This window comes from Mycobacterium parmense (assembly GCF_010730575.1).
In the GTDB taxonomy this organism is placed as follows: domain Bacteria; phylum Actinomycetota; class Actinomycetes; order Mycobacteriales; family Mycobacteriaceae; genus Mycobacterium; species Mycobacterium parmense.
Genome location: NZ_AP022614.1, coordinates 284,778 through 342,448 on the forward strand (window position 1 = coordinate 284,778; position 57,671 = coordinate 342,448).

General features: G+C 66.9%; 51 protein-coding genes, 1 tRNA gene, 3 rRNA genes and 1 pseudogene (2 of these 56 cut by a window edge). 37 read left to right on the forward strand and 19 right to left on the reverse strand.

The genetic code is table 11. The annotated features are described in order from the left end of the window. The 14 genes from prfA to G6N48_RS01350 form a co-directional block, all read left to right on the forward strand. Positions 1 to 979, forward strand: the 3' portion of a protein-coding gene (gene prfA / locus G6N48_RS01285) for a peptide chain release factor 1 (RefSeq protein ID WP_085268970.1). The gene continues 95 nt to the left of window position 1, outside the view; only the last 979 of its 1,074 coding nucleotides appear in the window; its start codon lies beyond the left edge, outside the window; it ends in the stop codon at positions 977 to 979. Beyond that, positions 976 to 1,830, forward strand: coding sequence for a peptide chain release factor N(5)-glutamine methyltransferase (gene prmC, locus G6N48_RS01290; RefSeq protein WP_085268969.1), 855 nt, complete (start codon positions 976 to 978; stop codon positions 1,828 to 1,830). Before prfA ends, prmC begins: the two co-directional genes overlap by 4 nt. After that, positions 1,823 to 2,476, forward strand: a complete 654-nt coding sequence (locus G6N48_RS01295; RefSeq protein ID WP_085268968.1) for an L-threonylcarbamoyladenylate synthase — start codon at positions 1,823 to 1,825, stop codon at positions 2,474 to 2,476. The genes prmC and G6N48_RS01295 overlap by 8 nt, the downstream gene beginning before the upstream one ends. 41 nt (positions 2,477 to 2,517) lie before the next feature. After that, the gene (locus G6N48_RS01300; protein ID WP_085268967.1) at positions 2,518 to 3,738 is read left to right on the forward strand and encodes a glycosyltransferase family 4 protein; all 1,221 of its coding nucleotides are present in this window, start codon (positions 2,518 to 2,520) and stop codon (positions 3,736 to 3,738) included. A 224-nt stretch (positions 3,739 to 3,962) separates the two neighbouring features. Beyond that, entirely contained in the window at positions 3,963 to 4,433 is a 471-nt protein-coding gene (locus tag G6N48_RS01305) for an ATP synthase subunit I (protein ID WP_085268966.1), read from the forward strand. Beyond that, complete coding sequence (atpB, locus tag G6N48_RS01310; RefSeq protein ID WP_085268965.1) at positions 4,426 to 5,181, forward strand: F0F1 ATP synthase subunit A; 756 nt, start codon at positions 4,426 to 4,428, stop codon at positions 5,179 to 5,181. Before G6N48_RS01305 ends, atpB begins: the two co-directional genes overlap by 8 nt. Positions 5,182 to 5,273: 92 nt before the next feature. Beyond that, a complete protein-coding gene (locus tag G6N48_RS01315) occupies positions 5,274 to 5,522 on the forward strand; it encodes a F0F1 ATP synthase subunit C (RefSeq protein WP_024636915.1) in 249 nt (82 codons plus the stop codon). 9 nt (positions 5,523 to 5,531) lie between these two features. Continuing rightward, entirely contained in the window at positions 5,532 to 6,056 is a 525-nt protein-coding gene (locus G6N48_RS01320) for a F0F1 ATP synthase subunit B (RefSeq protein ID WP_085268964.1), read from the forward strand. Positions 6,057 to 6,062: 6 nt separating this feature from the next. Next, on the forward strand, positions 6,063 to 7,403 hold the full coding sequence (locus G6N48_RS01325; RefSeq protein ID WP_085268963.1) for a F0F1 ATP synthase subunit B/delta: 1,341 nt from the start codon (positions 6,063 to 6,065) through the stop codon (positions 7,401 to 7,403). 65 nt (positions 7,404 to 7,468) lie between these two features. Continuing rightward, positions 7,469 to 9,139 carry a F0F1 ATP synthase subunit alpha gene (gene atpA / locus G6N48_RS01330; RefSeq protein ID WP_085268962.1) on the forward strand — a complete coding sequence of 557 codons (1,671 nt, stop codon included), beginning with the start codon at positions 7,469 to 7,471 and terminating at the stop codon, positions 9,137 to 9,139. A 6-nt stretch (positions 9,140 to 9,145) separates the two neighbouring features. Continuing rightward, entirely contained in the window at positions 9,146 to 10,063 is a 918-nt protein-coding gene (locus G6N48_RS01335) for a F0F1 ATP synthase subunit gamma (protein ID WP_085268961.1), read from the forward strand. 21 nt (positions 10,064 to 10,084) lie between these two features. Next, positions 10,085 to 11,551 carry a F0F1 ATP synthase subunit beta gene (atpD, locus tag G6N48_RS01340; protein WP_085268960.1) on the forward strand — a complete coding sequence of 489 codons (1,467 nt, stop codon included), beginning with the start codon at positions 10,085 to 10,087 and terminating at the stop codon, positions 11,549 to 11,551. A gap of 24 nt (positions 11,552 to 11,575) precedes the next feature. Continuing rightward, entirely contained in the window at positions 11,576 to 11,941 is a 366-nt protein-coding gene (locus G6N48_RS01345; protein ID WP_085268959.1) for a F0F1 ATP synthase subunit epsilon, read from the forward strand. 6 nt (positions 11,942 to 11,947) lie between these two features. Next, complete coding sequence (locus tag G6N48_RS01350; RefSeq protein WP_085268958.1) at positions 11,948 to 12,391, forward strand: DUF2550 domain-containing protein; 444 nt, start codon at positions 11,948 to 11,950, stop codon at positions 12,389 to 12,391. Here G6N48_RS01350 and G6N48_RS01355 read toward each other — a convergent pair. Then, positions 12,388 to 12,795: a VOC family protein gene (locus tag G6N48_RS01355; RefSeq protein ID WP_197745581.1), complete on the reverse strand. Its 408-nt coding sequence runs from the start codon at positions 12,793 to 12,795 to the stop codon at positions 12,388 to 12,390. The genes G6N48_RS01350 and G6N48_RS01355 overlap by 4 nt on opposite strands. Before the next feature lie 44 nt (positions 12,796 to 12,839). Beyond that, a complete protein-coding gene (locus tag G6N48_RS01360) occupies positions 12,840 to 13,433 on the reverse strand; it encodes a cob(I)yrinic acid a,c-diamide adenosyltransferase (RefSeq protein WP_085268956.1) in 594 nt (197 codons plus the stop codon). Between the two features lie 81 nt (positions 13,434 to 13,514). On the opposite strand from G6N48_RS01360, the gene murA reads away from it, so the two are divergent. The 4 genes from murA to rrf all read left to right on the forward strand — a co-directional run bounded on the left by murA (position 13,515) and on the right by rrf (position 20,223). After that, complete coding sequence (gene murA / locus G6N48_RS01365; protein ID WP_085268955.1) at positions 13,515 to 14,768, forward strand: UDP-N-acetylglucosamine 1-carboxyvinyltransferase; 1,254 nt, start codon at positions 13,515 to 13,517, stop codon at positions 14,766 to 14,768. A 358-nt stretch (positions 14,769 to 15,126) separates the two neighbouring features. After that, positions 15,127 to 16,646 (forward strand): 16S ribosomal RNA (locus G6N48_RS01370). Between the two features lie 284 nt (positions 16,647 to 16,930). After that, a 23S ribosomal RNA gene (locus G6N48_RS01375) occupies positions 16,931 to 20,026 on the forward strand. 84 nt (positions 20,027 to 20,110) lie between these two features. After that, positions 20,111 to 20,223, forward strand: a 5S ribosomal RNA gene (rrf, locus tag G6N48_RS01380). The 16S, 23S and 5S rRNA genes sit together here, the layout of an rRNA operon. An 80-nt stretch (positions 20,224 to 20,303) precedes the next feature. Here rrf and G6N48_RS01385 read toward each other — a convergent pair. The 7 genes from G6N48_RS01385 to G6N48_RS01415 all read right to left on the reverse strand — a co-directional run bounded on the left by G6N48_RS01385 (position 20,304) and on the right by G6N48_RS01415 (position 28,582). Beyond that, positions 20,304 to 20,807: a methylated-DNA--[protein]-cysteine S-methyltransferase gene (locus G6N48_RS01385; RefSeq protein ID WP_085268954.1), complete on the reverse strand. Its 504-nt coding sequence runs from the start codon at positions 20,805 to 20,807 to the stop codon at positions 20,304 to 20,306. Next, positions 20,804 to 22,291, reverse strand: coding sequence for a DNA-3-methyladenine glycosylase 2 family protein (locus G6N48_RS01390; protein WP_085268953.1), 1,488 nt, complete (start codon positions 22,289 to 22,291; stop codon positions 20,804 to 20,806). The genes G6N48_RS01385 and G6N48_RS01390 overlap by 4 nt, the downstream gene beginning before the upstream one ends. 85 nt (positions 22,292 to 22,376) lie before the next feature. Further along, positions 22,377 to 25,226 carry an MMPL/RND family transporter gene (locus G6N48_RS01395; RefSeq protein WP_085268952.1) on the reverse strand — a complete coding sequence of 950 codons (2,850 nt, stop codon included), beginning with the start codon at positions 25,224 to 25,226 and terminating at the stop codon, positions 22,377 to 22,379. Beyond that, complete coding sequence (locus G6N48_RS01400) at positions 25,223 to 25,621, reverse strand: MmpS family transport accessory protein (protein ID WP_085268951.1); 399 nt, start codon at positions 25,619 to 25,621, stop codon at positions 25,223 to 25,225. Before G6N48_RS01400 ends, G6N48_RS01395 begins: the two co-directional genes overlap by 4 nt. Positions 25,622 to 25,757: 136 nt before the next feature. Then, positions 25,758 to 26,189 (reverse strand): hypothetical protein, encoded by a 432-nt coding sequence (locus tag G6N48_RS01405; RefSeq protein ID WP_085269045.1) that lies wholly within the window; start codon positions 26,187 to 26,189, stop codon positions 25,758 to 25,760. Positions 26,190 to 26,508: 319 nt separating this feature from the next. Next, positions 26,509 to 26,874 (reverse strand): hypothetical protein, encoded by a 366-nt coding sequence (locus tag G6N48_RS01410; protein WP_085268950.1) that lies wholly within the window; start codon positions 26,872 to 26,874, stop codon positions 26,509 to 26,511. Positions 26,875 to 26,950: 76 nt separating this feature from the next. Further along, entirely contained in the window at positions 26,951 to 28,582 is a 1,632-nt protein-coding gene (locus G6N48_RS01415) for an adenylate/guanylate cyclase domain-containing protein (RefSeq protein ID WP_085268949.1), read from the reverse strand. 45 nt (positions 28,583 to 28,627) lie between these two features. Between G6N48_RS01415 and nucS the strand changes: the two genes are divergently transcribed. Both nucS and G6N48_RS01425 read left to right on the forward strand, forming a co-directional pair. Further along, the gene (gene nucS, locus G6N48_RS01420; RefSeq protein ID WP_085269044.1) at positions 28,628 to 29,299 is read left to right on the forward strand and encodes an endonuclease NucS; all 672 of its coding nucleotides are present in this window, start codon (positions 28,628 to 28,630) and stop codon (positions 29,297 to 29,299) included. Between the two features lie 22 nt (positions 29,300 to 29,321). Next, the gene (locus G6N48_RS01425) at positions 29,322 to 29,615 is read left to right on the forward strand and encodes a hypothetical protein (protein WP_085268948.1); all 294 of its coding nucleotides are present in this window, start codon (positions 29,322 to 29,324) and stop codon (positions 29,613 to 29,615) included. An 11-nt stretch (positions 29,616 to 29,626) separates the two neighbouring features. Here the strand turns inward: G6N48_RS01425 and mce are convergent, their stop codons facing one another. After that, a complete protein-coding gene (mce, locus tag G6N48_RS01430) occupies positions 29,627 to 30,091 on the reverse strand; it encodes a methylmalonyl-CoA epimerase (protein WP_085268947.1) in 465 nt (154 codons plus the stop codon). Positions 30,092 to 30,172: 81 nt separating this feature from the next. Between mce and G6N48_RS01435 the strand changes: the two genes are divergently transcribed. Both G6N48_RS01435 and G6N48_RS01440 read left to right on the forward strand, forming a co-directional pair. Beyond that, positions 30,173 to 31,354, forward strand: a complete 1,182-nt coding sequence (locus G6N48_RS01435; protein WP_085268946.1) for an acetyl-CoA C-acetyltransferase — start codon at positions 30,173 to 30,175, stop codon at positions 31,352 to 31,354. Between the two features lie 180 nt (positions 31,355 to 31,534). Further along, entirely contained in the window at positions 31,535 to 32,455 is a 921-nt protein-coding gene (locus G6N48_RS01440; RefSeq protein ID WP_085268945.1) for a tetratricopeptide repeat protein, read from the forward strand. A gap of 12 nt (positions 32,456 to 32,467) precedes the next feature. Here G6N48_RS01440 and glgB read toward each other — a convergent pair whose 3' ends face one another. Continuing rightward, positions 32,468 to 34,663 (reverse strand): 1,4-alpha-glucan branching protein GlgB, encoded by a 2,196-nt coding sequence (glgB, locus tag G6N48_RS01445; RefSeq protein ID WP_085268944.1) that lies wholly within the window; start codon positions 34,661 to 34,663, stop codon positions 32,468 to 32,470. Between the two features lie 23 nt (positions 34,664 to 34,686). Then, complete coding sequence (locus G6N48_RS01450) at positions 34,687 to 36,780, reverse strand: alpha-1,4-glucan--maltose-1-phosphate maltosyltransferase (protein WP_211282026.1); 2,094 nt, start codon at positions 36,778 to 36,780, stop codon at positions 34,687 to 34,689. Positions 36,781 to 37,024: 244 nt separating this feature from the next. On the opposite strand from G6N48_RS01450, the gene glgP reads away from it, so the two are divergent. Further along, positions 37,025 to 39,643, forward strand: coding sequence for an alpha-glucan family phosphorylase (glgP, locus tag G6N48_RS01455; RefSeq protein WP_085268942.1), 2,619 nt, complete (start codon positions 37,025 to 37,027; stop codon positions 39,641 to 39,643). Between the two features lie 9 nt (positions 39,644 to 39,652). Here glgP and G6N48_RS01460 read toward each other — a convergent pair whose 3' ends face one another. Continuing rightward, a complete protein-coding gene (locus G6N48_RS01460) occupies positions 39,653 to 41,677 on the reverse strand; it encodes an ATP-dependent DNA helicase (RefSeq protein WP_085268941.1) in 2,025 nt (674 codons plus the stop codon). Between the two features lie 16 nt (positions 41,678 to 41,693). Then, positions 41,694 to 43,010 (reverse strand): nicotinate phosphoribosyltransferase, encoded by a 1,317-nt coding sequence (locus G6N48_RS01465; protein WP_085268940.1) that lies wholly within the window; start codon positions 43,008 to 43,010, stop codon positions 41,694 to 41,696. A 67-nt stretch (positions 43,011 to 43,077) separates the two neighbouring features. Here G6N48_RS01465 and clpS point away from each other — a divergent pair, with 67 nt between their 5' ends. The 8 genes from clpS (at position 43,078) to rdgB (ending at position 49,116) form a co-directional block, all read left to right on the forward strand. Continuing rightward, positions 43,078 to 43,383: an ATP-dependent Clp protease adapter ClpS gene (clpS, locus tag G6N48_RS01470; protein ID WP_085269043.1), complete on the forward strand. Its 306-nt coding sequence runs from the start codon at positions 43,078 to 43,080 to the stop codon at positions 43,381 to 43,383. A 25-nt stretch (positions 43,384 to 43,408) separates the two neighbouring features. Beyond that, entirely contained in the window at positions 43,409 to 43,990 is a 582-nt protein-coding gene (gene aosR / locus G6N48_RS01475) for an oxidative stress transcriptional regulator AosR (RefSeq protein WP_085268939.1), read from the forward strand. A 16-nt stretch (positions 43,991 to 44,006) separates the two neighbouring features. Beyond that, positions 44,007 to 45,053, forward strand: a complete 1,047-nt coding sequence (locus G6N48_RS01480; protein ID WP_085268938.1) for a P1 family peptidase — start codon at positions 44,007 to 44,009, stop codon at positions 45,051 to 45,053. Between the two features lie 56 nt (positions 45,054 to 45,109). After that, the gene (locus tag G6N48_RS01485) at positions 45,110 to 45,784 is read left to right on the forward strand and encodes a rhomboid family intramembrane serine protease (RefSeq protein ID WP_085268937.1); all 675 of its coding nucleotides are present in this window, start codon (positions 45,110 to 45,112) and stop codon (positions 45,782 to 45,784) included. Then, positions 45,781 to 46,596: a glutamate racemase gene (gene murI, locus G6N48_RS01490; RefSeq protein ID WP_085268936.1), complete on the forward strand. Its 816-nt coding sequence runs from the start codon at positions 45,781 to 45,783 to the stop codon at positions 46,594 to 46,596. Before G6N48_RS01485 ends, murI begins: the two co-directional genes overlap by 4 nt. 296 nt (positions 46,597 to 46,892) lie before the next feature. Further along, on the forward strand, positions 46,893 to 47,675 hold the full coding sequence (locus tag G6N48_RS01495) for a cyclic nucleotide-degrading phosphodiesterase (RefSeq protein WP_085268935.1): 783 nt from the start codon (positions 46,893 to 46,895) through the stop codon (positions 47,673 to 47,675). 62 nt (positions 47,676 to 47,737) lie between these two features. Then, positions 47,738 to 48,517: a ribonuclease PH gene (gene rph, locus G6N48_RS01500; protein ID WP_085268934.1), complete on the forward strand. Its 780-nt coding sequence runs from the start codon at positions 47,738 to 47,740 to the stop codon at positions 48,515 to 48,517. Next, a complete protein-coding gene (gene rdgB / locus G6N48_RS01505) occupies positions 48,514 to 49,116 on the forward strand; it encodes an RdgB/HAM1 family non-canonical purine NTP pyrophosphatase (protein ID WP_085268933.1) in 603 nt (200 codons plus the stop codon). The genes rph and rdgB overlap by 4 nt, the downstream gene beginning before the upstream one ends. Before the next feature lie 36 nt (positions 49,117 to 49,152). Here the strand turns inward: rdgB and G6N48_RS01510 are convergent, their stop codons facing one another. Continuing rightward, positions 49,153 to 49,503, reverse strand: coding sequence for a DUF3817 domain-containing protein (locus G6N48_RS01510; protein ID WP_085268932.1), 351 nt, complete (start codon positions 49,501 to 49,503; stop codon positions 49,153 to 49,155). Then, positions 49,500 to 49,892, reverse strand: a complete 393-nt coding sequence (locus G6N48_RS01515) for a hypothetical protein (RefSeq protein WP_085268931.1) — start codon at positions 49,890 to 49,892, stop codon at positions 49,500 to 49,502. Before G6N48_RS01515 ends, G6N48_RS01510 begins: the two co-directional genes overlap by 4 nt. Positions 49,893 to 49,979: 87 nt before the next feature. Here G6N48_RS01515 and G6N48_RS01520 point away from each other — a divergent pair. The 3 genes and pseudogenes from G6N48_RS01520 (at position 49,980) to G6N48_RS01530 (ending at position 52,702) form a co-directional block, all read left to right on the forward strand. Further along, a tRNA-Leu gene (locus tag G6N48_RS01520) sits at positions 49,980 to 50,062 on the forward strand. A 623-nt stretch (positions 50,063 to 50,685) separates the two neighbouring features. After that, positions 50,686 to 51,498, forward strand: a pseudogene (locus tag G6N48_RS01525) (siderophore-interacting protein); the annotation flags it as partial. A gap of 127 nt (positions 51,499 to 51,625) precedes the next feature. Further along, on the forward strand, positions 51,626 to 52,702 hold the full coding sequence (locus G6N48_RS01530; RefSeq protein ID WP_179969838.1) for a phosphotransferase family protein: 1,077 nt from the start codon (positions 51,626 to 51,628) through the stop codon (positions 52,700 to 52,702). A 4-nt stretch (positions 52,703 to 52,706) separates the two neighbouring features. Here G6N48_RS01530 and G6N48_RS01535 read toward each other — a convergent pair whose 3' ends face one another. From G6N48_RS01535 to G6N48_RS01545, 3 genes are read right to left on the reverse strand one after another with little or no spacing between them, the layout of a single operon-like run. Further along, a complete protein-coding gene (locus G6N48_RS01535; RefSeq protein WP_085268929.1) occupies positions 52,707 to 53,135 on the reverse strand; it encodes a pyridoxamine 5'-phosphate oxidase family protein in 429 nt (142 codons plus the stop codon). Positions 53,136 to 53,192: 57 nt separating this feature from the next. After that, positions 53,193 to 54,014: a mycofactocin-coupled SDR family oxidoreductase gene (locus tag G6N48_RS01540; RefSeq protein ID WP_085268928.1), complete on the reverse strand. Its 822-nt coding sequence runs from the start codon at positions 54,012 to 54,014 to the stop codon at positions 53,193 to 53,195. Further along, on the reverse strand, positions 54,011 to 55,183 hold the full coding sequence (locus G6N48_RS01545; RefSeq protein ID WP_085268927.1) for an acyl-CoA dehydrogenase family protein: 1,173 nt from the start codon (positions 55,181 to 55,183) through the stop codon (positions 54,011 to 54,013). The genes G6N48_RS01540 and G6N48_RS01545 overlap by 4 nt, the downstream gene beginning before the upstream one ends. A 123-nt stretch (positions 55,184 to 55,306) precedes the next feature. Between G6N48_RS01545 and fabG the strand changes: the two genes are divergently transcribed. The 3 genes in view from fabG to G6N48_RS01560 are tightly spaced (at most 12 nt apart) and all read left to right on the forward strand, a layout consistent with a single transcriptional unit that may run on beyond the window. Beyond that, positions 55,307 to 56,047 (forward strand): 3-oxoacyl-ACP reductase FabG, encoded by a 741-nt coding sequence (fabG, locus tag G6N48_RS01550; RefSeq protein ID WP_085268926.1) that lies wholly within the window; start codon positions 55,307 to 55,309, stop codon positions 56,045 to 56,047. Between the two features lie 12 nt (positions 56,048 to 56,059). Beyond that, the gene (locus tag G6N48_RS01555) at positions 56,060 to 57,271 is read left to right on the forward strand and encodes an acetyl-CoA C-acetyltransferase (protein ID WP_085268925.1); all 1,212 of its coding nucleotides are present in this window, start codon (positions 56,060 to 56,062) and stop codon (positions 57,269 to 57,271) included. A 1-nt stretch (position 57,272) separates the two neighbouring features. Continuing rightward, positions 57,273 to 57,671 carry the 5' end (the start) of a CoA transferase gene (locus G6N48_RS01560; RefSeq protein ID WP_085268924.1) on the forward strand. 786 nt of this gene lie beyond the right edge of the window, so the window shows 399 of its 1,185 coding nt (coding positions 1-399); it begins with the start codon at positions 57,273 to 57,275; its stop codon lies beyond the right edge, outside the window.

Sequence of the window (57,671 nt, forward strand, 5' to 3'; positions counted from 1 at the left end):
GGAGGCGCGCAAAGCCGGTCGCCGTTTCGCCCGGTTGGCCCCGATCGTGGCCACGTACCGCAAGCTGGCGTCGGCGCGCGACGACCTGGAAACCGCGCGTGAACTGGCCGTCGACGACGAGTCGTTCGCCGCCGAGGTGACCGAACTGGAAACGCGGGTTGCCGATCTGGACGTCCAGCTCACCGACATGCTGGCGCCACGCGACCCGCACGACGCCGACGACATCGTCCTCGAGGTCAAATCCGGCGAGGGCGGCGAAGAGTCGGCGTTGTTCGCCGCGGATCTGGCCCGGATGTACATCCGCTACGCCGAACGGCACGGCTGGACGGTCACCGTGCTGGACGAGACGACATCGGACCTGGGTGGCTACAAAGACGCCACCCTGTCCATCGCCAGCAAGGGCGACGCCGCCGACGGCGTGTGGTCGCGCATGAAGTTCGAGGGCGGGGTGCACCGCGTCCAACGCGTCCCGGTCACGGAATCTCAAGGGCGCGTTCACACTTCGGCGGCCGGCGTGCTGGTTTATCCGGAACCCGAGGAAGTGGGCGAGGTGCAGATCGACGAGTCGGATCTGCGCATCGACGTATACCGCTCCTCGGGCAAGGGCGGCCAGGGCGTCAACACCACCGACTCGGCGGTGCGGATCACTCATCTGCCCACCGGCATCGTCGTCACCTGCCAGAACGAACGGTCGCAGTTGCAGAACAAGACTCGTGCGCTGCAGGTGCTGGCGGCCCGGCTGCAGGCGCTGGCCGAGGAGCAGGCGCTGGCCGACGCGTCGGCGGACCGTGCCAGCCAGATCCGGACCGTCGACCGCAGCGAACGCATCCGCACCTACAACTTCCCGGAGAATCGGATCACCGACCACCGGATCGGGTTTAAGGCGCACAACCTCGACCAGGTGCTCGACGGCGACCTCGACGCGATGTTCGACGCGCTGCGCGCTGCGGACAAACAATCTCGGCTGCAACAGGCATGACCGCCCTGCGGCGCGTGATCGACTCCGCTGCGGCGCAGCTCGCCGACGCGGGTATCGACTCGGCACGCTGGGATGCCGAATCGCTGGCCGCACACGTGGCAGGCGTCGACCGCGGCCGGCTGATCCTGCTGGATTCGCCCGACGACGATTTCCTCGGGCGCTACCGTGACGCCGTGGCCGCGCGCTCGCGACGGGTGCCGTTGCAGTACCTCACCGGGACCGCGGCGTTCGGCCCGGCGCTGCTGCACGTCGGGCCCGGAGTCTTCGTGCCGCGCCCGGAGACCGAGGCGATGTTGGCATGGGCCGCCGCGCAACAACTTCCGGCGCGGCCGGTGATCGTCGACCTGTGCACGGGATCGGGCGCGCTGGCCGTCGCGCTGGCCCACCACCGGCCCGCCGCCCGCATCGTCGGCATCGACGACTCCGACGCGGCCCTCGAGTACGCCCGCCGCAACGCCGACGGCACGGCCGTCGAACTCGTCCGCGCCGACGTCACCTCGCCGGGCCTGCTCCCGGAGTTCGACCGGGGCGTCGACCTGGTCGTCGCCAATCCGCCCTACGTCCCCGCCAGGGCGGAGGAGACGCTGGACCCCGAAGTGACGCAACACGATCCGCGCCACGCGGTGTTCGGTGGGCTCGATGGGATGGCCGTGATCGCCCACGTCGTGCGTCTCGCCGGGCGCTGGCTGCGCCCGGGCGGCTTGTTCGCCGTCGAGCACGACGACACCACGTCGCATGAGACCGTTGAAATGATCCGGCGCACCACTGTTTTCGAGGGCATCCAGCCACACCAGGATCTGGCCGGCCGGCCCAGATTCGTGACGGCCCGAAGGAACGGCGCCGGTGACTGACGTCTTCGACTGTTCCGACGCCGACCAGCGTTCGCTGGGAATCGCCTCGGCGGTCAGCGCGCTCAAAAGCGGCCGGCTTGTCGTCATGCCGACGGACACTGTGTACGGCATCGGCGCCGACGCCTTCGACAGCGCCGCGGTGACGGCGCTGTTGGCCGCCAAGGGCCGCGGCCGCGACATGCCGGTGGGCGTGCTGGTCGGCTCCTGGCACACCATCGAGGGCCTGGTCTACACGATGCCCGACGGCGCCCACGACCTGATCCGCGCGTTCTGGCCGGGCGCATTGAGCCTGGTGGTCACGCAGGCGCCGTCGTTGCGATGGGACCTCGGCGACGCGCGCGGCACCGTGATGCTGCGAATGCCGTTGCACCCGGTCGCGATCGAGTTGCTCCGCGAGGTGGGCCCCATGGCCGTTTCCAGCGCCAACATCTCCGGCCGCCCCCCCGCGGTGGACGCCGCCGAAGCGCGTGAGCAGCTGGGCGATGTCGTCGACGTCTATCTCGACGCAGGGCCGTCGCAGCAGGGAGCCGCCTCCACGATCGTCGACCTGACCGGTGCCGCTCCCCGCATCCTGCGGGCGGGCCCGGTGAGCGCGGAGCGGATCGCCGAAGTCCTCGGCGTCGAGCCGGGAAGCCTCATCGCCTAGCGCCGTTGCGGCGGCGGCGCGGTTGATCAGGTCTCAGGTTGGTGCAGTACGGTCTCGTGGTGTCCAGCGACGTGACCAGCCTTGCCGGTGGTTTGTTCGCCCTCTCCGATCGCGGCGCCGGCGTACCACTGCGGGAACTCGCGCTGGTGGGGCTCACCGCGGCGATCGTCACCTACTTCGCAACCGGACCCGTGCGGGTGCTCGCCACCCGCCTGGGTGCGGTGGCCTACCCGCGCGAGCGCGACGTGCACGTGACCCCCACACCGCGGATGGGCGGGCTGGCGATGTTCCTCGGCGTCGTCTCCGCGGTGTTCGTCGCATCCGAGCTCCCGGCACTCACCCGGGGGTTCGTGTACTCGACGGGCATGCCCGCGGTGCTGGTGGCGGGCGCGGTGATCATGGGCATCGGACTCATCGACGACCGTTGGGGCCTGGACGCTTTGACCAAGTTCGCGGGCCAGATCACCGCGGCCAGCGTGCTGGTCACGATGGGGGTCGCCTGGAGCGTCCTGTACATCCCGATCGGCGGCGTCGGCACCATCGTGCTGGACCAGGCCTCGTCCATCCTGCTCACGCTGGCGTTGACGGTGTCGATCGTCAACGCGATGAACTTCGTCGACGGGCTCGACGGGCTCGCCGCGGGGCTCGGCCTCATCACCGCCATGGCGATCTGCATGTTCTCGGTCGGCCTGCTTCGCGACCACGGCGGCGACGTGCTGTTCTATCCGCCCGCCGTCATCTCGGTGGTGCTCGCGGGCGCCTGTTTGGGCTTCCTGCCGCACAACTTTCACCGCGCGAAGATCTTCATGGGGGATTCCGGCTCGATGCTGATCGGCTTGATGCTCGCCGCGGCCTCGACGACCGCGGCGGGCCCGGTCTCCCAGAACGCCTACGGCGCTCGCGACGTGTTTGCCCTGCTGTCGCCGTTTCTACTGGTTGTGGCCGTCATGTTCGTGCCGATGCTCGATCTGTTGTTGGCGATCGTGCGCCGCACCCGGGCGGGCCGCAGCGCCTTCACCCCGGACAAGATGCACCTGCACCACCGGTTGCTGCAGATCGGTCATTCACACCGGCGGGTGGTGCTGCTGATCTATCTGTGGGTGGGCATCGTCGCGTTCGGGGCGGCGAGTTCCATCTTCTTCAATCCCCGCGACACCGCCGCCGTGATGCTGGGCGCGATCGTGGTCGCCGGCGTGGTCACGGCCATCCCACTCCTGCGCCGGCGCGACGACTACGGGGACGAACACTACGACGCTCAGTAGTAGTGATCTCGATCATATGATACGGTGCAGGTAGAAGCCCGAAAAGCCCCGCGGGTCGCCGGGCGACCGGCCCATCGAACGTTGATCCGATTGCACCGGTTTCAGACCGATGCAAGCAGGGCTACCCCTTGGGTGATTCGGGTGTGACGTGCGATACGCTCGGCGGGCCACCGATCAGTCGGTCGGAAGGTTCCCGTTCCATCAACCTGGATTGAGGTGCTGCAGTGACGACACCAGCGCAGGACGCGCCGTTGGTGTTTCCCTCTGTTGCTTTCCGACCGGTTCGGCTTTTGGCAATCAGCGTCGGCATTACCGCGCTGGCGATCTTGGCCGCGGGATTGTCCGGTCGCCTCATGCTCGGGGTGTTCTTCGGCGTCGGTTTGCTCCTGGGTTTGCTCAACGCGATCCTGGTGCGGCGCTCGGTCGAATCGATTACCGCGCGGACACATCCGCTGAAAAAGTCGATGGCGATCAACTCGGCGACCCGGCTGGCGATCATCACCGTCGCCGGGCTGGTCATCGCCTTCGTTTTCCGGCCCGCCGGATTGGGTGTGTTGTTCGGGCTGGCGCTCTTCCAGGTGATCCTGGTCCTGTCGACCGCGTTACCGGTATGGAAGAAGCTGCGCACCGGCGATCACCTGACCTCGGCGGGAACGGCGGCAGGCACGGGAGAGGGGACCTCCGGCGATGACTGAGATGACCTTGCTGGCCGACTCGCAGATCGAGGTCGGCGATCACACCACGGCGACCTGGCTCGGAATGACGGTCAACACCGACACCATCCTGTCGACGGCGATCGCCGCGGTGATCGTGATCGGCCTCGCCTTCTTCCTGCGCGCCAAAATCACCTCGAAAGGCGTGCCCAGCGGCGTCCAATTGTTCTGGGAGGCAATCACAGAACAGATGCGCAGTCAGGTCGAAAGCGCCATCGGCATGCGGATCGCGCCGTTCGTCCTCCCGCTGGCTGTCACGATCTTCGTGTTCATCCTGATCTCCAACTGGCTTTCGGTGCTCCCGTTGCAATACACCGACCACGGGCACACCACCGAGTTGCTCAAATCGGCCGCAGCGGACATCAATTACGTTCTGGCGCTGGCACTCTTCGTCTTCGTCTGTTATCACGTGGCGGGGATCTGGCGTCGCGGCATCGTCGGGCACCCGCTCGCGGTGCTCAAGGGCCACGTGGCCTTCCTGGCGCCGATCAACCTCGTGGAGGAACTCGCCAAGCCGATCTCGTTGTCACTGCGACTCTTCGGCAATATCTTCGCCGGCGGCATCCTGGTCGCATTGATCGCGCTCTTCCCGCCGTACATCATGTGGCTGCCGAACGCGGTGTGGAAGTCCTTCGATCTGTTCGTCGGCGCGATCCAGGCCTTCATCTTCGCCATCTTGACCATCTTGTATTTCAGCCAGGCGATGGAGGTCGAGGATCACCATGACTGAGACAGCCACGAATTGGCCCGCACCACGCACCAATACAGGCGCCTGGTAGACCGCTACCAGATAGCCACCACATAAAGGAGGAAAGAATGGCTCTGGACCCCCAAGTCGCTGCCGCCGCTCTCATCGGCGGTGGCCTGATCATGGGTGGCGGCGCGATCGGTGCCGGCATCGGTGACGGTATCGCCGGAAACGCGCTGGTTTCCGGTATCGCGCGGCAGCCCGAGGCGCAGGGACGGTTGTTCACGCCGTTCTTCATCACCGTCGGTCTGGTCGAAGCGGCCTACTTCATCAACCTGGCGTTCATGGCGCTGTTCGTCTTCGCTACGCCGGTCGGCACCTAGTTCGCTGTGATGGGTGACGCGAGCCGCAGCGTTCTGGCGTCCAGCCAGGTGGTTGCAGAGGGAGGCAACAACTTCCTCGTCCCTAACGGCACGTTCTTCTTCGTGCTGGCAATCTTCCTGATCGTGCTGGCCGTCATCGGCACGTTCGTCGTGCCGCCGGTGCTACGGGTCATGCGCGAGCGCGACGCCATGGTCGCCAAGACCGCTGCCGACAACAAGAAGGCGGCCGAGCAGTTCGAAGCCGCTCAGGCTGATTACGAGAAGGCCATGACGGAGGCCCGGGTGCAGGCGTCGTCGGCACGCGACAACGCCCGGGCGGAAGGCCGTAAAGTTATCGAGGACGCGCGCGCCCGTGCCGAGCAAGAAGTGATGTCGACGTTGCAGCTGGCCGCCGAAGACTTGAAGCGGGAAAGGGACGCCGTGGAATTGGATCTGCGCGCCAACGTGGCGGGCATGGCGGCGACGCTGGCCAGCCGCATCCTCGGCGTGGACGTCGCCCCCGTCACCTCCTCGACCGGGACGGCCGGACGGTAATCACGCATGTCGACATTCATCGGACAGTTGGTGGGTTTCGCCGTCATCGTCTTCCTGGTGGTCCGTTATGTCGTGCCGCCGGTGCGTCGTTTGATGGCAGCCCGCCAGGACGCGGTACGTCAGCAGCTCGAGGAGTCGGCCAAGGCGGCCGACCGGCTGACGGAGTCGACCACGGCCCACAGCCGGGCCGTCGAGGCGGCCGCGTCGGAGGCGGAAAGCGTCGTCGAAGAGGCCAAGTCCGACGCGGCGCGCATCACCGAGCAAATGCAGGCCCAGGCCGCCGCGGACGCGGAACGCATCAAAGCGCAGGGGGCCCGCCAGGTCGACATGCTGCGGGCGCAGCTCAGTCGCCAGCTTCGCCTGGAACTCGGCCACGAAGCCGTGCGCCAAGCGCGAGAGTTGGTGAGCAATTACGTCGCCGACGACGCTCAGCGCTCGTCCACCGTCGATCGGTTCCTGGACGAGCTCGATGCCATGGCGCCGGCGTCCGCCGACGTCGAGTACCCGGTGATGGAGAGGATGCGATCGGCCAGCCGGCGCGCACTCGCCAACCTGGCGAACCAACTCAGCGCCACCGCCGAGGACCTGGACAACAAGGCGCTGGCCACGATGTCCGGTGAGCTGGCCACCGTCGCCAAGACGCTGGACCGCGAGATGGTCGTCACCCGTTATCTCACTGTGCCGGCTGAAGATTCGGAGCCCCGCGTCCGGTTGCTCGAGCGGTTGTTCTCCGGCAAGGTCAGCGACGCCACCCTCGCCGTGCTGCGCTCAGCCGTCTGCGAACACTGGTCCGCGAACTCCGATCTGGTCGATGCCCTCGAGCACATGTCGCGGCTGGCCTTGCTCATCGTCGCCGAGCGCGAGGACTCCGTCGGTGAGGTCGAGGAGCAGTTGTTCCGGTTCTCCCGCGTTCTCGACGGCCAGCCCCGGCTCGCAATCCTATTGGGCGACTACGCGACTCCCGCCGAATCACGAGTGAAGTTACTGCGCAAGGTGCTTGACGACGCGAGCGGCCGGGTCAACCCGATCGTCACGGCGCTGCTGTCGCAGACCATCGAGCTGCTGCGGGGTGAGCCGGCCGAAGAGGCCGTGCAGCTCCTGGCCGAGATCGCGGTGGCCCGCCGGGGCGAGGTGGTCGGACAGGTCAGCGCGGCAGCCGAACTCAGCGACGAGCAGCGCACCCGGCTCACCGAAGTGCTCAGCCGCATCTACGGCCATCCGGTGACGGTTCATCTGCAGATCGAGCCCGAATTGCTGGGCGGGCTGTTGATCGCGGTGGCCGACGAGGTGATCGACGGGACGCTCGCGTCTCGGCTGGCCGCGGCTGCGGCGCAGTTGCCCGACTGACACACATCAGCGACCCACGACCCATCAAAGACCCACGCGAAAGACAAGTAGGAAGACGAAGATCCATGGCCGAGTTGACAATCTCCGCTGAAGCCATCCAGAGCGCCATCGAGGAATACGTTGATTCCTTCACCTCCGACACCTCGCGGGAGGAAGTCGGAACGGTCATCGAGGCCGGGGACGGCATCGCCTACGTCGAAGGCCTGCCGTCCGTGATGACGCAGGAGTTGCTGGAGTTTCCCGGTGGTGTGCTCGGCGTGGCGCTCAACCTCGACGAGCACAGCATCGGCGCGGTCATCCTGGGCGATTTCGAGACGATCCAGCAGGGCCAGCAGGTCAAGCGGACGGGTGAGGTCCTGTCGGTTCCGGTCGGCGACGGCTTCCTCGGCCGCGTGGTCAATCCCCTCGGGCACCCGATCGACGGACGCGGCGACATCGACACCGACATCCGGCGCGCGCTGGAGATCCAGGCGCCGTCGGTGGTGCAGCGGCAAAGCGTCAGCGAGCCGCTGCAGACCGGCATCAAGGCCATCGACGCCATGACCCCGATCGGGCGCGGCCAGCGGCAGCTGATCATCGGCGACCGCAAGACCGGCAAGACCGCGGTGTGCGTCGACACCATCCTCAACCAGCGCGAGAACTGGGAGTCCGGCGACGAACGCAAGCAGGTGCGCTGCGTCTACGTGGCCATCGGGCAGAAGGGCACGACCATCGCGTCGGTCCGCCGTGCGCTCGAGGAGGGCGGGGCGATGGACTACACCACCATCGTCGCGGCGCCCGCATCCGACTCCGCCGGCTTCAAATGGCTTGCGCCGTACACCGGTTCGGCCATCGCCCAGCACTGGATGTACGACGGCAAGCACGTGCTGATCGTCTTCGACGACCTGAGCAAGCAGGCCGAGGCGTACCGCGCGATCTCGCTGTTGCTGCGCCGCCCGCCCGGTCGCGAGGCGTACCCGGGCGACGTGTTCTACCTGCATTCGCGGCTGCTGGAGCGCTGCGCCAAGCTGTCCGACGAGCTCGGCGGCGGCTCGCTGACCGGTCTGCCGATCATCGAGACCAAAGCCAACGACATCTCGGCCTACATCCCCACCAACGTCATCTCGATCACCGACGGGCAGTGCTTCCTGGAGTCCGACCTGTTCAACCAGGGTGTCCGCCCGGCCATCAACGTCGGTGTCTCGGTGTCGCGCGTCGGTGGTGCGGCGCAGATCAAGGCGATGAAAGAGGTAGCGGGAAGCCTCCGCCTGGACCTGTCGCAATACCGCGAGCTGGAGTCGTTCGCGGCCTTCGCGTCGGACCTCGACGCCACCTCCAAGGCGCAGCTGGAGCGTGGCGAGCGGCTGGTCGAGCTGCTCAAGCAACCGCAGTATCAGCCGATGCCCGTTGAGGAGCAGGTGGTTTCGATCTTCCTGGGCACCGGCGGCCATCTGGACTCCGTGCCCGTGGAGGACGTCAGGCGCTTCGAGACCGAGTTGCTCGACCACATGCGCGCCTCCGAGGAGAAGTTCCTGGCCGGGATTCGCGACACCAAGAAGATCGACGAAGAAGCCCAGGACCGGCTCACGGAGATCATCAAGAAGTTCAAGAAGGGCTTCGCGGCCAGCGGCGGTGGATCGGTGGTGCCCGACGAGCACGTCGAAGCCATGGACGAAGAGGAACTGGGCAAGGAGTCGGTGCAAGTCAAGAAGGAAAAGCCGAAGGAACAGAAGGACGCCAAGAAGGACAAGAAGTAGTTCAAGATGGCTGCCACACTTCGCGAATTGCGCGGCCGGATACGTTCGGCGGGGTCGATCAAGAAGATCACCAAAGCGCAGGAAATGATCGCCACATCGCGCATCGGCAAGGCGCAGGCCCGGCTGGACGCCGCACGGCCTTACGCGTTTCAGATCACCGCGATGCTGACCACCCTGTCGGCCGAAGCGGCGCTGGACCACCCGCTGCTGGTCGAGCGACCGGAGCCCAAGCGGGCCGGCGTCTTGGTGGTGTCGTCCGACCGTGGCCTGTGCGGTGCATACAACTCCGGCATCTTCCGTCGGTCCGAGGAGCTGTTCTCCCTGCTCAGGGAGGAAGGCAAGACGCCGGTGCTCTACACCGTCGGCCGAAAGGCGCAGAACTACTTCAGGTTCCGCAACTGGGATATCAGCGAATCATGGACCGGCTTCTCCGAGCAACCGACGTATGAGAACGCGGCGGAGATCGCCAGCACCTTGGTCGACACCTTCATGCAGGGTGTCGGTGACGGCGACGACGAGCAGTCGGGGGACGACGAGGGCGTCGACGAATTGCACATCGTCTATTCGGAGTTCAAGTCGATGATGTCGCAGTCGTCCGTGGCGCACCGCATCGCCCCGCTGGTCGTGGAGTACGTCGAAGACACCAATGAGCTTCACACCCTGTACTCGTTCGAGCCGGACGCCACAACGCTTTTCGATGCGCTGCTGCCGCGGTACATCACGACTCGCGTCTATGCGGCCCTGCTCGAATCCGCGGCATCGGAGCTGGCCTCGCGCCAGCGGGCGATGAAGTCCGCCACCGACAACGCCGACGACCTGATCAAAGAACTCACCCTGATGGCGAACCGGGAGCGCCAGGCTCAAATCACCCAGGAGATCAGCGAAATCGTCGGCGGCGCAAACGCGCTCGCCGGCGCCAAGTAGCACACGAGGAAGAGAAAAATTATGGCTGCTACTACTGAAACCGCAGAGAAGGCCGAGAAGTCCCAAGACGGCGACATAAACGGCCGCGTGGTACGCGTCACCGGTCCCGTCGTCGACGTCGAGTTCCCGCGCGGCTCGGTTCCCGAACTGTTCAACGCGCTCAACGCCGAGATCACCTTCGAGGAGCTGAAGAAGACCCTGACGCTCGAGGTGGCTCAGCACCTGGGCGACAACCTCGTGCGCGCGATTTCTTTGCAGCCCACCGACGGTCTGGTGCGCGGCGTCGAGGTCAGGGACTCCGGCAAGTCGATCTCGGTGCCGGTGGGCGAGGCCGTCAAGGGCCACGTATTCAACGCCCTCGGTGACTGCCTGGACAAGCCGGGCTACGGCGAAGACTTCGATCACTGGTCGATTCACCGCAAGCCGCCCCCGTTCGAGGAGCTGGAGCCCCGCACCGAGATGCTGGAGACCGGCCTGAAGGTCGTCGACCTGCTGACCCCGTACGTGCGTGGCGGCAAGATCGCGCTGTTCGGCGGTGCAGGCGTGGGCAAGACGGTGCTGATCCAGGAGATGATCAACCGCATTGCCCGAAACTTCGGTGGAACCTCGGTTTTCGCCGGCGTGGGGGAGCGCACCCGCGAGGGCAACGACCTGTGGGTCGAGCTCAAGGAAGCCGACGTGCTCAAGGACACCGCCCTGGTGTTCGGGCAGATGGACGAGCCGCCCGGCACCCGTATGCGCGTGGCGCTGTCGGCGCTGACCATGGCGGAGTGGTTCCGCGACGAGGCGGGCCAGGACGTGTTGTTGTTCATCGACAACATCTTCCGGTTCACCCAGGCCGGATCCGAGGTGTCGACGCTGCTCGGCCGCATGCCGTCGGCGGTGGGTTATCAGCCCACCCTGGCCGACGAGATGGGTGAACTGCAGGAGCGCATCACCTCGACCCGTGGCCGGTCCATCACCTCGATGCAGGCGGTCTACGTGCCCGCTGACGACTACACCGACCCGGCGCCGGCGACGACGTTCGCGCACCTGGACGCCACCACCGAACTCTCCCGCAACGTGTTCTCCAAGGGCATCTTCCCCGCGGTGGACCCGCTGGCCTCCAGCTCGACCATCCTCGACCCCAGTGTCGTCGGTGACGAGCACTACCGCGTGGCGCAGGAGGTCATCCGGATCCTGCAGCGCTACAAGGACCTTCAGGACATCATCGCCATCCTGGGCATCGACGAGCTGTCCGAGGAGGACAAGCAGCTGGTGCAGCGCGCCCGGCGGATCGAGCGGTTCCTCTCGCAGAACATGATGGCGGCCGAGCAGTTCACCGGTCAGCCGGGTTCGACGGTGCCGGTCAAGGAGACCATCGAGGCATTCGACAAGCTGACCAAGGGCGAGTTCGACCACATCCCGGAGCAGGCGTTCTTCCTGATCGGCGGCCTGGACGACCTGGCCAAGAAGGCCGAGACCTTCGGCGCCAAGCTGGATGCCTGAGGCTGAGTCGAAAGTTGCTGTGAGATGGCCGAATTGAATGTCGAGATCGTCGCCGTCGACCGCAAGATCTGGTCGGGGGAGGCAACGTTCCTGTTCACCCGCACCACGGTCGGCGAGATCGGCATTCTGCCGCGCCACATCCCGCTGGTAGCCCAACTGGTCGACGACGCCATGGTGCGCGTCGAGCGGGAGGGCGAGGACGATCTGCGGATCGCGGTGGACGGCGGATTCCTTTCGGTCACCGAGGAGAGCGTCAGCATCCTCGCCGAGTCGGCCGAGTTCGCTTCGGAGGTCGACGAGGCTGCGGCCCGTGAGGACTCCGAGTCCGACGACCCTCGGGTGGCCGCCAAGGGGCGCGCCAGATTGCGCGCCGTCGGCGCGATCGACTAACTGCCGATGAGCGCGATCATGATCGGCATGGTCGTGCTCGTCGTTGTGTTGGCGACCGCCGTCCTCGGGCTGAGTTACCGGCTGTGGAAACTCCGCCAGGGCGGGACCGCCGGGATCATGCGGGACATCCCCGCGGTCGGAGGGCACGGCTGGCGGCACGGAGTCATCCGTTATCGCGGCGGTGAGGCCGCGTTCTACCGGCTGTCCAGCCTCCGATTGTGGCCGGACCGTCGGCTCAGCCGCAGGGGTGTCGAGATCGTGGCGCGGCGCGCGCCCCGCGGCGACGAATTCGACATCATGACCGACCAGATCGTCGTTCTGGAGCTGCGCGACACCACCCAGGAGCGACGGCCCGGTTACGAGATCGCCTTGGACACCGGTGCATTGACCGCATTCCTGTCATGGCTGGAATCCCGCCCGTCGCCCCGTGCGCGCCGGCGCAGCGTCTAGCGGTCGGGCCTTGGCCACGGCGAAATGGTTTGGCAGCCATAGTCTTCCGGTGCGACATCGCGCATCGTCTGGCTGAACTGCCAGCGGTGCCCGGCCAGATCGGCGACGGTGCATTCCCGCTCCCCGTATTCGCGGTCGGTGGGCGGCTCCAGCACGGTGGCTCCGGCAGCACGCGCGCGCTCGAACTGGGCGGCGACGTCGTCCACGCGCACCTTTATCTCGTGCGTGACGATCGCGGGCCGCGGCGCTTGTCGCTCACCGGCCGCGTCCGCCAGGATCACCGCGCCGTCCGCGCCGACGCTCATCTGCGCGCGGTGGCCGTCACCGATGCGCGTGCGCTCGGTAAAGCCGAACGCCGTGGTGAGCCAGTCGACCGCCGCTCGCACGTCGGGATAGACGAGCACGGGTATCACCGACACCGGCGGGATCGACCGATTGTGTCGCATCGCTACCGCCCGTCGGGCGTTTCTCCCGGTTGCCCCCCGGGGCTCCAGAGCACGTCGCCCTCGGGGTTGGCGGCGCGCGCCAGGATGAACAGCAGATCCGACAGGCGGTTGAGGTATTTCGCCGGCAGCACGCTCATGCTCTCCGGTGCGGCGTTCACCGCGGCCCACGCCGAACGCTCCGCCCGTCGTACCACCGTGCGGGCGACGTGCAGCAACGCCGACAGCGGCGAACCGCCGGGCAGCACAAAGGAGTTCAGCGCCGGTAAGGAATCGTTGTACTCGTCGCACCAGCGTTCGAGCCGATCGATGTAGGGCTGCGTCACGCGAAGCGGTGGGTATTGCGGGTTTTCCACCACCGGGGTGGACAGGTCGGCACCGGCGTCGAACAAGTCGTTCTGGATCTGCCGCAGCACGCCGGCGAGCGCGTCGCCGGGCTGCCCCAGGGCGATCGCGACGCCGATCGCGGAGTTGGCCTCGTCGCAGTCTGCGTAGGCCACCAGGCGGGGGTCGTTCTTGGAGACCCGCGAGAAGTCGCTCAAACCGGTGGTTCCGTCGTCACCGGTGCGCGTATAGATGCGGGTCAGGTGGATTGCCATGAGGAAAACGGTACTAGGCGGGTTGGGCATCGAAGGCTCGGCTGACTGACAAGCCGAAACCGCTTCACTAGACTGACGCGGGTGGCCGAGCGATTCGTGGTGACCGGCGGTAACCGGTTATCCGGCGAAGTCGCGGTAGGGGGCGCCAAGAACAGCGTGCTCAAGCTGATGGCCGCGACGCTGTTGGCGGAGGGCACCAGCACCATCACCAATTGCCCGGACATCCTCGACGTGCCGCTGATGGCTGAGGTGTTGCGCGGTCTGGGCGCCACTGTCGAGCTCGACGGCGACGTCGCGCGAATCACGTCGCCCGACGAACCCAAATACGACGCCGACTTCGCCGCGGTGCGGCAGTTCCGGGCCTCGGTGTGCGTCTTGGGGCCGCTGGTCGGACGGTGCAGGCGGGCCAGGGTCGCCCTCCCGGGCGGCGACGCGATCGGTTCGCGGCCACTGGACATGCACCAAGCCGGCCTGCGCCAGTTGGGCGCACAGTGCAACATCGAGCACGGCTGCGTGGTGGCGCAGGCCGACACGCTGCGCGGCGCGGAGATCCAGCTCGAATTCCCGTCCGTGGGGGCCACCGAGAACATCTTGATGGCCGCGGTCCTGGCCGACGGCGTCACCACGATCCACAACGCCGCGCGCGAGCCCGACGTGGTCGACCTGTGCATGATGCTCAACCAGATGGGCGCACAGGTCGAGGGCGCGGGTTCACCGACCATGACCATCACTGGGGTCCCGCGGCTGCACCCGACCGAGCACCGGGTGATCGGGGACCGCATCGTGGCCGCGACCTGGGGGATCGCCGCCGCGATGACGCGCGGCGACATATCGGTCATGGGGGTTGACCCGGCGCACCTGCAGGTTGTGTTGCACAAACTGCACGACGCCGGCGCCACCGTGACACAGACGGACACCAGCTTCCGGGTGGTCCAGTACGAGCGGCCGAAAGCCGTGAACGTGGCGACCCTGCCGTTCCCCGGATTTCCCACCGATCTGCAACCGATGGCGATCGCGCTGGCGTCCATCGCCGACGGCACGTCGATGATCACGGAAAACGTATTCGAGGCGCGCTTCCGGTTCGTCGAAGAAATGATCCGGCTCGGTGCCGACGCCCGCACCGACGGCCACCACGCCGTGGTGCGCGGGTTGCCGCAATTGTCGAGCGCCCCGGTGTGGTGTTCGGACATCCGGGCCGGTGCCGGTCTGGTCTTGGCGGGGTTGGTGGCCGACGGCGACACCGAGGTCCACGACGTCTTCCACATCGACCGCGGCTACCCGTTGTTCGTCGAAAACCTGGCGATTTTGGGAGCCGAGATCGAACGGGTACAGTAGTCAAAGTCAGTGCCCCACAGGGGCGGTCGCCACACCAGGCGGCCGGCATCCCGGGCCTTGACTCCCTCGCCGGATTGGTACTAGCCTGGCACGGCTGCCCCGAAGCGGTCATCACGACCACAAAATTGGGGCTTGACTCCACTGCCGGGACTGTATTAAGCTGGCAGGGTTGCCCCAAAACGGGCGAAACAACAGTGTTGCTTGAGAACTCAATAGTGTGTTTGGTCTATTAGTTTTTTGTTGTTTTTTGGCCATGCCTAGCACTCCCCGTGTGTGGGTGTGGCCGTTTTTGATGCCAGTTTATGGTGTCTTTGTCAGGTATCTCTGATTTGAATTCACCTCGGTTACGAGGAGTTTTTGTTTGGAGAGTTTGATCCTGGCTCAGGACGAACGCTGGCGGCGTGCTTAACACATGCAAGTCGAACGGAAAGGTCTCTTCGGAGATACTCGAGTGGCGAACGGGTGAGTAACACGTGGGCAATCTGCCCTGCACTTCGGGATAAGCCTGGGAAACTGGGTCTAATACCGGATAGGACCACTTGACGCATGTCTTGTGGTGGAAAGCTTTTTGCGGTGTGGGATGGGCCCGCGGCCTATCAGCTTGTTGGTGGGGTGACGGCCTACCAAGGCGACGACGGGTAGCCGGCCTGAGAGGGTGTCCGGCCACACTGGGACTGAGATACGGCCCAGACTCCTACGGGAGGCAGCAGTGGGGAATATTGCACAATGGGCGCAAGCCTGATGCAGCGACGCCGCGTGGGGGATGACGGCCTTCGGGTTGTAAACCTCTTTCAGCAGGGACGAAGCGCAAGTGACGGTACCTGCAGAAGAAGCACCGGCCAACTACGTGCCAGCAGCCGCGGTAATACGTAGGGTGCGAGCGTTGTCCGGAATTACTGGGCGTAAAGAGCTCGTAGGTGGTTTGTCGCGTTGTTCGTGAAAACCGGGGGCTTAACCCTCGGCGTGCGGGCGATACGGGCAGACTGGAGTACTGCAGGGGAGACTGGAATTCCTGGTGTAGCGGTGGAATGCGCAGATATCAGGAGGAACACCGGTGGCGAAGGCGGGTCTCTGGGCAGTAACTGACGCTGAGGAGCGAAAGCGTGGGGAGCGAACAGGATTAGATACCCTGGTAGTCCACGCCGTAAACGGTGGGTACTAGGTGTGGGTTTCCTTCCTTGGGATCCGTGCCGTAGCTAACGCATTAAGTACCCCGCCTGGGGAGTACGGCCGCAAGGCTAAAACTCAAAGGAATTGACGGGGGCCCGCACAAGCGGCGGAGCATGTGGATTAATTCGATGCAACGCGAAGAACCTTACCTGGGTTTGACATGCACAGGACGCCGGCAGAGATGTCGGTTCCCTTGTGGCCTGTGTGCAGGTGGTGCATGGCTGTCGTCAGCTCGTGTCGTGAGATGTTGGGTTAAGTCCCGCAACGAGCGCAACCCTTGTCTCATGTTGCCAGCGGGTAATGCCGGGGACTCGTGAGAGACTGCCGGGGTCAACTCGGAGGAAGGTGGGGATGACGTCAAGTCATCATGCCCCTTATGTCCAGGGCTTCACACATGCTACAATGGCCGGTACAAAGGGCTGCGATGCCGCAAGGTTAAGCGAATCCTTTTAAAGCCGGTCTCAGTTCGGATCGGGGTCTGCAACTCGACCCCGTGAAGTCGGAGTCGCTAGTAATCGCAGATCAGCAACGCTGCGGTGAATACGTTCCCGGGCCTTGTACACACCGCCCGTCACGTCATGAAAGTCGGTAACACCCGAAGCCAGTGGCCTAACCTTTTGGAGGGAGCTGTCGAAGGTGGGATCGGCGATTGGGACGAAGTCGTAACAAGGTAGCCGTACCGGAAGGTGCGGCTGGATCACCTCCTTTCTAAGGAGCACCACGAGAAGCGCCTCAATTGGTGGGGCGCAAGCCGTGAGGGGTTCTCGCCTGTAGTGGGCGGGAGCCGGGTGCACAACAACAAGCGAACGGCCAGACACACTATTGGGCCCTGAGGCAACACTCGGTTCGTTCTGAGTGCTGTCCCCCCATCTTGGTGGTGGGGTGTGGTGTTTGAGTATTGGATAGTGGTTGCGAGCATCTAGGCGGATGCGTTGCCGGCAACGGCGGCGTATTCGTCAAAATGTGTAATTTTTCTTTTGGTTTTTGTGTGTTAGTAAGTGTTTAAGGGCGCATGGTGGATGCCTTGGCATCGAGAGCCGATGAAGGACGTGGGAGGCTGCGATATGCCTCGGGGAGCTGTCAACCGAGCATTGATCCGAGGATTTCCGAATGGGGAAACCCAGCACGAGTGATGTCGTGTTACCCGTACCTGAATATATAGGGTACGGGAGGTAACGCGGGGAAGTGAAACATCTCAGTACCCGTAGGAGAAGAAAACAATTGTGATTCCGTCAGTAGTGGCGAGCGAACGCGGAACAGGCTAAACCGCACGCATGTGTAACCGGGTAGGGGTTGTGTGTGCGGGGTTGTGGGATTGATATATCTCAGCTCTACCTGGCTGAGGGGTAGTCATAAAGTGTCGTGGTTAGCGGAAGTGGCCTGGGATGGTCCGCCATAGACGGTGAGAGCCCGGTACGCGAAAACCCGGCACCTGCCTTGTATCAACTCCCGAGTAGCAGCGGGCCCGTGGAATCTGCTGTGAATCTGCCGGGACCACCCGGTAAGCCTAAATACTTCTCGATGACCGATAGCGGATTAGTACCGTGAGGGAATGGTGAAAAGTACCCCGGGAGGGGAGTGAAATAGTACCTGAAACCGTGTGCCTACAATCCGTCAGAGCCTCCTCGTGGGGTGATGGCGTGCCTTTTGAAGAATGAGCCTGCGAGTCAGGGACACGTCGCGAGGTTAACCCGTGCGGGGTAGCCGTAGCGAAAGCGAGTCTGAATAGGGCGTATCACTAACGTGTGTAGTGGCGTGTTCTGGACCCGAAGCGGAGTGATCTACCCATGGCCAGGGTGAAGCGCGGGTAAGACCGCGTGGAGGCCCGAACCCACTTAGGTTGAAGACTGAGGGGATGAGCTGTGGGTAGGGGTGAAAGGCCAATCAAACTCCGTGATAGCTGGTTCTCCCCGAAATGCATTTAGGTGCAGCGTTACGTGTTTCACCACGGAGGTAGAGCTACTGGATGGCCGATGGGCCCTACTAGGTTACTGACGTCAGCCAAACTCCGAATGCCGTGGTGTATAGCGTGGCAGTGAGACGGCGGGGGATAAGCTCCGTACGTCGAGAGGGAAACAGCCCAGATCGCCGGCTAAGGCCCCTAAGCGTGTGCTAAGTGGAAAAGGATGTGCAGTCGCAGAGACAACCAGGAGGTTGGCTTAGAAGCAGCCACCCTTGAAAGAGTGCGTAATAGCTCACTGGTCAAGTGATTGTGCGCCGATAATGTAGCGGGGCTCAAGCACACCGCCGAAGCCGCGGCAACCGAAAGGTTGGGTAGGGGAGCGTCCCTCATTCAGCGAAGCAGCCGGGTGACCGTCTGTGGAGGATGGGGGAGTGAGAATGCAGGCATGAGTAGCGATAAGGCAAGTGAGAACCTTGCCCGCCGTAAGACCAAGGGTTCCTGGGCCAGGCCAGTCCGCCCAGGGTGAGTCGGGACCTAAGGCGAGGCCGACAGGCGTAGTCGATGGACAACGGGTTGATATTCCCGTACCCGTGTGTGGGCGCCCGTGATGAATCCATTCTGCTAACCACCCAAAAGGTGGTCTATCAATCCCTTCGGGGTGCGAAGATCGCCGGCTGCGTGGGACCCGGATGGGTAGTAGTCAAGCAATGGGGTGACGCAGGAAGGTAGCCGTACCAGTCAGTGGTAATACTGGGGTAAGCCTGTAGGGAGAGCGATAGGCAAATCCGTCGCTCATATTCCTGAGAGGTGATGCATAGCCGATTGAGGCGAATTCGGTGATCCTCTGCTGCCAAGAAAAGCCTCTAGCGAGCACACACACGGCCCGTACCCCAAACCGACACAGGTGGTCAGGTAGAGCATACCAAGGCGTACGAGATAACTATGGTTAAGGAACTCGGCAAAATGCCCCCGTAACTTCGGGAGAAGGGGGACCGGAATACCGTGAACAGCCTGCGCTGGGAGCGGGATCCGGTCGCAGAAACCAGTGAGAAGCGACTGTTTACTAAAAACACAGGTCCGTGCGAAGTCGCAAGACGATGTATACGGACTGACGCCTGCCCGGTGCTGGAAGGTTAAGAGGACCCGTTAACCGTAAGGTGAAGCGGAGAATTTAAGCCCCAGTAAACGGCGGTGGTAACTATAACCATCCTAAGGTAGCGAAATTCCTTGTCGGGTAAGTTCCGACCTGCACGAATGGCGTAACGACTTCTCAACTGTCTCAACCATAGACTCGGCGAAATTGCACTACGAGTAAAGATGCTCGTTACGCGCGGCAGGACGAAAAGACCCCGGGACCTTCACTACAACTTGGTATTGGTGTTCGGTACGGTTTGTGTAGGATAGGTGGGAGACTGTGAAACCCCGACGCCAGTCGGGGCGGAGTCGTTGTTGAAATACCACTCTGATCGTATTGGACACCTAACGTCGAACCGTATATCCGGTTCACGGACAGTGCCTGGCGGGTAGTTTAACTGGGGCGGTTGCCTCCTAAAATGTAACGGAGGCGCCCAAAGGTTCCCTCAACCTGGACGGCAATCAGGTGTTGAGTGTAAATGCACAAGGGAGCTTGACTGCGAGACTTACAAGTCAAGCAGGGACGAAAGTCGGGATTAGTGATCCGGCACCTCTGAGTGGAAGGGGTGTCGCTCAACGGATAAAAGGTACCCCGGGGATAACAGGCTGATCTTCCCCAAGAGTCCATATCGACGGGATGGTTTGGCACCTCGATGTCGGCTCGTCGCATCCTGGGGCTGGAGCAGGTCCCAAGGGTTGGGCTGTTCGCCCATTAAAGCGGCACGCGAGCTGGGTTTAGAACGTCGTGAGACAGTTCGGTCTCTATCCGCCGCGCGCGTCAGAAACTTGAGGAAACCTGTCCCTAGTACGAGAGGACCGGGACGGACGAACCTCTGGTATACCAGTTGTCCCACCAGGGGCACCGCTGGATAGCCACGTTCGGACAGGATAACCGCTGAAAGCATCTAAGCGGGAAACCTTCTCCAAGATCAGGTTTCTCACCCTTTTAGAGGGATAAGGCCCCCCGCAGACCACGGGTTCGATAGGCCAGACCTAGAAGCTCAGTAATGAGTGCAGGGAACTGGCACTAACCGGCCGAAAACTTACAACACACACTCGCAACCACAATCCAGCCCCATGGCACACTTGTCTTGGGACACCACACCCCCCACCATAATTCCTAAATAAATAGAGTTACGGCGGCCACAGCGACAGGGAAACGCCCGGTCCCATCCCGAACCCGGAAGCTAAGCCTGTCAGCGCCAATGATACTGCCCACTTGGGTGGAAAAGTAGGACACCGCCGAACATACACAAAAACACCCCCGGCAACGGGGGTGTTTTTGCATTCGAGGGAATGCCCAATAATTGGATCCCGGGAGTTGGCGTTCAATCGAATAATGTCGGATACGCCGACGCCGACTGGTATTGCTTTTCGAGGCGAAGCAGTGTTCGTTTCCGGTCGAGGCCCCCGCCGTAGCCGGTGAGACTGCCGCTGGCGCCGATCACCCGATGGCACGGAACGATGATCGCGAGCGGGTTGTGTCCGTTGGCCAATCCGACGGCCCGCGCGGAACCGGGCGCGCCGATCTGGCCGGCGATGCTTCCGTAGGACCGGGTCTGTCCGTACGGGATGGTCGTCAGCGCGGTCCACACGCGGCGCTGAAAGTCTGTGCCCCGCAGTTCGATGCGGATGCTGAATCTCGTGAGCTCGCCGGCGAAGTAGGCGCCGAGTTGCTCGACGGCGTCGCCGAACGCGGTCGGATTGTGCGACCAGCCGGCCCGGCTCGGCTCGTAGGTCTGGTCGACCATCCGCAGATTCGTCAGCACCCCTTCGTGGCCGGCAAGGGTCAGCAAGCCGATCGGGCTATCGATGGTGCGGAACTCGGTCATGCAACCTCCTGGGGTGGCCAGTCGTTCACCGGATGCTCGAGGGTGGTCCACAGGTGCTGGGTGGCGTAGGAACGCCACGGGCGCCAGCGGGCGCTGTGCGCGAGGAGAGTTCTCTCCTCGGTGGGTAAGCCAAGTTGCTTAGCGGCCAGGCGAATCCCCAGATCGCTGGCCGGGAAGGCGTCCGGGTCGCCGAGGGCGCGCATCGCGATCACCTCGGCGGTCCAAGGGCCGATGCCGGGCACCGCGAGCAGTAGCCGGCGGGCCGTCTCCCAATCGCTGCCGGCATCCAGGGCGATGGATCCGTCGGCGAGTCCGGCGACCAGCGCGCTGAGCGTCCGCTGCCGTGCCTTCGGGACGGCCAGGTGAATGGGATCGATGTCGGCGAGCCGCTCGACCGACGGGAACGTGTGGGTCAGCGCCCCCTCCGGATCGTCGACGGGTTGTCCGTACGCCGAAACCAAGCGGGCCGCATGGGTTCTCGCGGCCTTCGTCGATACCTGCTGGCCGAGCACGGCGCGGATGGCGAGCTCGGCCTCGTCGACGGTACGCGGGACCCGCTGCCCCGGAGCCTTGGCCACCACCGGTGCGAGTTCGGGATCACCGGACAGGGCGTCGACCACCGCTTCGGGATCGGCGTCGAGGTCGAGTAGCCGCCGGCACCGGGCGGTCGCTGTGGTCAGGTCGCGAAAGTCATCGAGCACCAGGCGGCAGCGCACGTGGTCGGCGGCGGGTGTCAGCGTGACGACCGCGTTGCCGGAGGGCAGCCGCAGGCTCCGCCGGTACGCGCCGCCCCTGACCTCTTCGCAACCCGGCACGGTGGTGGCCGCCAGATGGCCGAAAACGCCCGCGTAGGCGAACGGCGTACGCACCGGCAGTCGCAGGCACACCGAACCCGGTGAACTGTTGTCGGAACCGGATCGCACGTTCGCGCGGCGGCGTAGCTCCCTCGGGGTGCTTTCGAACACCGCCCGGACCGAGTCGTTGAACTGCCGGATGCTGGAGAATCCGGCGGCGAAGGCGACGTCGGCGAACGCCATGTCGGTGGTCTCGATCAACACCCGCGCCGTTTGCGCTCGCTGGGCGCGGGCCAGCGCAAGGGGGCCGGCGCCGACCTCGGCCTGCAGCAGGCGTTCCAGCTGACGGGTGGTGTAGCCGAGGTGGGCCGCGAGCCCTCCCACGCCCTCGCGGTCCACCGTGCCGTCGGCGATCAGCCGCATGGTCCGCGCGACGGCGTCGCCGCGCGTGTTCCACTCGGGGGATCCGGGCGACGCGTCGGGCCGGCAACGCTTACACGCGCGAAACCCGGCGCGCTGAGCGGCCGCGGCGGCCGGGTAGAACCGCACGTTGCGGGCGAACGGCGGGCGCACGGGGCAGCTCGGCCGGCAGTAGATCCGCGTCGTGAGCACCGCCGTGACGAACCAGCCGTCGAACCGGGCGTCTTTTGACTGGACGGCCCGGTAGCAGCGTTCGAAGTCGGTGTGCATGCCTCAACGATTACACCTCGTCGCCGACAAAACTGGCGGAAAAGCGACATGGCAGTGGGGGCGCGAGCGGCGGCCCCACGACAGATCAGACCCCCGCCGGCTGCTTTCGCGGCGGCAACGGACGGGGCCGCACCAGGGTCGGCCACCAGAACCACGGCCCCAGGATCCGCAGGATGCACGGCACGACGAACGAGCGCACGATCAACGTGTCGAGCAACAACCCGATGCACACGGTCGAACCGACCTGGCCGATGGTGCGCAGGTCGCTGGTGAGCATGGCCAGCATGGTGAAGGCGAAGACCAGACCCGCCGACGTCACCACCCCCCCCGTGCTGCCGAGCGCCCGGATGAGACCCGTGTGAATCCCGCCGTGCAACTCCTCTTTGACCCTGTTGATCAGGAGCAGGTTGTAGTCCGACCCGACCGCCACCAGGATGATGAAGGTCAGCGGCAGGACCAGCCAGTGCAGCGGCAGGCCAACGAGGTGCTGCCAGAAGAGGATCGACAGCCCGAACGCGCCGGCATAGGAGAACGCCACCGTCGCGGGAATCACCAACGCGGCCATCAGGCTTCGGGTGATGAACATCATGATCAAGAAGATCAGCACGAAGGCGGCGATCGCCGCGATCATCAGGTCGGACATCGCGTATTCCTTGATGTCCTTGTCGTTGGACCCCGATCCGCCGATGTAGATGCGCGCGCCGGCCAGCGACGTCTCCTTCAGGATCGTCTTGATCGCGTCGGGAAATTGTTCGACGTGCTCGACCCCTTCGGGGCCCATGGCGTCACCCTCGTGGGTGACGATGAAGCGGGCCGCCTTGCCGTCCGGCGACATCATCAACTTCATGCCCGTTTTGACGTCCTCGTTGTCGAACCCCTCGTGCGGGATGTAGAAGAAGTCGTCGCTGCGCGACTTGTCGAAGTCGTTGCCCACATTGATCGAATCGTCGAACGTTTGCTCGGTCTGGATGGACTGCAGGTCCGCCGAACCGTAGCTGTTGACCAGCTTCGACTGCAGCGCCTCGGTGTCGTCGGCGGTGGCCTTCAACTGGGCGATGATCTTCGGGAAGGTCTCGTCCACCACCGCCAGAGAGATCCTGGCGTATTTGATGTCCTCGGCCAGCTTGTCGATCTGGTCCAGCCCGTCGAACAACGACCGGAACGACCAGCAGATCGGGATGTCGAAACAGTGCTTCTCCCAATAGAAGTAGCTCTTGATCGGACGGAAGAAGTCGTCGACGTTCGAGACCTCCTCGTTGATCTCGTTGCTCACCCTTTCCAGGTCCTCGACGGTGAGCACCGTCTGGTGCAGCTCGTCGGAGACCCTCTGGAAGAAGCCGATCTCCTTGCGCAACACCTCGACCGAGTGCGCCTGGATGTCGGCCTGCGCATCGGTGTTGGAGTTCTGCTCCTCGTTGAACGGGAGTTGCTGCCCGTTGCCGCTGCCTTGCGTGGTGAACAGGTAGGGGATGCTGGCGTGCTCGAGCGCGCGGCCCAGGGGCCTGGTCATGCCTTGCACCATCGCGACGCCGTGCAGGCGGATCAGAGCCCGCGCGACGCGGTCCAGCGAGATGAAGTCGGCCGAGTTGCGCATGTCGTGATCGGTCTCGACCATCAGCATCTCGGAGAACAGCTTGCTCTTGGGAAAGTGCCGATCCGCCGCCTGAAAACCCAGATTGCTGGGCGAATTGGCCGGCTGGTACTGCCGGTCGTCGTAGTTCTGCCGGTAGCTCGGGACGAAGATCGCCCCGATCATGACGACGGCCGAACTTGCCGCCAGGATGGGCACGGGCCAGCGCACCACGCTCGCCCCGATGCGCCGGTAGAGACGTCCGTGCACGGTGGTTCTCGGGTCGAACATGCCGAAGAGGCTGCCGACGGTCAGGATCGCGGGGCCCAGCGACATCGCCGCCGCGATGGTGAACAGCATGGTGATCGCGACGGCCGGCCCCATGGTGTGGAAGTAGTTCAGGCGCGCGAACGTCAGGCAGTAACACGCGCCGGCGATCGTCAGCCCCGAGCCGATGATGATCGGAGTGACGCCCTTGTACGCGATGTAGAAGCTGTCCTCCCGGCTTTCACCGGCCTGCCGCGCCTCGTGATAGCGCCCCATCAAGAAGATGCCGTAATCGGTTCCCGCGCCCAGGGTCAGCGCGATCACGATGTTCACCGCGAACGACGACAGTTCGATGTACCCGAGGTGACCGAGCGTGGAGACGATGCCCTTCGCGACGAGCATTTCGATGAGGACCCCGAGCAGCGGCACCAACAGGGTCGACGGGGTGCGGTACACGATCAGCAGCAGCACGACGATGAGCAGGATCGTGACGATCGTGACGTTGTTCAGGCTCGCGTTCGCGATGGCCAGCGTGTCGGAGGCCAACGGCGCCGCGCCGCTGACGTAGACCTTGAGCCCCGGCGGTGGAGGGTCGTTCTTGATGATGTCCCGGACGGCGTCCACCGATTGGTTGGCCTCGATCTGACCGATGTCTCCGGCAAGACGCAACAGCACATACGTGCACTTGCCGTCCACGCTCTGCGCGCCCGCCGCGGTGAACGGCTTGCCCCACAGGTCCATCACGTACTGCACGTGCTTGGTGTCGCGCTCGAGGCGGCGCATCAGATCGTCGTAGTACCGGTGGTCCTGGTCGCCCAGTGGGCGGTTCACCGCCTCGAACACCACCATGGTCAAGTTGGTCGAGTTGGATTCGTGGAACTTGGCGCCGATGTGGAGCAGCGCGCGCTGCGAGGGCGCGTAGTGCGGGACCATCGGCCCGGCCAGTTCTTCCGCGACCCGTTCCACCTGGGGCATGAAAGTGTTCGTGGTGATCGCGAGCAGGCCCCAGAAGAAGATGATCGGTATGGCCAGAGCGCGGACCATCCTCGGGATGAACGGCCGTTTGACCCGCGGCTCATCGAAGCGATGCTCGCTCATGCCGATTTCACCCGGCATTGGACGTCGGCGTCCTGATGGTCACCCGAATGCTCATCGCGGACAACACCATCCACCAGCATCCGGCAACCCACCTGGCCACCGTGGACATGCACCGAGATGCTGCCCGACGCCACCGTCAGCGTGGTCGTCTCCGTGTGGGTCCAGGGCAGGGTCGTGACGTCGACCTGGTGCGGATGGCCGTCGATGTCGACGTAGACGAGCTTCCCGCCGTCGCCGACGGAGCCGAACACCTCGTAGGTGATCCGTTTGAGGTTGAACTCATCGGGCGCCTGCGGACCGTTGACGGTGATGACGGGCTCAGGTTCGGAGAACTGGTGCACCTTGTACATGCCCAGCAGGCCCACGCCCACGGCAACGACGGCGACCAGCGGCATCCAGATCCGCGCCAGGACAGTTCTGCTGGTCGCACGAGGGCTCACTCGATCACCTTCCGCCACTACACCCCGGGGGTCTGATGAGACCCGGCCATATCAATCAAGTTGACATCGCAACGCACCGAGGATACCAGCCTCACCGCACGGTCGCCGTCCGGAGGCGACGTCGCAGCCGCACGTGGCGGAGCAGCTGAATGGCGAGGTTGGTGGAGGTGATCATGGGGATGACGCCGAGGAACGTCCGCTCGGACGGTGTCGCCCCGTGGAGGTGTTCGAGACTCCCGAAGACGTAGAAGCAGCCGAGCATGAACAAGGCGCCGGGGATGCAGACCGCCCGCAGCGAGCCGCGATCTGCAACGATCTGCCGCGCATAGTCGAACTCGTCCTGCGACATCGGTTCACGCTTGCGGAGCTTGCGCACCACGGATTTGGCGCTGCCGATCTGCTCGCTGATGGGCAGGGTCGGCCGGCGCTCCAGCCGTCTGACATACACGGAAGCGACGGCGGCCAATACCACCGCACCGCAGACGGCAGCGGCCGCGAGGAGGCCGAATAGGTCCGAAGTCAGGTTCGACAAGGTTGCCCCTCCGCGTCGCCGGCGAACGTAGCATCATGCGCGTGATGTACACGGTTAGCCAATGCAGGCTGCGGGTAGCCTACCCCGCCTTACGTTGGGCACGCCAGACGGGATAAACATAAGGCACATTATGGACATTGGTGCGGACGCCATCGATAAGACAACGGCGCCGCAACGACGCGGCTTGAGGGGGCCACCCCCGCAGCCGACACGCGGTCGCCCGCAGGGATGATCCTGCGGGCGACCGCGTGTTGCGAATCGCGATCGGGGCTATTCGGGCGCAGCGCCCGAAACCGCCGAGCGCCCGGCACTAGCCGGGAGGGGTTCCCACGCAGACGCCGCCCGCGCAGGCGCCGGCACCGCCGGGTCCGGCCGAAGCCCCGGCGCCGGGCACGCCCGCGCTCGCGCCCCCGGGTCCGGCGCCGGCACCCGACCCGCCCGGGCCGGCGGTGGTGGCGCCCCCGGGTCCGACGGTCGGACCGGAGCCCGGTCCGGCGGGAGCCGATGAGGGGGCGGTCGTCGTCACGCTGGCCGGGGTGGTGACGGTAGTGGTGACCGTCGAGGTGGGCGCGTTCTTGTTCCCGGAACCGCAGGCCGCGGTCAACGGGCTCAACGCGAGCGCCGTGGCCGCGAGAGCGGCAACGGAGATGCGGCGACGGACGTGGTTCGCTGTCATGTCGGTGACTCTCTGTGTGGTGGGCCGATCTTTTTAGTCGATCTACCCACTTCGTCCACTTTCCAAGCGCGATCGGTCATGTCGACTTCGACTCGGGTGCGGCGACATGAGCGGGAGCGGCCAGCCGGGTGGTTGTATCGTGCCCGCGCAACGTCACCGTTTCCCCCAAAACCCAATGCGCGGCTTCGGTTTCACTCGCACCCAGCACGGTGTCGGCCGTCGCGAGCAGTCGCGCCGGGTGTGTTTTGGCGAGCTCGCACAGTCGCGCGGCCTCGTGAACCGGTCCGCCGATCACGGTGTATTCGAACCGTTCCCGGGCGCCCACGTTGCCGGCGACGACCTGACCCGCCGCCACACCGATACCGGCCTGGCACTCCGTTATCTCCCGCGCCAACCGGTCGGCGATGATGCGCGCCGCGGCCAGCGCGTGGTCCTCGGGACAGTCCAGGTGGTTGGGGGCGCCGAAGACGGCCAGCGTCGCGTCCCCCTCGAATTTGTTGACCAGACCGCAGTGCCGGTCCACCTCTTCGACGATGATCCCGAAGAAACGGTTGAGCAACTGCACGATCTCCGCTGCCGGCCGGTTAGTCACCAACTTCGTCGAGCCGACGATGTCGATGAAGAAGACGGCGACATGGCGTTCCTCGCCGCCCAGTTTCGGTCGCTCGCGCTCGGCGGCGAGTGCGACTTCGCGCCCGACGTGCCGGCCGAACAGGTCGCGCACGCGTTCGCGCTCGCGCAGGCCGTCGACCATCGCGTTGAAACCGCGCTGCAGCTCGCCGAGTTCGGTTCCGTCGAAGACGACGAGGTCGCCCCGCAGGTCGCCCCGTTCGACGCGGCTCAGCGCCGCGCGGACCACGCGCACCGGAGTCGCCGTGAGCCAGGCCAAAATCCACATCAGGAGGCATCCGAAGACGAGCGTGGCGATCGACACAATCAAAACGCCGACGGCGAACTGGGTTTCGGTCAGGTTGCGCATCAGGGCCTGGAATCCCGCCAGGAAGGCAATGCCGAGAACAGGCAGGCCCGATCCGAGGAACCAGACCACCATGGTCCGGCCCATGATGCCCGAGGCGAATCGCCGCGGTGGTGGCCCCGCTTCGAGCGCCTGAGCCGCCGCCGGGCGCAGCGCGAACTCGGCGAGTAGATAGCTGCCGGTGGCCACCAAGATCCCGCAGATTCCCACCGCGATGAGGAAGCGCGGGATGAACAGCGTGTCGACCAGGCCGTAGAGCGTCGTCAGCACCACGGCACCGAGACCCCACAGGATGAGGTCGAAGCGGGCGATCCGCCACGGAGCCAGGAAAGTGTTTCGCTCGTCGTCGCGGGTCGGCGTGCGCTCTTCGATTGCCCAGCGCAGTGAGATGACGGTCCTGCGGGTGATCCAGTAGGTGCCCACCGCCAGTGCGAGTGCGACATAGGCCGGTGCTGCTGCGAAGGTGATCCACCACGGCGCGTCGAAGACGCTCGGCTGCGGAATGGCGATGGTCACCAGGAGCAGCGCAACGGCGATGCCGATGAGATTGGCGCCCAGGACCAGCACGGTCAGGATGACCTGGATGCGAATGCGGCGACGGCGCTGGCTTTCGGAAACGCGCCCCAGCAGCAGGGAGCCGTACGCCGGGGTCTCTGGTAGCCGGCCGCTCTGACGGGTCAACGTCTCGAGCACCCGGCCTAGGCGCCGTGCCATTGTCTGTTGAGCCGACATGGTGGCGTCAGCCTAATTTGTCGGCCAGGCCCTAAGGTGAATCGGGTGCGTCTAGTGATCGCCCAGTGCACCGTGGACTATGTCGGCCGGCTGACCGCGCACCTCCCGTCGGCGCGCAGGCTGCTTCTCTTCAAGGCCGACGGGTCGGTCAGTGTGCACGCCGACGACCGCGCCTACAAGCCGCTGAACTGGATGAGCCCGCCGTGCTGGATCACCGAGGAGCCCGGCGAGCAACGGCCCGTGTGGGTGGTGGAGAACAAGGCGGGTGAACAGCTGCGCATCACCGTCGAGGACATCGAGCACGACTCGAGCCACGACCTGGGCATCGACCCGGGATTGGTCAAGGACGGCGTCGAGGCGCACCTGCAGGCGCTGCTCGCCGAGCACGTGCATCTGCTGGGCGACGGCTACACGCTGGTGCGCCGCGAATACATGACCGCGATCGGCCCCGTCGACCTGCTGTGCCGCGACGAACAGGGCGGCTCGGTCGCGGTGGAGATCAAGCGGCGCGGCGAGATCGACGGCGTCGAGCAGCTCACCCGCTATCTCGAGTTGCTCAATCGCGACAGCGTTCTCGCGCCGGTCAAGGGCGTGTTCGCCGCCCAGCAGATCAAGCCGCAGGCGCGCACGTTGGCCGTCGACCGCGGAATCCGTTGCTTGACACTGGATTACGACCAGATGCGCGGCATGGACAGCGACGAGTACCGGCTGTTCTGAAGTCCGCGATTAGACTGGCCGCATGGCTCGGCGCCGCACACCGCCACGCCGGCAGCGTGCGCTTCCGCCATTCCCGGCCCCGCGGCGGGAACCGGGGCCGGACGGGCACGAGTACGAGGTGCGTCCGGTCGCCGCGGCCCGTGCGGCCAAGACGTACCGGTGCCCCGGCTGTGATCACGAGATACGTTCGGGCACAGCACATTTGGTGGTGTGGCCGGCGGACGTCACCCTCGGCGGAGCCGACGATCGGCGGCACTGGCACACGACTTGCTGGGAACACCGCGCGACGCGCGGCCCCACCCGGAGGTGGTCGTGATCAGCCAGGTGTCAGGCGGCGGGCTCGACCAGCTCGATGAGCACTCCGCCGCCGTCCTTGGGGTGGACGAAGTTGATCCGGGAGTTTGCCGTGCCGCGCCTGGGGGCGTCGTAGACGAGCCGGATGCCCTGCGAACGGAGCTGCTCGCTCAGGCCGTCCAAGTCGCTGACGCGGACCGCCATCTGCTGGATCCCGGGGCCACGCTTGTCGAGGAACTTGGCGATGGTCGAGGACTCGTCGATGGGAGCCATCAGCTGAATCTGTGCGGTGCCCTTCGGGGCGCCGCGCACAGCGAGCATAGCCTCGCGTATACCCTGGTCGTCGTTGACTTCCTCGTGCACGAGGATCATGCCGAGGTGGTCGTGGTACCAGGTGATGGCGGCGTCCAGATCGGGAACCGCGATGCCGACATGATCGATGGCCGTCACCAAAGAGGTGCTCAGAAACTGACGGGCGTCAACTTGATCGGTCGTCATTTCACAACGGTAACCTGACGGCAACGATTCCGCTTCTCGAGGGAGCGCAATCTGCCGTCCGCCCAGGCCTAGGAGGTAGTTATGACGACGTCGGTGATCGTTGCTGGAGCCCGTACACCCATCGGGAAATTGATGGGCTCGCTGAAGGACTTCTCGGCCAGCGATCTGGGCGCCATTGCCATCGCCGGCGCTCTGGAGAAAGCCGGCGTGGCGGCCTCCGCGGTCGAGTACGTGATCATGGGCCAGGTGCTCACGGCCGGCGCCGGCCAGATGCCGGCGCGCCAGGCGGCGGTGGCGGCCGGCATCGGCTGGGACGTCCCGGCGCTGACCATCAACAAGATGTGCCTGTCCGGCATCGACGCCATCGCCCTGGCTGACCAGCTGATTCGGGCCGGCGAGTTCGACGTGGTGGTGGCCGGCGGTCAGGAGTCGATGACCAGGGCGCCGCATCTCCTGATGGACAGCCGCGCGGGCTACAAGTACGGCGACGTCACCGTCCTGGACCACATGGCCTACGACGGCCTGCACGACGTCTTCACCGATCAGCCGATGGGAGCGCTGACCGAACAGCGCAACGACGTGGACAAATTCACCCGTGCCGAGCAGGACGAGTTCGCGGCGCGGTCGCACCGGCTGGCGGCGGCGGCCTGGAAGGACGGCGTCTTCGCCGACGAGGTGGTGCCGGTCAGCATCCCCCAGCGCAAGGGCGATCCGTTGCAGTTCACCGAGGACGAGGGGATTCGCGCGAACACCACTGCCGAGTCGTTGGCCGGTCTGAAGCCGGCGTTCCGCCGCGATGGCACCATCACCGCGGGTTCGGCGTCGCAGATATCGGACGGAGCGGCGGCGGTAGTGGTCATGAACAAGGAGAAGGCCCGGGAACTGGGGCTGACATGGCTGGTCGAGATAGGCGCGCACGGCGTCGTGGCCGGCCCGGACTCGACCCTGCAGTCCCAGCCGGCGAACGCGATCAAGAAGGCGCTCCTGCGTGAGGGCATCACGATCGACCAGCTCGACGTCGTGGAGATCAACGAGGCCTTCTCGGCGGTCGCGCTGGCCTCGACCCGTGAGCTGGGCGTGAATCCCGACATCGTCAACGTCAACGGTGGCGCGATCGCCGTCGGGCACCCCATCGGCATGTCCGGAGCCAGGATCACGCTGCACGCAGCGCTCGAGCTGTCCCGGCGGGGATCGGGCTACGGCGTGGCGGCCCTCTGCGGGGCCGGCGGCCAGGGCGACGCGCTGATTCTGCGCGCTAAGTAAACTGGCGGGTAACTTTGCTGGGCGCTCGCGACTCCGAACCCGCAGCTCACGGTGTGACTTTTGTCATACCGGCTCCCTCGGCGCTCGTTTGCTGTCAGGGTGCCGGCGTGTCGGGCTGTACCGGCACCGCAGGCAACACCGGGTGGCTCCGCGGCCGACGCGCATGACAAACTTGACGACGTGACGCGTCCGCGATCCTCGATCGGTCCCGCGCTGGCTGGTGCGGTCGACCTGTCGGGCCTCAAGCAACGAGCCCAGCAGCCCGCGCCCCCCGGCGGTCCCGGCGCCTCGGCGCCGGGGGCGGAAGGTGGCCCCGGGGTCACCGCCATCACCGAGGCCAACTTCGAGAACGAAGTCCTGATCCGGTCTGAGGAAATACCGGTGGTCGTGCTGTTGTGGTCACCGCGCAGCGAAGCCTGTGTCGACCTCGTCGAGATGTTGTCCGGCCTGGCCGCCGAGGACAAGGGGAAATGGTCGCTGGCGACGGTCAACGTCGACGTGGCCCCCAGAGTGGCACAGATCTTCGGCATCGACGCCGTGCCCACCGTCGTCGCGCTGGCCGCCGGGCAGCCGTTGTCGAGTTTTCAAGGGGTGCAGCCGCCCGACCAGTTGCGGCGCTGGCTGGATTCGCTGCTGTCCGCGACCGCCGGAAAGCTCAGGGGCGCAGCAGGATTCGAAGAGGGCGAGGAAGTCGACCCCGAACTGGCCGCGGCCCGCGGGCACCTCGAGGCGGGAGATTTCGACGCGGCCAGGGCGGCGTATCAGGCGATCCTGGATGGCAACCCGGCCAGCGCCGAGGCCAAGGGCGCCATTCGTCAGATCGACTTTCTCACGCGCGCCACGGCCCAGCGTCCCGACGCCGTCGCCGTCGCCGACGCCGCGCCCGGCGACATCGACGCGGCACTCGCGGCCGCGGACGTCGAGATTCTCAACCAGGACGTCAATGCCGCATTCGAGCGCCTGATCGCCTTGGTGCGCACCACATCCGGGGACGAGCGCACGCGCGTGCGCACCCGCCTGGTCGAGCTGTTCGAACTGTTCGACCCCGCCGATCCCGAGGTGGTGGTCGGCCGGCGAAATCTGGCCAACGCGCTGTACTGACCGACCAGTTCGTTACTCCGGTTCCAGCCACAACGCCGCGGTGGGCGGCAACACCAGCACCGCCGAGGCGGGGCGTCCGTGCCACGGGTCCTCGGTGGCGTCGACGCCGCCCATGTTGCCGATGCCGGCCCCGTTGTAGTCGCTCGCGTCGGTGTTGAGCACCTCGCGCCAGCGCCCGGCGTAGGGCAGGCCGAGTCGGTAGCCGCTGTGCTCGCTGCCGGAGAAGTTGAACACACAGGCCATCACCGAGCCGTCACTTCCGTACCGCAGGAAGCTCAAGACGTTGTTGGCCGAGTCGTTGGCGTCGATCCAGGAGTAGCCGTCGGGAACGGTGTCCTGGCTCCACAGCGCGGGGTGCGCCTTGTAGATGGCGTTGATGTCGCGCACCAGGCGCAGGATCCCGTTGGAGAATCCCTGCTCGTCGAGCTGCCACCAGTCCAGGCCGCGCTCCTCCGACCACTCGGCACGCTGACCGAATTCCTGTCCCATGAACAGCAATTGCTTGCCCGGATGTGCCCACTGGTAGGCCAGCAGGCTGCGCAGTCCCGCGGCCTTGGTGTGATTGTTGCCCGGCATGCGGCCCCACAGCGTGCCCTTGCCGTGCACCACCTCGTCGTGGCTGAGCGGAAGCACGTAATTCTCGCTGAACGCGTACAGCATCGAGAAGGTCATCTCGCCGTGGTGGAAGCTGCGGTAGATCGGGTCACGGCTGATGTAGTCGAGGGTGTCGTGCATCCACCCCATGTTCCACTTCATCGAGAAGCCAAGGCCACCAAGGTTGGTGGGCCGCGTCACGCCGGGCCACGATGTCGACTCCTCGGCGATGGTGACGATGCCGGGGGCGCTCTTGTGCGCGGTCGCGTTCATCTCCTGGAGGAACTGCACGGCTTCGAGGTTCTCGCGGCCGCCGTAGATGTTCGGTGTCCAGCCGCCCGCGGGGCGCGAGTAGTCCAGGTAGAGCATTGACGCGACGGCGTCCACCCGCAGCCCGTCGACGTGGTATTCCTCGAGCCAATACAGGGCGTTGGCCACCAGGAAGTTGCGCACCTCCGAACGGCCGAAGTCGAAAACATATGTGCCCCAATCGAGCTGCTCTCCACGCTTGGGGTCGGCATGCTCGTAGAGCGGGGTGCCGTCGAACCGGCCAAGCGCCCACGCGTCCTTGGGGAAGTGCGCCGGCACCCAGTCCACCAGGACGCCGACACCGGCGCGGTGCAGGGCGTCGACCAGCGCCCGGAATTCGTCGGGTGTGCCGAACCGCGACGTGGGAGCGTAGTAGGAGGTCACCTGGTAGCCCCAGGATCCGGCGAACGGGTGCTCGGCCACGGGCAGCAGCTCGACGTGGGTGAACCCGTTCTCCACAACGTATTCCGTCAGCTCATGGGCGAGCTGGGAATAGCTGAGCCCGGGACGCCAGGAGCCGAGGTGGACCTCCAGCGTGCTCATCGGCTCGAACACGGGGTTGCGCCGGGCACGCTGTTCCATCCACTCGGCATCTGACCACGTGTACTCGCTGCGCGTCACTTTCGACGCGGTGTGCGGGGGGACCTCGGTGGCGAAGGCCATCGGGTCGGCTCGCTCCGTCACGACGCCGTCGGCACCGTGAACGCGGAACTTGTAGAGCCCGCCGATCGCGAAACCGGGCCAGAACAACTCCCACACTCCCGAGCTGCCCAGCGACCGCATGGGGGCGTCGTTACCGGTCCAGCCGTTGAACTCGCCGATCAGGCTGACGCCTTCGGCGTTAGGCGCCCACACCGCGAACGACACCCCGTCCACCACACCGTCGGGAGTGGTGAACGAACGCGGATGTGCGCCAAGGACTTCCCAGAGCCGCTCGTGGCGGCCCTCGCCGAACAGGAAGAGATCCATCTCTCCCAGGGTGGGCAGGAATCGGTAGGCGTCGGCGACGGTGTAGGGCTCGGCGCCCTCATAGGTCACCTGAAGCCGGTAATCGACCAGGTCGACGAACGGCAGTGCCACGGCGAACAAACCCGATTCGATGTGCTGCATGGGCAGCCGGTCGTCACCCACCAGCACGGCGACCTCGGCCGCGTGGGGGCGGTAGGCCCGGATGACGGTGTGGTCGTCGTATTCGTGCGCCCCCAGGATGCCGTGCGGGTTGTAGTGCGTGCCCGCGATCAGGCGGGACAGATCGGCGGGGTCGGGCGCCAGGTGTGTCCCGGCGAGTTGGTCCGCTTGACTCATTTCGCTTTCACCTCCGGTCCTCTTCATCGCCTGCGCAGCAGCTTCATTCGAGCGTCATGCGGCACGAGCGGCATGTTGATGATGTGCGCGACCGCCTGCGCGGGGTCGATGCGAACGTAATTGGCCTGGCCCCATTGGAATTCCTGACCGGTGATCTCGTCTCGCACCCAGAAACGCTCGTAGGGTTCCCTGCCCAGGCCTTCCATGTCCAGCCACAGCGTCGCCTCCTCGGGCCCGAACGCGTTGAGCGACACGACCACCAGCACGCAGTCGCCCGTGGCAGGATCGAATTTGCTGTAGGCCATCAATGCATCGTTGTCCACGCCGTGGAAGTGGATGGTGCGCAACTGCTGCAATGCGGGGTGCAGCCGCCGAATCTCGTTGAGCTGGGTGATGAACGGCTCCAGCGATCGGCCCTCCGCGAGCGCGCCGGCGAAGTCGCGGGGCCGCAGCTCGTACTTCTCGGAGTCGAGGTACTCCTCGCTGCCCTCCCGCACCGCGCGGTGTTCGAACAATTCGTAGCCCGAGTAGACACCCCAGGCGGGACCCATGGTCGCCGCCAGCACGGCGCGGATGGCGAACATGCCCGGACCGTTGTGCTGCAGGATGGCGTGCAGGATGTCCGGGGTGTTCACGAACAGGTTGGGCCGCCGGAAGTCGGCGAGCGCGGCGATGTCGTTGCCGAATTCGGTGAGCTCCCATTTGGCGATGCGCCACGTGAAGTAGCTGTAGGACTGGGTGAATCCGATTTTGGCCAGGCCGTACTGCCGCGCCGGCGGCGTGAAGGCCTCGGACAGGAACAGCACGTCGGGATCGATCGTCTTGACCTGCGCGATCAGCCAGGCCCAGAAGTCCGGCGGCTTGGTGTGGGGATTGTCGACGCGGAAGAACTTGACGCCGTGATCCATCCAGTGCCGGACCACCCGCAGCACCTCGTCGTACAGGCCGGCCGGGTCGTTGTCGAAGTTGAGCGGGTAGATGTCCTGGTATTTCTTCGGGGGGTTCTCCGCGTAGGCAATGGTGCCGTCGGGCAGTTCGGTGAACCATTGGCGGTGGTCGCGGGCCCACGGATGGTCGGGTGCGCACTGCAACGCCAGGTCCAGCGCGACCTCCATGCCCAATTCTCGTGTCGCTGCGACGAATCGGTCGAAGTCGTCGATGGTGCCCAGGGCCGGGTGAACGGCGTCGTGCCCGCCTTCGTCGCTGCCGATTGCCCACGGCGAGCCGACGTCTCCGGGCGCCGCGGTGGGAGAGTTGTTGCGGCCCTTACGATGCACCTTGCCAATGGGGTGGATCGGCGGCAGGTACACGACGTCGAAGCCCATGGCCGCGATGCGCGGCAGCTGCTCGGCCGCCGTGGCAAAGGTGCCGTGCACCGGATTGCCCTCGGCGTCCCAACCGCCGGTGGAGCGCGGAAACATCTCGTACCACGACCCGAAGCGGGCCAGCGGCCGATCCACCCAGACCCCGTACTGCTGTCCCCGGGTCACGAGGTCGCGCAACGGATAACTCGCCAAAAGCTCCGTGATTTCGGGGGACAGCGCCAGCGCCGTGCGGGTGGTGGGGTCCCCGGGGGCGCGCAATGCTTCGGCGGCGGCCAGCAGCGGGTCACGGTGGGCGCGCGGCACGCCGGTCGCCGCCCGCTCGAACAGCGCGGCGCCGACCAGCAGGTCGTTCGACAACTCCGTCTCGCCCTGGCCGGCCTCCAGCTTTGCCACCAGCCCGTGCCGCCAGCTCTCGATCGAGTCGCCCCACCCGTCGACGCGGAAGGTCCACAGCCCGACCCGGTCGGGCGTGAAGTGCCCGTGGAAGACGTAGGGCTCGAGACCCATCGTCATGGGAAACTGCAACGGCTTGACCCGCTGCTGTTCGGCGACTTCTGGCTCGATTCCGATCGGCTGCTCGGGCGCCTGAACCGCTTTGATCCGACGGGTTTCGCCTACCTGCGGGTAGCGCGGTCCGAGGTAGCGCACGACCAGCGTCGCGGCGACAGCTTCGTGGCCCTCCCGCCAGACCGCGGCGCTGACCGGGACCGTCTCACCCACCACGGCCTTGGCGGGGTAGGCGCCGCAGGAAACGACGGGCTGGACGTTATCGATCTCGACACGGCCGGGCACCACCACTCCGTTCCGATTGTGGACGGCAATACCGCGGTGGTGTGGAACCTCGCGGCACGCCTCTCGTCTGGAGAAACCTTGTTGTCGTGAGAGCTTCCTGTACTGGGAAGCATTCGCAGGGAAGCATCGTTGCGACCCCGATAACTACCCGATACCCACCCTAGTGTCAGGCCACACCCGCGGACGGAAAGCGGTCTTGAACGTCGTCGTGCGCCGGCTGGAAACCTCAGTAAGGTAGAGACGCGTGAAAGCCCTCCGACGTTTTACGGTTCGTGCTCATCTCCCAGAACGTCTCGCAGCGCTGGATCAGCTGTCGACCAACCTGCGATGGTCGTGGGACAAACCGACACAAGACCTCTTCGCCACCATCGATCCCACGCTGTGGCAGCGGTGTGGCAGCGACCCGGTGGCGCTGCTGGGCGCGGTGAACCCCGCGCGGCTCGACGAGCTCGCGCTGGACGAGGCGTTCCTGGCCCGCCTCGACGAACTCGCCGCCGACCTCCACGACTACCTGACGCGTCCGCTGTGGTATCAGCAGCGCACGGACGAAGGCGTCCAGATGCCGACGGGCGTCGCGTACTTCTCGATGGAGTTCGGCGTCGCCGAGTCGCTGCCCAACTATTCCGGCGGATTGGGCATCCTGGCCGGCGACCACCTGAAGGCCGCCTCCGATCTCGGCGTCCCGCTGGTCGCGGTCGGGCTCTACTACCGGTCGGGTTACTTCCGGCAGTCGCTGACCGCCGACGGTTGGCAGAACGAGACCTACCCGTCGCTGGACCCGCAGGGGTTGCCGTTGCGGCTGCTCACCGACGCCGCCGGCCGTCCCGTGCTGGTCGAACTGGCGCTGCCCGACTCCGCGCAGCTACGCGCGCGGGTCTGGGTGGCCCAGGTCGGCCGGGTCCCGCTGCTGCTCCTGGACTCCGACGTTCCCGAGAACGAGCACGAACTGCGCGGCGTCACCGACCGGCTCTACGGTGGCGACCAGGAACACCGGATGCGGCAGGAGATCCTGGCCGGGATCGGCGGGGTGCGCGCGATCCGCGCGTTCACCGCAATCCAGGGGCTGCCCGCACCCGAGGTTTTCCACATGAACGAGGGGCACGCCGGGTTCCTCGGGGTGGAACGCATCCGCGAGCTGATGACCGATTCGCGCCTGGACTTCGACACCGCCCTGACGGTCGTGCGGTCCAGCACCGTCTTCACCACGCACACCCCGGTGCCGGCCGGCATCGACCGCTTCCCGGTCGACATGGTGCAGCGCTACCTGGGCGGTACGGCAGGCGCGGACGGCGAGTCCACGCTGCTGCGGGGCGTCCCGACCGCGCGGATACTGGCGCTCGGCAGCGAGGACGATCCGACGAAGTTCAACATGGCCCACATGGGTCTGCGGCTCGCGCAACGGGCCAACGGTGTGTCGCTGTTGCACGGCGAGGTGAGCCGGTCCATGTTCAACGAGCTGTGGACCGGGTTCGACCCGAGCGAGGTGCCGATCGGGTCGATCACCAACGGGGTGCACGCGCGCACGTGGGCGGCGCCGCAGTGGCTGGAGCTGGGGCGCGAGCTGGCCGGGTCGGACTCGTTCGGCGACCCGGGCGTCTGGCTGCGGCTGCAGCAGGTCGATCCGGGTCACCTGTGGTGGATCCGCTCGCAGCTGCGGTCGCTGCTGGTCGAGGATGTCCGGAAGCGGTTGCGTCGTTCGTGGCTGGAGCGGGGCGCGTCGGACGCCGAATTGGGTTGGATCGCAACCGCGTTCGATCCCAACGTGCTGACCATAGGATTCGCCCGGCGGGTGCCCACGTACAAGCGGCTCACGCTGATGCTGCGCGACCCCGAGCGGCTGGAAGGGCTGCTGCTCAACGAGGAGCGGCCTATCCAGCTGATCGTGGCCGGCAAGTCGCACCCGGCCGACGACGGCGGAAAGGCGCTCATCCAGCAGGTGGTTCGCTTCGCCGACCGCCCGCAGGTGCGCCACCGCATCGCCTTCCTGCCCGATTACGACATGTCGATGGCCCGGCTGCTGTACTGGGGCTGCGACGTCTGGCTGAACAACCCGCTGCGGCCCCTGGAAGCCTGCGGCACATCCGGGATGAAGAGCGCACTCAACGGCGGGCTCAACCTGTCCATCCGCGACGGCTGGTGGGATGAGTGGTACGACGGCGAAAACGGTTGGGCCATACCGTCTGCCGACGGCGTTGCCGACGAGACCCGTCGCGACGACCTCGAGGCCAGTGCGCTGTACACGCTGCTCGAGGAAGCGGTGACGCCGAAGTTCTACGAACGCGACGAACACGGGGTGCCGCCGCGGTGGATCGAGATGGTGCGCCACACGCTGCAGACGCTGGGGCCGAAGGTGCTGGCGTCGCGCATGGTGCGCGACTATGTCGACGGGTATTACACGCCCGCGGCGGAATCGCTGCGCAAGACCGTGGCGCCGGACGACGCCGACGGTGTGGGGGGCGGCGGCGAGTTCGGCACGGCGCGCGAGCTGGCCGCTTATCGCCGCCGCGTCCAGGAGGCGTGGCCGAAGATCGTCATCACCGACGTCGACAGCACCGGGCTGCCGGACTCGCCGGTGCTGGGCTCGAAGCTGACGCTGACCGCGACCGTCCAGCTGGCCGGGCTGGCGGCCGACGAGGTTCGGGTGCAGGCGGTGCTGGGCCGGGTCGACTCCGGCGACGTGCTGCAGCAGCCGGTGACCGTCGAGATGTCCTACACCGGCACCGCCGAGGCGGGCAGCCAGGTGTTCTCCACCACCACACCACTGCCGCTCGCGGGAGCGGTCGGGTACACGGTGCGCGTGCTGCCCCACCATCCGATGCTGGCGACCGACAGCGAGCTCGGTTTGGTCACCCTCGCGCGGTAGCCGCGCCGGTCAGGCCGGCGGGCCCTCGGCCGACGTGCGCAGCCGCTGCAGGGCGCCGCGGACCTGCTCGGCGCTGGTCGTCTGCCAGTAGGGCGGCAGCGACGCGCGCAGGTAGCTCCCGTAACCCGCGGTGACCATGCGGGAATCCAGCACCGCCACCACCCCGCGGTCGGTGACGCTGCGCAACAGCCGACCCGACCCCTGCGCCAGCAGCAGCGCCGCGTGGCTGGCCGCGACCGCCATGAAGCCGTTGCCGCCGCGCGCGGCCACCGCGCGCTGGCGCGCGCCCAGCAGGGGATCGTCCGGGCGGGGGAACGGGATGCGGTCGATCAGCACCAGCGACAACGACGGCCCCGGCACGTCGACGCCCTGCCACAGCGACAGGGTGCCGAACAGCGACGTCTCCGCCTCGGCGCTGAATCGCTCGACCAACGCGGAGGTGCTGTCGTCGCCCTGGCACAACACCGGTGTCGGCAGCCGTTCACGCATGGCATCGGCGGCGGCCCGGGCGGCCCGCATCGACGAGAACAGCCCGAGCGTGCGTCCCCCGGCGGCGGTGATCAGCTCGGCGATCTCGGTCAGCTGCTCTGCCGAACCGGTGCCGTCGCGGCCCGGCGGCGGCAGATGTGCGGCGATGTAGAGGATGCCGGCCTTGGCGTGCTGGAACGGCGATCCGACGTCGACGCCACTCCAGCACGGGCCGGCGCCGGAATCCGCCGGGGTCAAGCCCCACGCCGCGGCCATCGCGTCGAAGGACCCGCCGATGGCCAGGGTCGCGGACGTCAACACGGTGGTCGAGCGGGAGAACACCTTGTCGCGCAGCAGGCCGGCGACCGAAAGCGGCGCCACCCGCAGCACCGGGCGCAGCGCGCCGCGGTTGTCCTCGTGGTCGAGCCAGACGACGTCGGTGCGGTCGGGGATCGGCGGCCCGAACGAGGTCAGCACCCGCGATGCCGTGTCGGCGATCTCGCCCAGCGCCGCGACCGCTTCGGCGCGGGCCGCCGCCGCACTCGCAGGTGGGGAGGCGTCGCTCGTAGTCCCGATCGCCGACCGCGCCGCGCTCGCCGCGTCGCGCAGCAGCGTCAGGCAGGTCGCCATCTCGTCGTCGAGGCGGTCGATCCGTCCCGGCGTCGCGTCGTGAATCGCGGCGGCGAAGTTGGCCGTCGCCGCCTCGAGCCGCTCAGTCAGCTCCGGGTTCACCAATCGGCCGAGCCGCCGCGCGGCGACACCGAGGCCGGCCGCGCTGAGCTCGGCGGTGGCCACCGAAGTGACCCGATCGACCAGCTCGTGGGCCTCGTCGACCACCAGCAGCTCGTGTTCGGGCAGCACCGCCGACTCGGCGACGGCGTCGATGGCCAGCAGTGCGTGATTGGTGACGACGACATCGGCACGGCCGGCCAGACCCCTGGCCCGTTCGGCGAAGCACTCGGTGCCGAACGGGCAGCGGGCGACACCGAGGCATTCCCGCGCGGACACGCTGACCTGTGACCAGGAACGCTCCGGGACGCCGGGCTTCAGATCGTCGCGGTCGCCGGAGTCCGTCGTCGCCGCCCATGCGGTCAGCCGCTGCACGTCGCGGCCGAGAGCAGTGGCCGCCAGGGGGTCGAACAACTCCTCCTGCGGCCGGCCGTCCACGCCTTCGTCGTCGCCGCCGTTGTGAATCTTGTTCAGGCACAGATAGTTTCGTCGCCCCTTCAGTAGCGCGAACCGGGGGCGGCGGGGGAGTGCGTCGGCGAGCGCGTCGATCAGCCGGGGCAGGTCGCGGTCGACGAGTTGGCGCTGCAGCGCGATCGTGGCGGTGGACACGACGACGGGTGACTCGGTGTTCAGGGCATGCACGATCGCGGGCACCAGGTAGGCGAGCGACTTGCCGGTGCCGGTGCCGGCCTGCACCACGAGGTGCTCGCCGGTCTCGAAAGCCCGCTCGACGGCCGCGGCCATCTGCAGCTGACCGCTGCGCTCGCTGCCGCCGAGGGCGGCGACGGCGACGGCCAGCAGCTCGGGCACGGGCGGGGACTCGTCGGACGTGGTCACTCTCTTTCGAGCGGCGTTAGTTCTGCCCGGGCGGGATGTGGGTCGTCGGCACCGCGGGCTCGCCGTGTGACAGGTTCAAGCCTTCCCACGGCAAGCTGCGCAATCCGGAAGCTACCAGCTCCCGCGCCGCGGCCAAGTCGGGTTTGGCCACGGCTTCGCCGCCGCGGACCAACGGGGTCGTCAGCGTCCGGAACGGCCCGGCGCAGGCGGGCGGGCGCCCGGCCGGGTGCACCACTTCCTCGGTGATGGTGCCCGTCGGGCGGGCCAGCCGCAGGGCCTCCTTGTGCCCGCCGTGAGTTTCTTTGTGGCTGCTGCGTTTCTGCACCGCAATACCGTCGACCTCGACCAATTTGTAAACCATGTTGGCGGTCGGGGCGCCCGAGCCCGTCACCAGCGACGTGCCCACGCCGTAGCTGTCCACGGGCTCGGCGCCCAGCGCCGCGATGGAGAACTCGTCAAGGTCGCCGGACACCACGATCCGGGTCCGGCCGGCCCCCAGCCGATCGAGCTGCTCACGGACCTGGCGCGCCAGCACGCCGAGCTCGCCGGAGTCGATGCGGACCGCGCCGAGTCGGTCGCCCGCCGCGGCCACGGCGTTGGCCACGCCCGTCGTCACGTCGTAGGTGTCCACCAACAGCGTGGTGTCGGCGCCCAGCGCGTCGACCTGCGCGCGGAACGCGGCCAGCTCCGAACTTTCCGGGGGCTCGTTGGCCCGCACGTGCAGCATGGTGAACGCGTGCGCGGAGGTGCCTTCCGCCGGGACACCGTAGCGGCGCTGTGCCTCCAGGTTGGACGACGCGGCGAACCCGGCCAGGTAGGCGGCGCGGGCGGCCGCGACCGCCGCGCGCTCGTGGGTGCGGCGCGACCCCATCTCGATCAGCGGACGCTGGCGGGCAGCGCTGACCATGCGCGCCGCGGCGGACGCGACGGCGGTGTCGTGGTTGAAGATCGACAACGCCAGCGTCTCGAGCACCACGCATTCGGCGAAGCTGCCCGTCACCGACAGCACGGGAGATCCGGGAAAGTACAGCTCGCCTTCGGCGTAGCCGTCGATGTCGCCGCGGAACCGGAAGTCGCGCAGGTAGTCCACGGCCGCCGGATCGAGGAAGTTCGCCAGCGATGCACAGGCCTCGTCGTCGAAGGTGAATTGTGGCAGGGCCTCCAGCAGCCGGCCGGTGCCCGCGACCACGCCGTAGCGGCGGCCGTCGGGAAGCCGGCGCGCGAACAGTTCGAAGGTGGCCCGGCGTCCGGCGGTGCCGTCCCGCAGGGCCGCCGCCAGCATGGTCAACTCGTACTTGTCAGTCAGCAGCCCAGTTGCCACCGGGTCGTTCATTCCATAACGGTATCGGCTGCACTCGGGGGGCCTGTATCTACACCTGAGGCTCGGTATCGTGGAGCACATGGTTGTTGCGTCAGCGCCCACTAAGCCGGGCACTACCGGGCAACGAGAGTCCGCTCCGGCGGACGTCACAGCCAGTCCCTGGGTGACCATCGTCTGGGACGACCCCGTCAACCTGATGACCTACGTGACCTATGTTTTCCAGAAGCTGTTCGGCTACAGCGAGACGCAGGCCACCGAACTCATGCTTCAGGTGCACAACGAGGGAAAGGCAGTGGTGTCGGCGGGCAGCCGGGAATCCATGGAAGTTGACGTGTCCAAGCTGCACGCCGCCGGTTTGTGGGCGACGATGCAGCAGGACCGCTGAGATTCGACGGGCACCCGGTTCTCCTGTGCGCAAATGGAAGCGCGTCGAAACCGCGAACGGTACCCGTTTCCGGTCCGCTCTGGCCTCCCATGAGTCGGCCCTGCTCAAAAACCTTGCCGGCGCGATGATCGGCCTGCTCGACGAACGTGAATCCTCTTCGCCGGCAGACGAACTCGAACAGATCACCGGCATCAAGACCGGAAATGCGCAGCCCCCGACGGATCCGACGCTGCGCCGGCTGCTGCCCGACTTCTACAAGCCGGACGACGACCAGACCCCTTCCGCCGAAGTGCCCGAAAACCTCAACGCCGCGCTGCGCAGCCTGCACGAGCCCGAGATCATCGAGGCCAAACGCGTTGCCGCACAGCGGCTCCTGGACACGGTCCCCGAAGGCGGTGGCCGGTTCGAGCTGACCGAGGACGACGCGGCCGAGTGGGTGAGCGCGGTCAACGACGTCCGGTTGAGCCTGGGCGTCATGCTCGACATCGGGCCGGAAGGCCCGGAACGCCTGCCGGGTGACCATCCACTGGCCGTGCACTTCGACGTCTACCAGTGGCTGACCGTGCTGCAGGAATACCTGGTCCTGGTGTTGATGGGGTCTAAGTGATCGCCGCGGCGGCCGGGTGAATTCCATCGCCGACGTCGGGGGAATCCGCGTCGGCCACTACCAGAGGCTGGACCCGGACGCCTCGCTGGGTGCCGGGTGGGCATGCGGGGTCACCGTCGTGTTGACCCCGCCGGGCACCGTAGGCGCTGTCGACTGCCGCGGCGGTGCGCCCGGCACCCGGGAGACCGACCTGCTGGACCCTGCCAACACGGTGCGGTACGTGGACGCGGTGTTGCTCGCCGGCGGCAGCGCCTACGGCCTGGCCGCCGCCGACGGGGTCATGCGCTGGCTGGAGGAACACGAACGCGGCGTGGCCCTCGACGGCGGCACGGTGCCCATCGTGCCCGGCGCGGTGATCTTCGACCTGCCGGTCGGCGGCTGGGACCGCCGCCCGACGGCCGAATTCGGCTACCACGCGTGTGAGAACGCGGGCTGCGGCGCACCGGTGACGATCGGGACGGTCGGCGCCGGGGTGGGGGCCCGCGCCGGTGTGCTCAAGGGCGGCGTCGGGACCGCGTCGACGATGTTGCCGTCCGGCGTGACCGTCGGTGCGCTCGTCGTCGTCAACGCCGCCGGAGAGGTCGTCGACCCCACCACCGGACTGCCGTGGATGGCCGACCTCATCGCGGACTTCGCGCTGACGGCGCCGCCGGCTCAGGAGATCGACGCCCTGGCGCAGCTGCCGTCCGCGTCCGGCGCGCTGAGCAGTCCCCTCAACACCACCATCGCGGTGGTCGCCACCGACGCCGCGCTGAGTCCCGCAGGTTGCCGGCTGGTCGCGGTGGCCGCGCACGACGGCCTGGCCCGAACCATCCGGCCGGCACACACCCCGCTGGATGGGGACACCGTGTTCGCGTTGGCCACCGGGGCGGTGGAGGTGGCGCCCTCCGTCGGCGAGAAGCCGCCGCCCGCCGCGTTCTCGCCGGAGACGGGGCTGATCGCGCAGGTGGGCGCCGCCGCGGCTGATTGCCTGGCGCGAGCGGTGCTGTCCGGTGTGTTCGCCGCCCGGTCGGTGGCGGGAATTCCGGCCTACCGCGACCTGCTGCCCGGGGCGTTCGCCTGATCCGAAGCTCACCGACGGTAGCCTGGAGCGCGCCGAAGACGGAGGGCAGCGCAAGGATGAGCAGGCGGAAGGGGCACCCCGCCACCCCGGCGACCCAGACGCCGGGACGGCCGACGTGGGTCGTGGGCGGAGCCACGATTCTCACCTTCGTAGCGTTGCTCTACCTCGTCGAGCTCATCGACCAGCTGTCGAACCATTCGCTGGATGCCAACGGGATCAGGCCGCTGGAGGCCGACGGGCTCTGGGGAATCATCTTTGCACCCGTCCTGCACGCCAGCTGGCAGCACCTCGGGGCCAACACCGGCCCGATGCTGGTGCTCGGGTTCCTCATGACGCTGGCCGGTCTGTCCCGGTTCGTCTGGGCCACCGCGATCGTCTGGATCCTGGGCGGGTTCGGAACCTGGCTCATCGGCAACCTCGGCAGCGATTGCGGCCCCACCGACCACATCGGGGCATCCGGTCTGATCTTCGGCTGGCTGGCCTTCCTGATGGTCTTCGGCGTCTTCGTACGCAGGTTCACCGACATCGTTATCGGCCTGGTGGTGTTGCTCATCTACGGCGGCGTCCTGCTCGGCGCCATGCCGGTGCTCGGCAGGTGCGGGGGCGTGTCGTGGCAGGGGCATTTGTGCGGCGCCATCGCCGGCGTCGTGGCCGCGTATGTGTTGTCCGCGCCCGAGCGCAAGGCCCGCGCGAGAAGGGGCGGCGCCGGGTCGCCGCGCCCGAGGACATGATCTCCCCGCTAGCGCCCGTCGGAATTTTCGACTCCGGCGTCGGGGGACTGACCGTCGCGCGGGCGATCATCGATCAACTACCCGACGAGGACATCGTCTATGTCGGTGACACGGGCAACGGCCCCTACGGTCCGCTCACCATCCCGGAGGTACGTGCGCACGCGCTGGCCATCGGGGACGACCTCGTCGGCCGCGGCGTCAAGGCTTTGGTGATCGCGTGCAATACCGCATCGGCGGCGTGCCTGCGGGATGCCCGCGAGCGCTACGACGTGCCCGTCGTCGAGGTGATCCTGCCGGCCGTGCGCCGGGCCGTCGCCACCACCCGCAACGGCCGCATCGGGGTGATCGGCACGCGGGCGACCATCAACTCGCACGCGTACCAGGACGCCTTCGCCGCCGCCCGCGACACCGAGATCACCGCGGTGGCCTGCCCCCGGTTCGTCGACTTCGTCGAACGCGGCGTGACCAGCGGACGTCAGGTGCTCGGCCTGGCCGAGGGCTACCTGGAGCCGCTGCAGCGCGCACAGGTGGACACCCTGGTGCTCGGGTGCACGCACTATCCGTTGCTGTCCGGGCTCATCCAGTTGGCGATGGGTGACAACGTGACGCTGGTGTCCAGCGCCGAGGAGACCGCGAAGGAGGTGCTTCGGGTCCTCACCGAGCGCGACCTGCTGCGGCCGCATCACGCGCCGCCGGTCACCCGGGTCTTCGAGGCCACCGGCGACCCCGACGCGTTCACCGCGCTGGCCGCGCGATTCCTGGGTCCTGCGGTCACGGGAGTGCAGCCGGTCCGCCACGTCCGCGTCGACTAGTTGTACGAGAAGTTTGGCGACCCGCTTCGCCCGGCTGCGCCGCGCTCGCGATCGCCACGGGGTTCGATGGTGGCGACCCGCTTCGCCCGGCTGCGCCGCGCTCGCGATCGCCACGGGGTTCGATGGTGGCGACCCGCTTCGCCCGGCTGCGCCGCGCTCGCGATCGCCACGGGGTTCGATGGTGGCGACCCGCTTCGCCCGGCTGCGCCGCGCTCGCGATCGCCACGGGGCCCGAGATTCTCATCACACCAATGCGGCGATGTTTTCGTCATCGCTGGATCGGGCATGGCACAGTAGTGTTCGTGCGAATAACCGTGCTGGGCTGCTCAGGCAGCGTCGTGGGCCCGGATTCGCCGGCGTCCGGTTATCTGCTGCGGGCGCCCGACACCCCACCGCTGGTGCTCGACTTCGGCGGCGGTGTGCTCGGCGCGCTGCAGCGCTATGCCGACCCCAGCTCGGTGCACGTGCTCCTGTCTCACCTGCACGCCGACCACTGCCTGGACATGCCGGGCCTGTTCGTGTGGCGGCGCTATCATCCGTCGCGCCCGGACGGCAAGGCGCTGTTGTACGGGCCCAGCGACACCTGGTCGCGGCTGGGCGCGGCGTCGTCTCCTTACGGCGGTGAGATCGACGACTGCTCTGACATCTTCGACGTCCGCCACTGGGTCGACAACGAGCCGGTGACGTTCGGGGCGCTCACCGTCCTCCCGCGCGTGGTGGCCCATCCGACCGAGTCCTACGGCATGAGGATCACCGATCCCTCCGGGGCGTCGTTCGTCTACAGCGGCGACACCGGCGCCTGCGACCAGCTCGTCGAGCTGGCCCGCGACGCCGACGTATTCCTCTGCGAGGCATCCTGGACGCATTCCCCCGATCGCCCGCCCGCGCTGCATCTGTCGGGTACCGAGGCGGGGCGCACCGCGGCGCTGGCCGGAGTCCGTGAGTTGCTGCTCACGCACATCCCGCCGTGGACCTCGCGGGAGGACGTCATCAGCGAGGCCAAGGCGGAGTTCGACGGGCCGGTGCACGCGGTGGTGTGCGGTGAGACATTCGACATCCGCCGCTCGGAGCGGGTCTGAGCCAACCGCGAGCGCTGATCGCCCGTGCGTCGGCGGTTGAGGCGTTGGCCTAGGGTTACTGCGTGTCCAGAAGAGAAGACGGCCGTCTCGACGACGAACTGCGGCCCGTGGTCATCACCCGCGGGTTCACCGATCACCCGGCGGGGTCGGTATTGATCGAATTCGGCGGCACCAAGGTCATGTGCACCGCCAGCGTCACCGAGGGCGTGCCCCGGTGGCGTAAGGGCTCCGGTCTGGGCTGGCTGACCGCGGAGTACGCGATGCTGCCGTCGGCCACGCACACCCGTTCCGACCGCGAATCCGTGAAGGGGCGCCTCAGCGGTCGCACGCAGGAGATCAGCCGGCTGATCGGCCGGTCGCTGCGCGCCTGCATCGACCTTGCGGCACTGGGCGAGAACACCATTGCGGTCGACTGCGATGTGTTGCAGGCCGACGGGGGGACCCGCACCGCGGCGATCACCGGTGCCTACGTGGCGCTGGCGGACGCCGTCACCTATCTGTCGGCTGCCCGCAAACTGTCGGATCCCCGGCCGTTGTCGTGTGCCATCGCGGCGGTCAGCGTCGGTGTGGTCGACGGCCGCATCCGGGTCGACCTGCCCTACGAGGAGGACTCGCGCGCCGAGGTCGACATGAACGTCGTCGCCACCGACACCGGGACGCTGGTGGAGGTCCAGGGCACCGGTGAGGGCGCGACGTTCCCACGTTCGACGCTGGACAAGCTGCTCGATGCGGCGCTGGGCGCCTGCGACAAGCTGTTCGCCGCGCAGCGCGACGCGCTGGCGCTCCCGTATCCGCGTGAGCTGCCCGCTGGTCCTCCCCAGCCGAAGGCGTTCGGCAGCTGACCCGGCTGCTGGTCGCCAGCCGCAACCGGAAGAAGCTGGCCGAGTTGCGTCGGGTGCTCGACGGCGCCGGCCTGACGGGGTTGACGCTGGTGTCGCTCGACGACGTGCCGCCGTTCGAGGAGGCACCCGAAAGCGGCGCAACCTTCGAGGACAACGCGTTGGCCAAAGCGCGCGACGCGTTCGCCGCGACCGGGCTGGCCGCCGTGGCCGACGACTCAGGTCTCGAGGTGGACGCGCTGCGCGGCATGCCGGGGGTGCTGTCGGCACGCTGGGCCGGCCGCCACGGCGACGACGCCGCCAACACCGCGTTGCTGCTAAGCCAGTTGCGCGACGTGCCCGACGAGCGCCGCGGCGCGGCCTTCGTATCCGCCTGCGCGCTGGTGTCGGCGTCCGGCGAAGTCGTCGTGCGCGGCGAGTGGCCCGGGAGCATCGTGCGCGAGCCCCGCGGCGACGGCGGATTCGGCTACGACCCGGTCTTCGTCCCCGACGGTTCCGACCGCACGGCGGCGCAGCTGCGCCCCGCGGAGAAGGACGCGGTGTCACATCGCGGCCGGGCGCTCGCGCTGCTGGTGCCGGCGCTGCGCGACCTGGCGGGTTAGCGGCCCGCCGAAGAAGCCAGTGTCACGCTCGCTTTCCTAGAGCCCGAAGCGCGCCTTGACGTCCTTGGTCTGGAAGTGCTCGACGATGATGCCCAGCAGCGGGATGGTGCCGGACAGCAGAACGCCGACCGTCTTGCCGATCGGCCACCTGACCTTGATCGCAAGGTTGAACGCCGTCAGCACGTAGAGGAAGTAGACCCAGCCGTGGACGACCTCGATCCACCGGATCTCGTGGTGGAACACCAGGTGCGAGACGATCTCGTAGCACAGCGCGATCAGCCACAGCCCCGTCGTCCACGCCATCACCCGGTAGCCGAGCAGGGCGGTGCGGATCTTCTCGACCGGGGCCGCCGCGGCCGGGGCTCCGGGGGTGTCGGGTGTGGTCATGCGGTGGTCCTGTTCTGCTTTTCGGAGTCGCGCTTCGCGAGCTCGGCCAGGTAGGCGTTGTACTCGCGCAGCGCGGGATCGTCGGTCGGTTGTGGTGCGGCCTTCGGGCGCTCGGGCAGCAGGCCGGCGGGGATCTCGGTGACGGCGGCCGCCGGGTGCGGCTCGGGCGGCGCCTCTTCGTAACGGACGAACTTGCGGTACGCGTAGACGCAGAACCAGGCGAACAGCGGCCACTGCAACGCGTAGCCGAGGTTCTGGAAGTCGCCCGACGGCGACTGGAACCTGGTCCACTGCCACCAGCCCAACGCCAGGCAGCCGCAGGCGGCGACGATCACCAAGGCGATCAGCGCGGGTCTGCGCCGACGCCTCCGAACGGCCTGAGTGGACACCCCATGAAGGTACCGCGCGCGGGTGGCGCGGTCGGTGTGACGTGATGACGACCGGGGACCCGACAGAGCGATAGGATCGCTGAGCGCGCGGGCGTGGCGAAATGGCATACGCGATGGCTTTAGGTGCCATTGCTCGAAAGAGCGTGAGGGTTCGAGTCCCTCCGCCCGCACCGATTCGACGAAATCGTTTGAGGCGTCGGGGGCGTCAGGGCGTCGTCGGTCAGCCGTTGCAACGCCCAGGTCGTTGCCCACGCACCGCGGCGCGGCCATGTTGTTCGAGGTGTTGGAAGTGCTCGTCGCAGCCGCACAGGCCGTCCCTCGTCTGGCGGGTGGCCTCCGTCGCGTGGCCGTCTTCGATGCAGATGGCACAGGGAACAACGATGGACATGCGATCGAGCGGTGTGCTCGTCGTACGGGCGGCGGGTGGACGGCAAGGCGCACCACGCGCAGACAACCGGGGCGGCGGGGCGTCGGTCGCAGCACCAGGCGGGGGCGCAGAGAGACTGGAGCTGGCCATGGTTCACCTCGACTGTCGGTCCCGCGCCCGACCGGGCGGATGAGCCTATCGTTTCAGCGAGTCCGCGCGCGGGCACGAGTAGCGCGCTACCTGAAAGCGGCCGGCCGTGCCACCTATGACCAGGTAGCCGAAGGTGATTCGAGCGCACAGGCCCGCAGTGCCGCCTCACCCGAGGTTTGACCTTTGGTAAGGCAACCCTTAGTTTGTGGGAGTGGCCTACCGGACCGAAGTATGTTGCCGTGTGCCCGCTCGCAGCGTCCGGGGGGAGGGGCGCTGATGGCACGCGGCTTTCAGGGTGTGGTGCTGCGCAGCTTCGGTGCCCGCGACCACACGGCGACGGTGATCGAAACCGTACGCATCGCTCCGCACGTCGTGCGGATCCGGATGGCCTCGCCGACGTTGTTCGACGATGCGCGGGCCGAACCCGCGGCGTGGCTGCGGTTCTGGTTTCCCGATCCGGACGGTTCGAAGGCGGAATTCCAGCGCGCCTACACCATCTCCGAAGCGGACGCCTGCAGCGGCCGCTTCGCCGTCGACGTCGTGCTGCACGATCCGGCGGGCCCGGCGTCGCTGTGGGCGCGCAGCGTGGAGCCGGGCGCGACCATCGTGGCGATGTCGCTGATGGGCTCGTCGCGATTTGCCGCGCCCAACCCGCAGCCGGCCGGGTACCTGCTCATCGGTGACTCGGCGTCGGTCCCGGGAATGAACGGGATCGTCGGGGTCGTGCCCGACGACGTCCCGATCGAGATGTACCTCGAGCAGCACCACGACGACGACACCCGCATTCCGCTCGCGCAGCACCCTCGGCTGCGGGTGCGCTGGGTTGCCCGGCGCGACGAGAAGTCGCTCGCCGCGGCCATCGATGCCCGCGATTGGTCGGACTGGTATGTCTGGGCGACGCCCGAAGCCAAGACGCTCAAGCACGTACGGCTGCGGCTGCGCGACGAGTTCGGCGTCCCCAAGTCGGCCGTTCACGCCCAGGCCTACTGGACCGCCGGCCGCGAGATGGGCATCCGGCGGGGCGACGAACCGGAGACCGCCGGGAACGCACCGGCACGCGGGTGGTCGTTGCGGCGAATTCTCGCGCCGGCGACGCGGGCCGACCGCCCAGCGGAATCCGGCTGACCGGCTCACCACAGCCGGCCGCAGCGCTTGCCGTATGCCTTACTGTTTGTCGGGCGGGTACAGCTGTCGGAGTGCGGGAGGCATGTTTGCAATGAGTGCGGTGGTCTCGATTCCGCGGTCTCCGGGTGACGTGACGGCCGAATGGCTGTCGGCCGCGCTCAGCGAGAACCGCCCACCTGTCGAGGTTGGCGAGGTCGAGGTGGTCGCCATCGGCACCGGACAGACCGGAGCGACGTACCGGGTGACGGTCAGGTACGCGACGGACCCGGGGGATCTCCCGTCGACGTACGTCATCAAGCTGCCCGCCCAGGACGACACCGTGCGCGATCGGGTGACCGTCGGATACCGCAGCGAGTGCGCGTTCTACGCCTCGGTGGTCGACCAGGTGGCCGTGCCGGCGCCGCAGTGCTTCTACTGCGAGATCGCCGAAGACGCCATGGATTACGCGCTGTTGCTCGCCGACCAGGCGCCCGCGGTCCAGGGCGATCAGATCGCCGGGTGCGGCGAGCGGGAGGCGCGGCTCGCGGTGACGGCCCTCGCCGGGCTGCACGGGCCGAGCTGGTGCGAGCCGATGTGGCTGGATTTTCCCGGCATCGCGTTCGCGCGACCCGATGAGGCCGGCGCCGGCGGCATGGGTGAGGTGGCGAAGATGAGCGCCCAGATCACGCTCGACAAGCTGGGTGACCGCATGACCTCCGAAGACCGCGAAACCTTTTGGCTTGCAATGGGTTTGGTAGGTCCGTGGCTGTTGACCGAGTACGATCGGTTCGCCTTGCTGCACGGCGACTACCGCCTGGACAACTTGTTGTTCGATCCGGACCGCACCCGGGTCAGTGTCGTCGACTGGCAGACGCTCGGCGTTGGCCTGCCGGCCCGGGATCTCGCCTACTTCACCGCGACCAGCCTCAACTCGCAACTGCGCGCGGAACTGGAGGCGGACCTGGTCGCCGCCTATCACACGGCGTTGTGCAGCTGCGGGGTCACCGACTACGACCGCGAAACCTGTTGGCGTGACTACCGGCTCGGCGTGCTGCAGGCACCGCTGATCTCGGCGCTCGGGTTTGCCTTCGCGGCCGCCACCGAGCGCGGGGACGACATGGTGCTGACCATGCTTCGCCGTGGGTGCCGGGCCATCCGCGAACTCGGGACGCTGGACCTGATCGGCTGAGGATTTAGAGCTCGTCCGAGAAGTCGGCGCTGAGCCAGCGGTCGGGGCGGATGGTGAACAGCACCTCTTCCTGACCCTCGAGGCTGCGGACGAAAGCGGGCCCGGCCTCCTCGCCGAGGTACCGGATGGCGATGGCTTCCTGCAGATCCACCGGGGCCGGGAGGGTGGTGTCGACGACCGTCCCCTCCACCACCACGTATTGATAGGGCAGATCCTCGCGCTGGACGACGAGCGTGACGGCGCCCGCCTGCCGGATGAGCCGGGCCTTGCGACTCGACGCCCCGGTCATGATCCGGACGTTCCCGCCCGGCGTGTAGTCGTACCAGATCGGGACGCTGGCCGGGGGCCGCCCATCGGCGGCCGCTACCGACAACACGGCGACATGCTTGGCCGCCAGGAACTGCTGACGCTCGGTTTCGGTGAAGCTCTTCATGTGCACTTCAAACGGCCGTCCCGGCCGCCTATTCCCGAGCCCCGCGCGCTTGCGCGTTCAGTACTGGGTCGAGCCCTGGTCGACCGGTATCTGGGCGGCGGTGATTTTGCGCGACTCGTCGCTGGCCAGCCAGCACACGGCGTCGGCGATCTCTTCCGGTTCGGCGACCCAGTCGGGCAGAAACGGAGTGAGGACGTGCGACAGCTGAGGGTTGCTCTCCATCACCTTTCCGACCGCCGCGGCCATGTCACCGGAGCCCATCGGGGTGTTCACCGGTCCCGGGTGGACGCTGTTGACCCGGATCGAGTGCTTGCCCAACTCGGCGGCGAAGGCGCGTGCCAAACCGGTGACCGCGTGCTTGCTGGCGGTGTAGTGCACCATGAACGGCTGCATCTTCTTGCCCGCCGCGGAGCTGATCAGGATGATGGAGCCGCCGCGCCCGCCTTCGATGATCTTGTGCGCCCCGGCCATCACGGTGTTCCAGGTGCCCGTCACGTTGATCTCCATGACATCGCGAAAGGATTCGGGCGTGATGTGGTTCCAGGCTTGCGGAGCGGCGATGCCGGCGTTGGCCACGATGATGTCGAGGCGTCCGTACTCGGCAACCCCGTCGTCGACGGCCTTGCAGAGTCCCTCGAAGTCGCGGGTGTCGACGACCGAGGCGCGAATTCGGCGGTTGGTCGCCTCGACGAGGCGGACGGTCTCCTCGAGATCCTCGAGAGTGGCCGGGTCGTAGGGAACGCAGGACGGCAGTTTGTCGGCGATGTCGACGGCGATGATGTCGGCACCCTCCTGGGCCATCCGGACGGCATGCGCCCGGCCCTGGCCGCGGGCCGCTCCGGTGATGAAGGCGACGCGGCCTTCGAGCCTGCCGCTCATCGCTGTGCCGCCTTGACCAGGTTGGAGCCGATGATCAGGCGCTGTATCTCGCTGGTGCCCTCGTAGAGCCTCAGCAGTCGCACGTCGCGGTAGATGCGCTCGACGGGAACGCCGCGCATGTATCCGCTGCCGCCGTGGATCTGCACCGCGAGATCCGCCACCTTTCCGGCCATTTCGGTGCAGAAGAGCTTGGCGGCCGACGGCGCGACGCGGCGGTCTTCGCCTGATACCCACAGCCGTGCCGCCTCGCGGACGAGCGCCCGGCCGGCCAGCACCCCGGTCTGCTGGTCGGCGATCATCGCCTGCACCAGTTGGAAGCTTCCGATCGGCGCCCCGCCCTGGGTGGCGGTGGCGGCGTATGACACCGATTCGTCCAGCGCGCGCGCCGCGGCACCCACCGCCAGTGCGGCGATGTGCACCCGGCCGCGGGCCAGGGAGGTCATCGCCGCCCGATAGCCGATGTCCTCGCTGCCGCCGATCAGAGCGTCGCTCCCGGCCCGCACGTCGTTGAAGTTGACGTCGGCGGTCCACGCGCCTTCCTGGCCCATCTTGGTGTCCTTCGCGCTGACCTCCACGCCCGCGGCGTCGGCGGGGATCAGGAAGACGGCGATGCCCGGACCGCGGTCGTCGGCCGGGCGGGTGCGGGCGAACACCACGAAAAGGTTGGCGACCGGTGCGTTGGTGATGAACCGCTTCTGACCCGAGATGACCCAATCCTGGCCATCTCGAACGGCTTTGGTGCGCAGTCCGGCGGGGTTGGAACCGGCGCCGGGCTCGGTCAGTGCGAAGGACGCGACGACCTCGCCCGACGCCATCGGCCCCAGCCAGCGGCTCTTCTGCTCGTCGGTGCCGAATCCGACGAGGACCTGCCCGGCGATGCCGTTGTTGGTGCCGAACATCGACCGAAGGGCCAGCGACGTGTAGCCCAATTCCATTGCCAGCTCGACGTCTTGGTTCAAGCTCAGACCGAGGCCACCCCACTGCTGGGGAATCGCGTAACCGAACAGCCCCATCTTCATAGCCTGCTCGCGAAGGTCGTCGGGAACGCGGTCGTCGTTGAGGATTTCCTGCTCGCGCGGCACCACGGCGGTCCGGACGAAGTGACGAGTCTGGGCGAGGATCTGCCGGAAATCCTCGTCGGAGACCTCGGTGACTTCAGCGGTTGGCATTCGGCGCACGCTCCTCACTGGCTCGGCGACCCGGGCTCGGTGAGCGATCCTATATGAAATACGATATTGGCTCGACAGGGTGCCCCGAGGGCGCACGCGAACCAGGTGAGGAGGCGTGATCGAGTGTCGTTGCTAAGCGGTCAAACTGCGGTGGTCACAGGCGGTGCCCAGGGCCTGGGCCTGGCGATCGCCGAGAGGTTCGTGGCAGAAGGTGCGCGCGTGGTGCTCGGCGACGTGAACCTCGAGGCCACCGAGGCGGCGGCCAAGCAACTCGGAGGTGACGACGTCGCGGCGGCGGTTCGGTGCGACGTGACCCGGGCGGACGACGTGCAGGCCTTGGTCCAGACGGCCGTCGACCGCTTCGGCGGCCTGGACATCATGGTCAACAACGCCGGAATCACCCGCGACGCGACGATGCGCAAGATGACCGAGGAGCAGTTCGACCAGGTCATCGACGTGCACTTGAAAGGCACCTGGAACGGGCTGCGGGCGGCGGCGGCGATCATGCGTGAGAACAAGCGGGGCTCGATCATCAACATGTCGTCGGTGTCGGGCAAGGTCGGCATGATCGGGCAGACCAACTACTCGGCGGCCAAGGCGGGAATAGTCGGCATGTCGAAGGCCGCGGCCAAAGAGCTTGCCTACCTCGGTGTCCGGGTGAATGTCATCGCCCCCGGGCTGATTCGCTCGGCCATGACAGAGGCGATGCCGCAACACATTTGGGACCAGAAGGAGGCGGAGGTCCCGCTGGGCCGGGCCGGTGAGCCCAGCGAAGTCGCCGGCGTCGCGGTGTTCTTGGCCTCGGACCTGTCCTCCTACATGACGGGCACGGTGATGGAAGTGACCGGCGGACGCCACATCTGAGGAGGTAAGCCCATGCGCCAAGCCGTGATCTGTGAACCTGTGCGGACGCCGATCGGCCGCTACGGAGGGATGTTCACGTCACTGAGCGCGGTCGACCTGGGCGTCGCGGCGCTCACCGGCCTGCTCGAGCGCACCGGGATCGCGCCGGACGCGGTGAACGACGTCATCCTCGGGCACTGCTATCCGAGCAGCGAAGCGCCGGCGATCGGCCGGGTGGTGGCCCTGGATTCGGGTCTGCCGGTGACGGTTCCCGGCATGCAGGTGGACCGTCGCTGCGGCTCGGGACTGCAGGCGGTGATCCAGGCCTGCCTACAGGTGAGCGCCGGCGATCACGACGTCGTCATCGCCGGGGGCTGCGAGAGCATGAGCAACGTCGCCTTCTACTCCACCGACATGCGGTGGGGCGGCGCCCGCGGCGGTGTACGCGTGCACGACGGGCTGGCGCGCGGCCGTACCACCGCGGGCGGCCGCCACCACCCGGTGCCCGGCGGAATGCTGGAGACCGCCGAAAATCTGCGACGCGAGTACGGCATCTCCCGCCGCGAGCAAGACGAACTCGCGGTGCGGTCTCATCAGCGCGCCGTGGCGGCGCAGAAGGACGGGGTCTTCGGCGAGGAGATCGTCCCGGTGGCGGTGCGCACCCGCGGGGGCGAGGAACTGGTCGACACCGATGAGCATCCGCGCGCCGATACCTCGGTGGAATCGCTGAGCAAGCTCAAACCCGTTCTGCGCGAAGACGATCCGGAGGCCACGGTGACGGCCGGGAATTCCAGCGGGCAAAACGACGCGGCGGCGATGTGCGTCGTGACCACGCCCGAGAAGGCCGACGAGTACGGTATGCGGCCGCTGGTGCGCATGGTGTCGTGGGGTCTGGCGGGAGTGGCGCCCGGCGTCATGGGCATCGGCCCGGTTCCTGCCACCGAGGTCGCGCTCGCCAGGGCGGGCCTGCGACTCGGTGACATCGACCTCATCGAGCTCAACGAAGCCTTCGCCGCGCAGGCACTGGCGGTGATGCGGGAATGGAAGTTCGGCGCCGCCGACCAGGACCGGACCAACGTTCACGGTTCGGGAATCTCGCTGGGTCACCCCGTCGGCGCGACGGGTACCAGGATGCTGGCCACCCTGGCACGCGAACTGCACCGGCGCCAGGCGCGCTACGGCCTGGAGACCATGTGCATCGGTGGCGGCCAGGGGCTCGCCGCGGTGTTCGAGCGGGTCGGTTAGCGTGCGGCCGCTCACCGGCCTCACCGTCATCGAGATATCCAGCTTCGTGGCCGCGCCACTATGCGGTATGACGCTGAATCAGCTTGGTGCACAGGTGATCCGAGTCGACCCGATCGGAGGCGCCTCGGACGTCAAGCGGTGGCCGCTGGCCGCCGACGGCACGTCGATCTACTGGACCGGGCTGAACAAGGGCAAGCGCTCGGCCACTTTCGACGTGCGCTCGACCGAGGGGCAGGAACTGGTCCAGCGGCTGATCGTCGGGGGTGACGGCATTGTCGTGACTAATGCGGTGCTGCCCTGGCTGAGCCATGATGTGTTGGCCGCCAAGCGGTCCGACGTCATCCACGTGCAGCTGCTCGGCCGCGGCGACGGATCCACCGGCGTCGACTACACCGTCAAC

Bases quoted from the DNA above. Each gene is read 5' to 3' on its own strand.
- G6N48_RS01530 (WP_179969838.1), top strand. From the start codon at position 51,626: ATGAGTGCGGTGGTCTCGATTCCGCGGTCTCCGGGTGACGTGACGGCC.
- G6N48_RS01535 (WP_085268929.1), bottom strand. From the start codon at position 53,135: ATGAAGAGCTTCACCGAAACCGAGCGTCAGCAGTTCCTGGCGGCCAAG.
- G6N48_RS01435 (WP_085268946.1), top strand. From the start codon at position 30,173: ATGACGACGTCGGTGATCGTTGCTGGAGCCCGTACACCCATCGGGAAA.
- atpD (WP_085268960.1), top strand. From the start codon at position 10,085: ATGGCTGCTACTACTGAAACCGCAGAGAAGGCCGAGAAGTCCCAAGAC.
- glgB (WP_085268944.1), bottom strand. From the start codon at position 34,663: ATGAGTCAAGCGGACCAACTCGCCGGGACACACCTGGCGCCCGACCCC.
- murI (WP_085268936.1), top strand. From the start codon at position 45,781: ATGATCTCCCCGCTAGCGCCCGTCGGAATTTTCGACTCCGGCGTCGGG.
- G6N48_RS01425 (WP_085268948.1), top strand. From the start codon at position 29,322: ATGGCTCGGCGCCGCACACCGCCACGCCGGCAGCGTGCGCTTCCGCCA.
- atpB (WP_085268965.1), top strand. From the start codon at position 4,426: ATGACTGAGATGACCTTGCTGGCCGACTCGCAGATCGAGGTCGGCGAT.
- G6N48_RS01465 (WP_085268940.1), bottom strand. From the start codon at position 43,010: ATGAACGACCCGGTGGCAACTGGGCTGCTGACTGACAAGTACGAGTTG.
- G6N48_RS01335 (WP_085268961.1), top strand. From the start codon at position 9,146: ATGGCTGCCACACTTCGCGAATTGCGCGGCCGGATACGTTCGGCGGGG.
- G6N48_RS01325 (WP_085268963.1), top strand. From the start codon at position 6,063: ATGTCGACATTCATCGGACAGTTGGTGGGTTTCGCCGTCATCGTCTTC.
- prmC (WP_085268969.1), top strand. From the start codon at position 976: ATGACCGCCCTGCGGCGCGTGATCGACTCCGCTGCGGCGCAGCTCGCC.
- G6N48_RS01360 (WP_085268956.1), bottom strand. From the start codon at position 13,433: ATGGCAATCCACCTGACCCGCATCTATACGCGCACCGGTGACGACGGA.
- G6N48_RS01345 (WP_085268959.1), top strand. From the start codon at position 11,576: ATGGCCGAATTGAATGTCGAGATCGTCGCCGTCGACCGCAAGATCTGG.
- mce (WP_085268947.1), bottom strand. From the start codon at position 30,091: ATGACGACCGATCAAGTTGACGCCCGTCAGTTTCTGAGCACCTCTTTG.
- G6N48_RS01395 (WP_085268952.1), bottom strand. From the start codon at position 25,226: ATGAGCGAGCATCGCTTCGATGAGCCGCGGGTCAAACGGCCGTTCATC.
- G6N48_RS01410 (WP_085268950.1), bottom strand. From the start codon at position 26,874: ATGACAGCGAACCACGTCCGTCGCCGCATCTCCGTTGCCGCTCTCGCG.
- G6N48_RS01415 (WP_085268949.1), bottom strand. From the start codon at position 28,582: ATGTCGGCTCAACAGACAATGGCACGGCGCCTAGGCCGGGTGCTCGAG.
- atpA (WP_085268962.1), top strand. From the start codon at position 7,469: ATGGCCGAGTTGACAATCTCCGCTGAAGCCATCCAGAGCGCCATCGAG.
- G6N48_RS01510 (WP_085268932.1), bottom strand. From the start codon at position 49,503: ATGACCACACCCGACACCCCCGGAGCCCCGGCCGCGGCGGCCCCGGTC.
- G6N48_RS01385 (WP_085268954.1), bottom strand. From the start codon at position 20,807: ATGACCGAGTTCCGCACCATCGATAGCCCGATCGGCTTGCTGACCCTT.
- G6N48_RS01400 (WP_085268951.1), bottom strand. From the start codon at position 25,621: ATGCCGCTGGTCGCCGTCGTTGCCGTGGGCGTGGGCCTGCTGGGCATG.
- G6N48_RS01390 (WP_085268953.1), bottom strand. From the start codon at position 22,291: ATGCACACCGACTTCGAACGCTGCTACCGGGCCGTCCAGTCAAAAGAC.
- G6N48_RS01485 (WP_085268937.1), top strand. From the start codon at position 45,110: ATGAGCAGGCGGAAGGGGCACCCCGCCACCCCGGCGACCCAGACGCCG.
- G6N48_RS01545 (WP_085268927.1), bottom strand. From the start codon at position 55,183: ATGCCAACCGCTGAAGTCACCGAGGTCTCCGACGAGGATTTCCGGCAG.
- G6N48_RS01540 (WP_085268928.1), bottom strand. From the start codon at position 54,014: ATGAGCGGCAGGCTCGAAGGCCGCGTCGCCTTCATCACCGGAGCGGCC.
- G6N48_RS01555 (WP_085268925.1), top strand. From the start codon at position 56,060: ATGCGCCAAGCCGTGATCTGTGAACCTGTGCGGACGCCGATCGGCCGC.
- clpS (WP_085269043.1), top strand. From the start codon at position 43,078: ATGGTTGTTGCGTCAGCGCCCACTAAGCCGGGCACTACCGGGCAACGA.
- G6N48_RS01320 (WP_085268964.1), top strand. From the start codon at position 5,532: ATGGGTGACGCGAGCCGCAGCGTTCTGGCGTCCAGCCAGGTGGTTGCA.
- G6N48_RS01350 (WP_085268958.1), top strand. From the start codon at position 11,948: ATGAGCGCGATCATGATCGGCATGGTCGTGCTCGTCGTTGTGTTGGCG.